At 49.7% G+C, this 56,796-nt stretch carries 54 protein-coding genes, 1 riboswitch and 1 other annotated feature (1 of these 56 only partly in view); of the genes, 34 read left to right on the top strand and 20 right to left on the bottom strand.

Annotation, left to right across the window (positions count from 1 at the left end; genetic code table 11):
• From AC6R0S_RS09585 to AC6R0S_RS09615, 7 genes are all read left to right on the top strand, one after another.
• A partial coding sequence (locus AC6R0S_RS09585) for an SDR family NAD(P)-dependent oxidoreductase (RefSeq protein ID WP_500637800.1) occupies window positions 1–648 on the top strand: 648 nt, incomplete at its 5' end.
• 47 nt (window positions 649–695) lie between these two features.
• Window positions 696–1,997: an NAD(P)/FAD-dependent oxidoreductase gene (locus AC6R0S_RS09590; protein WP_500637801.1), complete on the top strand. Its 1,302-nt coding sequence runs from the start codon at window positions 696–698 to the stop codon at window positions 1,995–1,997.
• Window positions 1,997–2,782 (top strand): DUF1365 domain-containing protein, encoded by a 786-nt coding sequence (locus tag AC6R0S_RS09595; RefSeq protein ID WP_500637802.1) that lies wholly within the window; start codon window positions 1,997–1,999, stop codon window positions 2,780–2,782. The genes AC6R0S_RS09590 and AC6R0S_RS09595 overlap by 1 nt, the downstream gene beginning before the upstream one ends.
• Window positions 2,783–2,882: 100 nt before the next feature.
• Window positions 2,883–4,145 carry a class I SAM-dependent methyltransferase gene (locus tag AC6R0S_RS09600; RefSeq protein WP_500632631.1) on the top strand — a complete coding sequence of 421 codons (1,263 nt, stop codon included), beginning with the start codon at window positions 2,883–2,885 and terminating at the stop codon, window positions 4,143–4,145.
• Between the two features lie 3 nt (window positions 4,146–4,148).
• A complete protein-coding gene (locus AC6R0S_RS09605) occupies window positions 4,149–4,673 on the top strand; it encodes a DUF2878 domain-containing protein (RefSeq protein WP_500626915.1) in 525 nt (174 codons plus the stop codon).
• Window positions 4,657–5,220 (top strand): chalcone isomerase family protein, encoded by a 564-nt coding sequence (locus AC6R0S_RS09610; protein ID WP_500637803.1) that lies wholly within the window; start codon window positions 4,657–4,659, stop codon window positions 5,218–5,220. The genes AC6R0S_RS09605 and AC6R0S_RS09610 overlap by 17 nt, the downstream gene beginning before the upstream one ends.
• Window positions 5,217–5,750 (top strand): DUF3833 domain-containing protein, encoded by a 534-nt coding sequence (locus AC6R0S_RS09615; protein ID WP_500637804.1) that lies wholly within the window; start codon window positions 5,217–5,219, stop codon window positions 5,748–5,750. The genes AC6R0S_RS09610 and AC6R0S_RS09615 overlap by 4 nt, the downstream gene beginning before the upstream one ends.
• 118 nt (window positions 5,751–5,868) lie before the next feature.
• Here AC6R0S_RS09615 and purB read toward each other — a convergent pair whose 3' ends face one another.
• The 3 genes from purB to mnmA all read right to left on the bottom strand — a co-directional run bounded on the left by purB (window position 5,869) and on the right by mnmA (window position 9,181).
• Window positions 5,869–7,239, bottom strand: a complete 1,371-nt coding sequence (gene purB / locus AC6R0S_RS09620; RefSeq protein WP_500637805.1) for an adenylosuccinate lyase — start codon at window positions 7,237–7,239, stop codon at window positions 5,869–5,871.
• Window positions 7,240–7,393: 154 nt separating this feature from the next.
• On the bottom strand, window positions 7,394–8,011 hold the full coding sequence (gene hflD / locus AC6R0S_RS09625; RefSeq protein WP_487902047.1) for a high frequency lysogenization protein HflD: 618 nt from the start codon (window positions 8,009–8,011) through the stop codon (window positions 7,394–7,396).
• Window positions 8,012–8,059: 48 nt separating this feature from the next.
• On the bottom strand, window positions 8,060–9,181 hold the full coding sequence (gene mnmA / locus AC6R0S_RS09630) for a tRNA 2-thiouridine(34) synthase MnmA (protein ID WP_487902048.1): 1,122 nt from the start codon (window positions 9,179–9,181) through the stop codon (window positions 8,060–8,062).
• 330 nt (window positions 9,182–9,511) lie between these two features.
• Here mnmA and AC6R0S_RS09635 point away from each other — a divergent pair, with 330 nt between their 5' ends.
• Window positions 9,512–9,784: a hypothetical protein gene (locus AC6R0S_RS09635; protein ID WP_487902049.1), complete on the top strand. Its 273-nt coding sequence runs from the start codon at window positions 9,512–9,514 to the stop codon at window positions 9,782–9,784.
• 134 nt (window positions 9,785–9,918) lie between these two features.
• The gene (locus AC6R0S_RS09640) at window positions 9,919–11,223 is read left to right on the top strand and encodes an inosine/guanosine kinase (RefSeq protein WP_334550777.1); all 1,305 of its coding nucleotides are present in this window, start codon (window positions 9,919–9,921) and stop codon (window positions 11,221–11,223) included.
• A gap of 53 nt (window positions 11,224–11,276) precedes the next feature.
• On the opposite strand, the gene AC6R0S_RS09645 is transcribed toward AC6R0S_RS09640, so the two are convergent.
• On the bottom strand, window positions 11,277–11,684 hold the full coding sequence (locus tag AC6R0S_RS09645) for an H-NS family histone-like protein (protein ID WP_334550775.1): 408 nt from the start codon (window positions 11,682–11,684) through the stop codon (window positions 11,277–11,279).
• A gap of 622 nt (window positions 11,685–12,306) precedes the next feature.
• Window positions 12,307–12,488: riboswitch (Lysine riboswitch) on the top strand.
• 111 nt (window positions 12,489–12,599) lie between these two features.
• Here AC6R0S_RS09645 and AC6R0S_RS09650 point away from each other — a divergent pair.
• The 9 genes from AC6R0S_RS09650 (at window position 12,600) to hisIE (ending at window position 21,778) form a co-directional block, all read left to right on the top strand.
• Window positions 12,600–14,201 carry a Na+/H+ antiporter NhaC family protein gene (locus tag AC6R0S_RS09650; protein WP_500626910.1) on the top strand — a complete coding sequence of 534 codons (1,602 nt, stop codon included), beginning with the start codon at window positions 12,600–12,602 and terminating at the stop codon, window positions 14,199–14,201.
• A 199-nt stretch (window positions 14,202–14,400) separates the two neighbouring features.
• Window positions 14,401–14,537, top strand: a sequence feature (His leader region).
• 49 nt (window positions 14,538–14,586) lie between these two features.
• On the top strand, window positions 14,587–15,483 hold the full coding sequence (hisG, locus tag AC6R0S_RS09655) for an ATP phosphoribosyltransferase (protein WP_334550773.1): 897 nt from the start codon (window positions 14,587–14,589) through the stop codon (window positions 15,481–15,483).
• Between the two features lie 5 nt (window positions 15,484–15,488).
• Window positions 15,489–16,787, top strand: coding sequence for a histidinol dehydrogenase (gene hisD, locus AC6R0S_RS09660; RefSeq protein WP_500626909.1), 1,299 nt, complete (start codon window positions 15,489–15,491; stop codon window positions 16,785–16,787).
• A 3-nt stretch (window positions 16,788–16,790) separates the two neighbouring features.
• Complete coding sequence (hisC, locus tag AC6R0S_RS09665; RefSeq protein WP_500637806.1) at window positions 16,791–17,852, top strand: histidinol-phosphate transaminase; 1,062 nt, start codon at window positions 16,791–16,793, stop codon at window positions 17,850–17,852.
• 88 nt (window positions 17,853–17,940) lie between these two features.
• Window positions 17,941–19,014: a bifunctional histidinol-phosphatase/imidazoleglycerol-phosphate dehydratase HisB gene (gene hisB, locus AC6R0S_RS09670; protein ID WP_500637807.1), complete on the top strand. Its 1,074-nt coding sequence runs from the start codon at window positions 17,941–17,943 to the stop codon at window positions 19,012–19,014.
• Between the two features lie 11 nt (window positions 19,015–19,025).
• Complete coding sequence (hisH, locus tag AC6R0S_RS09675; RefSeq protein WP_500637808.1) at window positions 19,026–19,640, top strand: imidazole glycerol phosphate synthase subunit HisH; 615 nt, start codon at window positions 19,026–19,028, stop codon at window positions 19,638–19,640.
• A gap of 13 nt (window positions 19,641–19,653) precedes the next feature.
• Window positions 19,654–20,391 (top strand): 1-(5-phosphoribosyl)-5-[(5-phosphoribosylamino)methylideneamino]imidazole-4-carboxamide isomerase, encoded by a 738-nt coding sequence (hisA, locus tag AC6R0S_RS09680; protein ID WP_500637809.1) that lies wholly within the window; start codon window positions 19,654–19,656, stop codon window positions 20,389–20,391.
• Window positions 20,373–21,146 (top strand): imidazole glycerol phosphate synthase subunit HisF, encoded by a 774-nt coding sequence (gene hisF, locus AC6R0S_RS09685; RefSeq protein ID WP_500626904.1) that lies wholly within the window; start codon window positions 20,373–20,375, stop codon window positions 21,144–21,146. The genes hisA and hisF overlap by 19 nt, the downstream gene beginning before the upstream one ends.
• On the top strand, window positions 21,143–21,778 hold the full coding sequence (hisIE, locus tag AC6R0S_RS09690; protein WP_334550764.1) for a bifunctional phosphoribosyl-AMP cyclohydrolase/phosphoribosyl-ATP diphosphatase HisIE: 636 nt from the start codon (window positions 21,143–21,145) through the stop codon (window positions 21,776–21,778). The genes hisF and hisIE overlap by 4 nt, the downstream gene beginning before the upstream one ends.
• Before the next feature lie 87 nt (window positions 21,779–21,865).
• Here the strand turns inward: hisIE and AC6R0S_RS09695 are convergent, their stop codons facing one another.
• Window positions 21,866–23,071: a putative manganese transporter gene (locus tag AC6R0S_RS09695; RefSeq protein ID WP_500637810.1), complete on the bottom strand. Its 1,206-nt coding sequence runs from the start codon at window positions 23,069–23,071 to the stop codon at window positions 21,866–21,868.
• A 163-nt stretch (window positions 23,072–23,234) separates the two neighbouring features.
• Window positions 23,235–23,960, bottom strand: coding sequence for a transporter substrate-binding domain-containing protein (locus AC6R0S_RS09700; protein WP_500632620.1), 726 nt, complete (start codon window positions 23,958–23,960; stop codon window positions 23,235–23,237).
• A gap of 191 nt (window positions 23,961–24,151) precedes the next feature.
• Between AC6R0S_RS09700 and AC6R0S_RS09705 the strand changes: the two genes are divergently transcribed.
• Window positions 24,152–25,057: a manganese-dependent inorganic pyrophosphatase gene (locus tag AC6R0S_RS09705; protein WP_500631617.1), complete on the top strand. Its 906-nt coding sequence runs from the start codon at window positions 24,152–24,154 to the stop codon at window positions 25,055–25,057.
• A 73-nt stretch (window positions 25,058–25,130) separates the two neighbouring features.
• Window positions 25,131–25,505, top strand: coding sequence for a DUF2750 domain-containing protein (locus tag AC6R0S_RS09710; RefSeq protein WP_500631616.1), 375 nt, complete (start codon window positions 25,131–25,133; stop codon window positions 25,503–25,505).
• 19 nt (window positions 25,506–25,524) lie between these two features.
• Here AC6R0S_RS09710 and AC6R0S_RS09715 read toward each other — a convergent pair whose 3' ends face one another.
• The 7 genes from AC6R0S_RS09715 to pspF all read right to left on the bottom strand — a co-directional run bounded on the left by AC6R0S_RS09715 (window position 25,525) and on the right by pspF (window position 32,766).
• Window positions 25,525–26,334 (bottom strand): DUF2927 domain-containing protein, encoded by an 810-nt coding sequence (locus AC6R0S_RS09715; protein ID WP_500637811.1) that lies wholly within the window; start codon window positions 26,332–26,334, stop codon window positions 25,525–25,527.
• A gap of 28 nt (window positions 26,335–26,362) precedes the next feature.
• Complete coding sequence (locus AC6R0S_RS09720; protein ID WP_334550755.1) at window positions 26,363–27,148, bottom strand: peptide ABC transporter ATP-binding protein; 786 nt, start codon at window positions 27,146–27,148, stop codon at window positions 26,363–26,365.
• Window positions 27,145–28,143 (bottom strand): peptide ABC transporter ATP-binding protein, encoded by a 999-nt coding sequence (locus AC6R0S_RS09725; RefSeq protein ID WP_334550754.1) that lies wholly within the window; start codon window positions 28,141–28,143, stop codon window positions 27,145–27,147. Before AC6R0S_RS09725 ends, AC6R0S_RS09720 begins: the two co-directional genes overlap by 4 nt.
• Complete coding sequence (gene sapC / locus AC6R0S_RS09730) at window positions 28,143–29,030, bottom strand: putrescine export ABC transporter permease SapC (protein WP_500631614.1); 888 nt, start codon at window positions 29,028–29,030, stop codon at window positions 28,143–28,145. The genes AC6R0S_RS09725 and sapC overlap by 1 nt, the downstream gene beginning before the upstream one ends.
• Window positions 29,017–29,979 carry an ABC transporter permease gene (locus AC6R0S_RS09735; RefSeq protein WP_500631613.1) on the bottom strand — a complete coding sequence of 321 codons (963 nt, stop codon included), beginning with the start codon at window positions 29,977–29,979 and terminating at the stop codon, window positions 29,017–29,019. The genes sapC and AC6R0S_RS09735 overlap by 14 nt, the downstream gene beginning before the upstream one ends.
• Window positions 29,979–31,592, bottom strand: coding sequence for an ABC transporter substrate-binding protein (locus AC6R0S_RS09740; RefSeq protein ID WP_500637812.1), 1,614 nt, complete (start codon window positions 31,590–31,592; stop codon window positions 29,979–29,981). Before AC6R0S_RS09740 ends, AC6R0S_RS09735 begins: the two co-directional genes overlap by 1 nt.
• A gap of 139 nt (window positions 31,593–31,731) precedes the next feature.
• Window positions 31,732–32,766, bottom strand: coding sequence for a phage shock protein operon transcriptional activator (gene pspF / locus AC6R0S_RS09745; protein ID WP_500632615.1), 1,035 nt, complete (start codon window positions 32,764–32,766; stop codon window positions 31,732–31,734).
• Between the two features lie 188 nt (window positions 32,767–32,954).
• On the opposite strand from pspF, the gene pspA reads away from it, so the two are divergent.
• The 7 genes from pspA (at window position 32,955) to AC6R0S_RS09780 (ending at window position 40,416) form a co-directional block, all read left to right on the top strand.
• Entirely contained in the window at window positions 32,955–33,629 is a 675-nt protein-coding gene (pspA, locus tag AC6R0S_RS09750) for a phage shock protein PspA (RefSeq protein WP_334550744.1), read from the top strand.
• A 90-nt stretch (window positions 33,630–33,719) separates the two neighbouring features.
• A complete protein-coding gene (gene pspB, locus AC6R0S_RS09755; protein WP_334550742.1) occupies window positions 33,720–33,953 on the top strand; it encodes an envelope stress response membrane protein PspB in 234 nt (77 codons plus the stop codon).
• Complete coding sequence (gene pspC / locus AC6R0S_RS09760; protein ID WP_334550740.1) at window positions 33,946–34,335, top strand: envelope stress response membrane protein PspC; 390 nt, start codon at window positions 33,946–33,948, stop codon at window positions 34,333–34,335. The genes pspB and pspC overlap by 8 nt, the downstream gene beginning before the upstream one ends.
• Before the next feature lie 212 nt (window positions 34,336–34,547).
• On the top strand, window positions 34,548–35,579 hold the full coding sequence (locus tag AC6R0S_RS09765) for an efflux RND transporter periplasmic adaptor subunit (RefSeq protein ID WP_334550738.1): 1,032 nt from the start codon (window positions 34,548–34,550) through the stop codon (window positions 35,577–35,579).
• The gene (locus AC6R0S_RS09770) at window positions 35,579–36,673 is read left to right on the top strand and encodes an efflux RND transporter periplasmic adaptor subunit (RefSeq protein ID WP_500631610.1); all 1,095 of its coding nucleotides are present in this window, start codon (window positions 35,579–35,581) and stop codon (window positions 36,671–36,673) included. The genes AC6R0S_RS09765 and AC6R0S_RS09770 overlap by 1 nt, the downstream gene beginning before the upstream one ends.
• A complete protein-coding gene (locus AC6R0S_RS09775) occupies window positions 36,660–39,809 on the top strand; it encodes an efflux RND transporter permease subunit (RefSeq protein WP_500632612.1) in 3,150 nt (1,049 codons plus the stop codon). Before AC6R0S_RS09770 ends, AC6R0S_RS09775 begins: the two co-directional genes overlap by 14 nt.
• 34 nt (window positions 39,810–39,843) lie before the next feature.
• Window positions 39,844–40,416 carry a DNA-3-methyladenine glycosylase I gene (locus AC6R0S_RS09780; RefSeq protein ID WP_500631608.1) on the top strand — a complete coding sequence of 191 codons (573 nt, stop codon included), beginning with the start codon at window positions 39,844–39,846 and terminating at the stop codon, window positions 40,414–40,416.
• A 177-nt stretch (window positions 40,417–40,593) separates the two neighbouring features.
• On the opposite strand, the gene AC6R0S_RS09785 is transcribed toward AC6R0S_RS09780, so the two are convergent.
• Together AC6R0S_RS09785 and AC6R0S_RS09790 are read right to left on the bottom strand one after the other, a co-directional pair.
• The gene (locus tag AC6R0S_RS09785; RefSeq protein ID WP_500637813.1) at window positions 40,594–42,576 is read right to left on the bottom strand and encodes a TonB-dependent receptor domain-containing protein; all 1,983 of its coding nucleotides are present in this window, start codon (window positions 42,574–42,576) and stop codon (window positions 40,594–40,596) included.
• A gap of 141 nt (window positions 42,577–42,717) precedes the next feature.
• Window positions 42,718–43,683 carry a LysR family transcriptional regulator gene (locus tag AC6R0S_RS09790; RefSeq protein ID WP_500632610.1) on the bottom strand — a complete coding sequence of 322 codons (966 nt, stop codon included), beginning with the start codon at window positions 43,681–43,683 and terminating at the stop codon, window positions 42,718–42,720.
• 270 nt (window positions 43,684–43,953) lie between these two features.
• Here AC6R0S_RS09790 and AC6R0S_RS09795 point away from each other — a divergent pair, with 270 nt between their 5' ends.
• The 4 genes from AC6R0S_RS09795 (at window position 43,954) to AC6R0S_RS09810 (ending at window position 47,603) form a co-directional block, all read left to right on the top strand.
• A complete protein-coding gene (locus tag AC6R0S_RS09795) occupies window positions 43,954–44,862 on the top strand; it encodes a siderophore ABC transporter substrate-binding protein (RefSeq protein ID WP_500631695.1) in 909 nt (302 codons plus the stop codon).
• Window positions 44,863–44,931: 69 nt separating this feature from the next.
• Window positions 44,932–45,888 (top strand): ABC transporter permease, encoded by a 957-nt coding sequence (locus AC6R0S_RS09800; protein WP_500631605.1) that lies wholly within the window; start codon window positions 44,932–44,934, stop codon window positions 45,886–45,888.
• A complete protein-coding gene (locus tag AC6R0S_RS09805) occupies window positions 45,881–46,831 on the top strand; it encodes an iron chelate uptake ABC transporter family permease subunit (RefSeq protein WP_500632609.1) in 951 nt (316 codons plus the stop codon). Before AC6R0S_RS09800 ends, AC6R0S_RS09805 begins: the two co-directional genes overlap by 8 nt.
• A 10-nt stretch (window positions 46,832–46,841) precedes the next feature.
• The gene (locus tag AC6R0S_RS09810; protein WP_487902069.1) at window positions 46,842–47,603 is read left to right on the top strand and encodes an iron ABC transporter ATP-binding protein; all 762 of its coding nucleotides are present in this window, start codon (window positions 46,842–46,844) and stop codon (window positions 47,601–47,603) included.
• An 87-nt stretch (window positions 47,604–47,690) separates the two neighbouring features.
• Here AC6R0S_RS09810 and AC6R0S_RS09815 read toward each other — a convergent pair whose 3' ends face one another.
• Both AC6R0S_RS09815 and cls read right to left on the bottom strand, forming a co-directional pair.
• Window positions 47,691–48,893 carry a cystathionine beta-lyase gene (locus tag AC6R0S_RS09815; RefSeq protein WP_500632608.1) on the bottom strand — a complete coding sequence of 401 codons (1,203 nt, stop codon included), beginning with the start codon at window positions 48,891–48,893 and terminating at the stop codon, window positions 47,691–47,693.
• 77 nt (window positions 48,894–48,970) lie between these two features.
• Window positions 48,971–50,425 carry a cardiolipin synthase gene (gene cls / locus AC6R0S_RS09820; protein WP_500637814.1) on the bottom strand — a complete coding sequence of 485 codons (1,455 nt, stop codon included), beginning with the start codon at window positions 50,423–50,425 and terminating at the stop codon, window positions 48,971–48,973.
• A gap of 422 nt (window positions 50,426–50,847) precedes the next feature.
• Here cls and AC6R0S_RS09825 point away from each other — a divergent pair, with 422 nt between their 5' ends.
• The 3 genes from AC6R0S_RS09825 (at window position 50,848) to AC6R0S_RS09835 (ending at window position 54,036) form a co-directional block, all read left to right on the top strand.
• A complete protein-coding gene (locus AC6R0S_RS09825) occupies window positions 50,848–52,275 on the top strand; it encodes a sodium-dependent transporter (protein WP_500631601.1) in 1,428 nt (475 codons plus the stop codon).
• A gap of 107 nt (window positions 52,276–52,382) precedes the next feature.
• The gene (locus AC6R0S_RS09830; RefSeq protein ID WP_500637815.1) at window positions 52,383–53,075 is read left to right on the top strand and encodes a TIGR01621 family pseudouridine synthase; all 693 of its coding nucleotides are present in this window, start codon (window positions 52,383–52,385) and stop codon (window positions 53,073–53,075) included.
• A 76-nt stretch (window positions 53,076–53,151) separates the two neighbouring features.
• Window positions 53,152–54,036 carry a class I SAM-dependent methyltransferase gene (locus AC6R0S_RS09835; RefSeq protein ID WP_500637837.1) on the top strand — a complete coding sequence of 295 codons (885 nt, stop codon included), beginning with the start codon at window positions 53,152–53,154 and terminating at the stop codon, window positions 54,034–54,036.
• A gap of 97 nt (window positions 54,037–54,133) precedes the next feature.
• Here the strand turns inward: AC6R0S_RS09835 and AC6R0S_RS09840 are convergent, their stop codons facing one another.
• The 3 genes in view from AC6R0S_RS09840 to AC6R0S_RS09850 are tightly spaced (at most 2 nt apart) and all read right to left on the bottom strand, a layout consistent with a single transcriptional unit that may run on beyond the window.
• Entirely contained in the window at window positions 54,134–54,748 is a 615-nt protein-coding gene (locus AC6R0S_RS09840) for a CDP-alcohol phosphatidyltransferase family protein (RefSeq protein WP_500637816.1), read from the bottom strand.
• 2 nt (window positions 54,749–54,750) lie between these two features.
• Window positions 54,751–55,389 (bottom strand): ATP-binding cassette domain-containing protein, encoded by a 639-nt coding sequence (locus AC6R0S_RS09845; protein WP_500637817.1) that lies wholly within the window; start codon window positions 55,387–55,389, stop codon window positions 54,751–54,753.
• Window positions 55,355–56,796, bottom strand: partial view of an ABC transporter permease gene (locus tag AC6R0S_RS09850; protein WP_500637818.1) — the 3' portion only. 301 nt of this gene lie beyond the right edge of the window; only the last 1,442 of its 1,743 coding nucleotides appear in the window; the start codon falls outside the window, past its right edge; the stop codon is at window positions 55,355–55,357. The genes AC6R0S_RS09845 and AC6R0S_RS09850 overlap by 35 nt, the downstream gene beginning before the upstream one ends.

Consider the following 56,796-nt stretch of genomic DNA (forward strand, 5'->3'; position numbering starts at 1 on the left):
GTGATCGCTTGTGGTCGAAACGAGCAAGCGCTCGCAGAGCTGGCGCAGCAATTTGAGACGATAACGCCGCTGCGGTTTGATGTCACCGATCTCGCGCAGACCACTCAAGCCATCGACTCCCTCGAGAACACACCGGACGTATGGCTGCTCAGCGCCGGAGATTGTGAGTACATCGATGATGGTTTGATGGATGCTGCTCTGTTCGAGCGCATTTTTGCGATTAATGTGATGGGGGTGGTCAATCTCGTCACCGCAGCGCAATCGCATTTTTCACCAGGGCAGCGTGTCGCAATTTTGGGTTCGATCGCCAGTGAGGTCGCCTTGCCAAGGGCAGAAGCTTATGGCGCCTCAAAAGCGGCGGTTAGCTATCTCGCCCGCACGCTGCAGCTGGATCTCAAGCCCAAAGGCGTTGATGTCACGCTCATTTTTCCAGGCTTTGTCAAAACGCCGCTCACGGACAAAAATACGTTTGATATGCCGATGATGGTTTCGGTGCAATCGGCATCGGACTCGATTCGAAGAGGTTTGGAAAAGGGTGTGTCGACGCTCTATTTCCCCAAACGATTCACCACGCTACTGCGCGTGTTTGGTGCGTTGCCTTATCGTTGGCAAACCGCGCTGGTCAGCCGACTACTTGGCTCGCGTTGAACGCATTCGCTGCATAGATAACAGGATAGGGAACAAGGATAACAACAATGAAAATAGCAATCATCGGCTCGGGTATTTCAGGTTTAACCTGTGGTTACTACCTACATCCAAACCACGACATCACCGTGTTTGAAGCCAACGACTATGTGGGTGGGCATACTGCGACGGTGGACGTGGAGGTTGAAGGGCACACCTACGCGGTAGATACCGGATTTATTGTTTACAACGATCGCACTTACCCCAATTTTATCCAGTTGATGCAGGGGATTGGCGTGCGCGGCAGGCCGAGCCAGATGAGCTTCAGTGTGAGAAACGACGATAATGGACTGGAGTATAATGGCCACACACTCACGACCTTGTTTGCCCAGAAGCGAAATTGGCTTCGCCCGCAGTTCTATCGCTTTATTTTCGAGATTTTGCGCTTTAACCGTTTAGTGAAAGCGCAAGCTCAGGCTAGTCAAGAGAGTTCATTGACCCTTGGTGAGTTTCTTACTCTACATGAATTCAGTGACTATTTTTGTACGAACTATATTTTGCCGATGGGCGCCGCGATTTGGTCATCAACCTTGGCGGATATGCGCGCCTTCCCACTCGGTTTCTTCGCCCGCTTTTTCCTCAATCACGGCTTGCTGGACGTCACCAACCGCCCGCAATGGTATGTGATTGAGGGAGGATCGCGTGAGTACATCGACCCGCTGACCAAAGGCTTCAAAGAGAGAATTCGTTTGAACACGCCTGTCACTCGTGTCACACGTGATTCGGCAGGTGTGACGATTCATTATGTTGACCGAAGCGCGACGCAAAGCGAGCAGCGACAGTCTGAACGTTTCGATCAGGTTATTTTTGCTTGTCACAGTGATCAAGCCCTCGCGATGCTGGCAGAACCGAGTGAAAGCGAAACCTCAGTGCTGAGCCATCTTGCCTATCAAGCCAACGAAGTGATTCTGCATACAGATGAAGCTTTGCTGCCGACTCGCAAGGCAGCATGGGCGTCTTGGAACTACTGGATTGAAGGTGGAGACGGCCAGCACACTCGCGCACCGACGCTGACTTACAACATGAACATTCTTCAGCACATTGAAGCGCCGGTGACCTTTTGCGTTTCACTCAACAGCTCACAGCATATCGAGCCGAGCAAAGTGCTGCGTACCTTCAATTATCATCATCCAGTGTTCAATACCGAATCTCTCAACGCCCAGGGTCGCAGAGAGGAAGTCAACGGGCAAAGTCAAACCTGGTTTTGCGGCGCTTACTGGTACAACGGATTCCACGAGGACGGTGTACGCAGTGCCCTGGATGTGGTTCGCGGTATCGCAGCACTCGCGCAGACGACACGAGGTGCCGCCTAATGACAGACGCTTTGCGCAGTGCATTGCTGGTGGGGGATGTGAGACATCGGCGTTTTTCGCCCATCTCGCACAGTCTCAATTATCCGCTCTTTATGCCGTGCATCGATTTGGATGAGCTAGAGGCGCTGGAAAGCAGAGTCTGGGCATTTGGTACACGCTGGTGGCACTGGGCGAGATTCAAACGCAGTGACTATGTTGGCGAGGGCAGTCTCAAGGTCGCGGTGCAAGACAAGGTCGAAGCGCTGACGGGTGTTACCCTGCGAGGCCGCGTTGAAGCCGTCCTCCATCTTAGGTACCTCGGGATTTACTTCAGCCCGGTCAATTTTTACTACCTTTATGATGAACAAGGGCAATGGCGCTACTTATTGGCAGAGGTCTCCAACACGCCTTGGAACGAGCGCCATTACTACGCTGTGGATGCCAATGATGCCAGCACTTGGCGTCACAATAAGGCTTTTCATGTGTCACCGTTTAACCCAATTAAACAGACTTATGTATGGCGTCTTAAACCGCTTACTGAGTCTCTGTTTGTCCATCTTGAATGTCATAGTAATGGGGAGGAGACAACGCGAACTAAGGTGTTTGATGCCACGATGGCGATGCGTAAACAGCCTCTTACCTCCACTCAACTCGCTAAGCGATTGATCGCAACGCCGATTATGGCAGTAAAAGTGGTGATAGGTATTTATTGGCATGCGTTGAAACTGTGGGTGAAAGGGGCGCCTTTTTATTCCCATCCCGGTTCCCAAGAACCCGGCTACCAAGACAAAGAGACCAACAGCTAGCCAAGGCGTATAGCCATCTAAAACCCTAGCACCTAAAACAAAGACAAATGTACGCACAAAACAGAGTCCGCCGGACATGTTGCAAGGAGCAAAGAGAACAATGAATTCGCAAGTAATGCCCATACCAAGAGCGCTGACCACTGTGCAAAAAACGGCGCGTAATCTCGCCTTTTCGACTCTGTCCCATCTGCAGGTCGGGACACTGACCATACGAGAAGTGTTTAGTGACAGTGATGGCAGTCAAAGACAAGAGACGTTTGGTCAGCATCACGGATCCAATCAGCACTTAGATAATGGACCCCATGCCATTGTTGAAGTTAAGCACCCCGGCTTTTACGCGCGTCTACTCAAGGGGGGCAGCATTGCAGCAGGTGAAGCCTATATGGATGGCTGGTGGGACAGCCCGAATCTGACCCAAGTGATGGAATTGATGGCGAAGAACTTATCCGCATTGGATGCCTTGGAAAGTCGCAGCAGCTTACTCTCTAAAATCCTCTATAAGCTCGGCCATTGGTTAAATCGCAATACGGTTGAGAAGGCGCAGAAGAACATTGAAGCGCACTATGATTTGAGCAACGAGTTATATCAAACCTTCCTCGATAAAGAGATGCTCTACTCTTCGGCGCTGTTTACTGACCCAAGTGACTCATTAGAACAAGCGCAGATCAATAAGATGGAGAGACTCTGTCAGGAATTGCAGCTCAACGAGCAAGACCGAGTGATTGAAATCGGCACGGGTTGGGGCGCGATGGCCATCTACATGGCGACGACCTACGGGTGCCATGTGACCACAACCACTATCTCTGAGCAACAATATCAATACGCCGCGAGCCGGATAGAAGCACTTGGCTTGCAGGATAATATTACTTTGCTCAAGCAAGATTATCGTCTGCTTGAGGGGGAGTTCGATAAATTGGTATCTATCGAGATGATAGAGGCCGTCGGTAAACAGTATCTGCGCTCTTATATCGAGAAGTGTCAGTCTCTACTGCGCCCGGGTGGATTGATGGCCATTCAAGCGATCACCATTGCCGATCAGCGCTATGACTATTACAGCGACAATGTGGATTTTATCCAGAAATACATCTTCCCGGGAGGATTTCTGCCATCCATCACGGCCTTGACACAAACCACCACCAAACACAGTGACTTGGTGCTGCGAAACCTATTCGATATTGGTCAGGACTACGCGCAAACGCTCAACCACTGGCATCGACGCTTTAATGGTTCGCTGGCGCGCGTCAAACACTTAGGGTTTGATGAGCGTTTTATTCGCATGTGGAACTACTACTTCTGCTATTGCGAAGGGGGCTTTAAAGCCAAGAGCATCAGCACCGTTCATATGACATTTCAGCGACCATAACTGATGATTCGTTTACTGCTGATATCGAGCTGGTTTCAAGCGCTTTGGCTGCTCGCAGTATTAGGCAATGAGGCGTGGCAATGGTGGTTGGTTGCGCTGGTGGTGGCGACTTATGCGGTCACCATAGGGGTGTCAGCTAAGCCGTTGCCTTTGAGTTTTGTTGGTATCGTTTTCGCTGTTGGTATTGGCATCGACAGTGTCAATATGCTTGCGGGGGTACTGCGGTTCGAGTACGCGATGCATTCAACTTGGTTGATACCGATTTGGCTATCGGCGCTTTGGGCGATATTCATCTGGTACAGCACTTTTTTGTTGCCCTTGGTGAACACATACCCCAGTTGGATCGTAACAGTGATAGGAGGGCTCTCGGGCGCTTTGAGTTATTGGGCGGGAGAGCGGCTTGGTGCGGTTGAATTCGGCTATTCTCCCACACTCAGTTTACTGATTCTTTTTGGTCAGTGGATGGTGGTGATAGGTTTGATGTTAAGGATATACGGCAATGAAAAAGGTCATGACATTCCTGATTAGCGTGCTGTGCTTGTCTCAATACGCGCACGCCTCCATTTCAGCGGGACACGTTTCAGGGGGAGATAATGAACAGACGCAGAACGCGCTATGGTCACACTGGCCGGTGGTCGGTCAGGCGCAGCTCTCCATGCTCTTTTTTGATATTTACCAGTCGGAGTTACGCGCGCCCAATGGTCAATACCGGGAAAGTGACGACGTGACGCCTCATCCACTCGCGCTCTCCATTACTTATCAGCGTAACATCAGTCAAGATCAGTTACTCAATGCCACGATGGAGCAGTGGCAAAAACTCGGCTACAGAGAAGAGGTTGCACAAGGTTGGTTGACTCGTTTGGCCGAGGTTTTCCCCAATATCGAACAGGGGCACAACTTAACCTATGTGACCAACGGTCAAGTGGGTGAGTTTTATTATACGCGTCAGTCGGATACGCAGCGCATTGGCATTATCGACGATGAAGCCTTTAATGATGCGTTTGTCTCAATATGGCTTTCCCCCAACACTGACTACCCAAGATTGCGTCAACAACTGATAGGAAAGCAGCGATGATATCTCGTTTAGGTGCTCGTTTAGCGGCGATACTTTTGAGTGTCGTATTGGTGGGGTGTAGTGCCGGTATTGATGACTACCAAACTAGCGGTCCAGCTTTTGATTTGTTCGACTATTTTCAAGGCGAAACCCACGCTTGGGGGATGGTGCAAGACTATACAGATAAACAGACTCGGCGTTTTTTTGTCATTATTGACGGAACAGTAGAGGGTGACACGTTAACGCTGGTGGAAGATTTTCGTTTTGATGATGGCGAGTTGAGTCAGCGCATTTGGACGATAACACGCACTGAACCGGGTCACTACACCGGGCAAGCGGATGACATCATCGGTACCGCCCGCGGAAGAGAAGTCGGTAATGCGCTGCAATGGCAATACGATTTTGAACTGCCATTGGATGACGGCAGTGTGTTGGTCAGTTTTGATGATTGGCTATATCGACAAGATGAACGGCACGTGTTCAACCTGACCAAGATAAAGAAATGGGGGATGGAAGTGGGGCAAATCACGCTCTTTTTCCAAAAGCAGTAGGCGCCTTAAACAGTCCTCATCTCTAAGCGAGGCTCACATACTCTGAAATGAAAACGCCAGAAATGAAAAAGACTTTGCCGAGGCAAAGTCTTTTGATTGTTGCTGCGAGAACGCTCGCTTACAGCTTGTCAGTCAGCTCGATGGCTTGACCAATGTAGTTCGCAGGTGTCATCTCTTTCAGACGCGCTTTTTCGTGCTCTGGAAGCTCTAGACCGTCGATGAAATGACGCATTGCTTCGCCATCAACGCGCTTACCACGAGTGAGCTCTTTTAGCTTCTCGTATGGTTTTTCAATACCGTAACGACGCATAACGGTTTGCACAGGCTCTGCAAGCACTTCCCAGTTTGTGTCTAGCTCAGCAAGCAGGGCTTCACGGTTCACTTCCAGTTTGCTGATGCCTTTTAGGGTCGACGTGTACGCAATGATTGCGTAACCCACACCCACACCAAGGTTACGTAGCACGGTAGAGTCCGTTAGGTCACGTTGCCAACGAGAGATAGGCAGTTTTTGTGCTAGGTGGCCAAATACCGCGTTTGATAAACCTAGGTTGCCTTCTGAGTTTTCAAAGTCGATTGGGTTCACCTTGTGTGGCATGGTTGAAGAACCAATTTCACCAGCAATGGTTTTTTGCTTGAAGTGACCCAGTGCGATGTAACCCCAAACGTCACGATCGAAATCGATAAGGATGGTGTTGAAACGTGCGATGGCATCAAACAGTTCTGCGATGTAATCGTGCGGTTCGATCTGTGTCGTGTATGGGTTCCACGTTACGCCAAGAGATTGCGTAATGAACTCTTCAGAGAACTGGTGCCAATCAAGCTCAGGGTAGGCGGAAAGATGCGCGTTGTAGTTACCTACTGCGCCGTTGATTTTCGCGAGAATCTCAACATTTTCGATCTGCTTGTATTGACGTTCCATACGGTACGCCACGTTCGCCATCTCTTTACCCATAGTGGTCGGTGATGCTGGTTGACCGTGAGTACGAGAGAGTAGCGGGATGTCGCGGTACTCGACAGCCAGTGCTTTGATCGCATCAATGATATTTTTGATTTCAGGAAGAATCACGCTGTCACGCGCTTCTTTAAGCATAAGAGCGTGAGAGGTGTTGTTGATGTCTTCTGACGTACATGCAAAGTGAATGAATTCGTTCACGGCATGCAGTTCAGGAACGCCAGCGACTTTCTCTTTAAGGAAATACTCAACGGCTTTGACATCGTGGTTGGTTGTGCGCTCAATCTCTTTGATGCGAGCCGCGTCCTCTTCTGAGAAGTTGGCCGCTAGGTCATCAAGGAACTGGTTCGCTTCTGCACTGAAGGCAGGAACTTCTGCGATGGCATCGGTCGCTGCGAGCTTTTGTAACCAACGAATTTCAACGATAGAGCGGTACTTTAGTAGACCAAACTCACTAAAGATGCTGCGAAGTGCAATTGTCTTGCTACCGTAACGGCCGTCTACGGGTGAAACAGCAGTCAGTGCTGACAGTTCCATGATGTTCTCCTGAATTGGGTTTTAAATCTGGTGAGCTTTATACCAATAACTGTGGCAATTGTCACGAATATTGCGCAAACGTTTGCGCGATTCTTATCCGACAGAGAAAAAATAAGCTCGCCGAGTGGCGAGCCAAGATTCTCTGTGGTGTATCTTACATTCTGGCGAGCAAAATTTGTGCTTGCTCCACCATCTTCTTGCGTCCAAAAATAAGGTGGCGACGTTTGCCGCCCACTTGACGCCATAGCACAGCACTACGAATGCCAGAGAGCAATAAGGCACGCACTTTGTGCTGGTTGCTAGTCTGCTGTAATACGGACGGTGTGCCAGTGACCTGGATACGCGGACCCACCGGACTGATGACATCCAGGTAGACGCTGGCAAGGTTGCTGATCATCTGCTCGCTGTGTAGGTCAAAGTGCTCAAGTTGGCGCTCCAACATCTGGATGCGATCGCCAAGCTGAGACATAGAGTCGCGGCGGGCACTGAGTTTACGTTCAAGCGCCATGAGACTAATGATGTAGCGTGTGATTTCGCTGCCTGCTGGCGTGCTATCGATCCCTTTGACTAAACACTCAAGCCCCAGTTTAAGATCGGATTCACGACCATACACCGCCACTGTGTTGCTTGGATTGGTGTTTAAGACCGCTTTTAACGAGGTTTCGAACGCGTCATTGTCACAGTAACCGTTCTTCGCCACTTGTTGAACCAAAGCGACGGCCTGGCAAATACCGGCAAAGGCGATGGTGCGGTCATAGAGTGCATTAGCCACCGAATCGTACTCCTATCAATAAACTGTTGATTACAGACACACTGTCCATTACAGACGCTGCTCGATGATGCCGCCACCTAAGCACACATCACCATCATAAAATACCGCAGATTGCCCTGGGGTCACCGCCACCTGAGGCTCATCAAAGGTAACCTTGATATTCTCATCATCGATAGGTGTGATGGTACAAGGGATGTCGGTTTGGCGATAGCGGGTTTTTACCGTGCATTTGATTGGCTCGCGAATCGGTGTGCGATCGACCCAATGTAACTGTGAAGCCACCAAACCCTCAGACTTGAGCAGAGGGTGATCTGCACCTTGCACAGCAATTAACACATTGCGTTTCAGATCTTTGTCTGCCACGTACCAAGGGTCTTCATTACCGCCGCCGCCTTTTTGACCACCAATGTGTAGTCCTTTGCGCTGGCCTAGCGTGTGGTACATCAAACCTTGGTGCTCGCCAATCACTTTGCCTTCCGGTGTTTCGATTTTACCGGGTTGCGCAGGTAGATAGCGAGATAAGAAATCGGTAAATTTGCGCTCACCAATAAAACAGATGCCGGTGGAATCTTTTTTCTTGGCGGTGATCAAATCTTGCTCTTCGGCGATGCGTCGCACTTCCGGCTTTTCAAGCTCGCCAACAGGGAATAGGCTACGCGCTACTTGGTCACTGCTTAGTGTATAAAGGAAGTAGCTTTGATCTTTGTTGCCATCTAATCCACGCAGCATCTTAGGTGCTTCGCCATTGTCAGGGAAGGTGCGGCGCACGTAATGACCCATCGCAATGTAGTCGGCGTCGAGGACTTCGTCGGCGAATTCCAAGAATGCTTTAAATTTGATCTCTTTGTTGCAGAGAATATCCGGGTTCGGCGTGCGGCCCGCTTTGTATTCCGCCAAAAAGTATTCGAATACGTTATCCCAGTACTCGGCAGCAAAGTTAATGGTGTGCAGGTGGATGCCCAACTTGTCACACACCGCTTGCGCGTCGGCGAGATCTTCTGCTGCTGTACAGTATTCTTCGTTGTCGTCTTCTTCCCAGTTCTTCATGAACAAGCCTTCAACCTGATAGCCTTGTTGCTTTAACAGGTAGGCAGAAACGGACGAATCTACACCGCCAGACATACCGACGATGACTTTCTTTTTACTGTTGTCAGTACAGTTTTCAGACATTAGGTCACACCACTCAATTTAACTGGATGCAAATTCTAGCAGAAAGCCGGTAGCGGTGACAGATCCGAGATCGAAATCACACCGATGCTTTTGAGCTTGTTCTCGCTAGGTTGTTATGCAGCCCATAGTTCGACAAATAGAGCCCAAGTTATCTGCTAAACACGGCAATGTACCTCGCGTAAATATCACAACATATCGGTTGATTGCGTTGATGGTCATTACGTCGACAGTTAGCACGGATATCATTGGGTAATGCAGGGTTAGTTGTGGCATAGTGGGCGAAATTCAAGAGTCCTAGGCTCATCTATCTCATTATTAAGTGAACTCCTCATGACTGAACACCAAGACGAACTGCTGCAAGAAACGCAACTTATTGAAGTAATTGAAAACCAACTGCAAGATGGCAACCCCATCAAAGTGAAAGAAACGTTAATGCGTTTGATGATGACGGGCACAGCAAGAGACGAAGCAATTGCCATGATGGCTTGCGCAGTCTCAATCGAAATTTTTGATGTGATGAAAAACGATGGTGAGTTTAATCTTAAACGCTATTCCGAGCACTTGGATTTGTTGCCAGATTTGAGTTTTATGGAAGGCGAATAAGCCGCCGCTAATCCTTATCGACGTTGCTCTAGGTTAAATGCGCGAGCAAACGTTTGCTATGCTAGCGGGAGTTGCCGCGCCAATAAGGGCGCGGTAGAATCGCGCCACTTTTTATCCCTTACTTTACTCTGATTATGAAATTTCCCGGCCAACGCAAATCCAAACATTACTTCCCGGTTCATGCTCGCGACCCTTTAGTGACTCAAGCGCAGGACAGCAAGAAAATGTCCCGCACCCATATTATTGGTATCGACCAAACCTTAGTGGATATTGAAGCTAAAGTGTGCAGCTCGCTCATCGAAAAATATCAGTTAAGTAAGGGACACTCACTGGTGATTGATGATGCGACGGCCGAAGCGTTATACGACGAACTTAAGCGCGATGATTTGATCACCAATGAATACGCGGGTGGCACGATTGGCAATACCTTGCACAACTATTCTGTGTTGGCGGATGACCGTTCGACGCTACTGGGTGTCATGAGTCAGGACATCAAGATCGGCAGTTACGGCTATCGTTATTTGTGCAATACCTCCAGTCGAATGGACTTGAATTATCTGCAAGGTGTCGACGGCGCGATTGGACGCTGCTTCGCGCTGATCACCGAAGACGGGGAGCGTACTTTTGCCATTAGTGAAGGGCAGATGAACCAGCTTAAACCAGAGAGCATTCCAGAAAAAATCTTTAAAAATGCCTCTGCACTGGTGCTGACTGCGTATTTGGTGCGCTGCAAAGCGGGCGATCCGATGCCAGAAGCGACCATGCGCGCTATTGAGTACGCGAAAAAGCACGATGTACCGGTCGTTCTCACGTTAGGGACTAAGTTTGTCATCCAAGATGACCCGCAGTTTTGGCAGCAATTTTTGCGCGATCATGTCACCGTTGTAGCGATGAATGAAGATGAGGCGCATGCGCTCACTGGGGAGAGCGACCCGCTTGCGGCATCAGACAAAGCCTTGGAGTGGGTCGATTTGGTGCTGTGTACTGCTGGGCCACTTGGCTTGTTTATGGCCGGTTATACCGAAGAAGCAGCCAAACGTGAAACGTCATTGCCTTTGTTGCCAGGTAGTATTGCGGAATTCAATCGTTATGAATTTAGCCGCCCTGCATTAAAAGATAATTGCGATCAAGCGATCAAAGTATATTCTCATATTTCACCATACATGGGTGGTCCGGAGAAAATTAAAAACACCAATGGCGCCGGTGATGCGGCATTGTCTGCGTTGTTGCACGATATGGCCGCGAATAAATACCACAAAGAAAATGTGCCCAACTCGAGTAAACACGCGCATGCGTTTTTAACTTATTCTTCCTTTTCACAAGTATGTAAGTATTCCAACCGTGCCAGTTATGAGGTATTGGTTCAGCACTCTCCACGTCTTTCGAAAGGTTTACCAGAGCGAGAAGATAGCTTGGAAGAAGCCTACTGGGAACGATAAACGAAAAAAAGCGCCGAAAGGCGCTTTTTTTTTGAACTAACTTACATCGAAAGTTAGATCAGGAACTCTTCTAGGCTCTTGCCTGCATCCAATTGCTGTTGAATAGCAGATGGGGTGCGACCCTGACCTGTCCAAGTTTTAGTTTCTCCGCTTGCATCCACGTATTTATATTTTGGTGGACGAGGTGCACGTTTCGATTTTGTTTTGGTTTTTGTTTCACCAGCAAGCGCAGAGTAAAGGGCATCAATATCGATACCTTCTTTAGAAATTTGCTCAGCAATGGCAGCCAGTTTGGCTTCTTGCTCTGCCGCTGCTGCACGCTGCGCTTCTTCCTCTTCTTTACGCTCAGTAAAGACTGTCGTTAATTTGCTTAGGGCGTCTTCCAGTTGCTCAAGAGTCAGTTCACGTGCTGCTGCACGAAGACTACGAATATTTAATAGTGTTTTTGTTAGTTCAGACATAACATCTCTCATTGTTATCTTATTTAAGAGTATTTCTTAAATACTAATCCTGATATTTAAACATTACAATCCATTCTTAGCAGAATGCGATAAATTTATTGTTACTGTCAGCCAAATTTACCTTTCTTTACTTTATTGGAGCGATCATTCGGCTAAGTCTTGTTTTGACGCTCAGATTTAATAATAGAGTTTCATATCTATTATTAAACGTTTCTTATCCTGACGGTACTGTTTAGATAAAAGTCGCCGAAATCAGCATGAGAACGAATTTTCCTAATAGTTGGCATTATAATGTCGATATAGTTCAAATGAACCACCTCAATACGTTTTCTTTTACGATTTCGATCACAGCACATATTTCGACTTCGAGAAAGTGCTATCTATTTGGCATTGCAGTCAACACCGAGTTTTTAATGTCCCGGGCGTTGAACGTCAGCACAGTGTGAAATGTCACCAAATTGAGAGTTGGCTTCCCGTTTGTACCATCGCTAAGCAATAAAAGTGACAACAAAACGAGCCAAATTGTTGAAATGCAGTTTTAGATGGGTACAATGGCGCCACCTAATGCATGACTACAGTAAAACCTTTGTTAATTTGATGTTTCATTGGTTGATTATTTTGGTTGTGCGGTAGAGGAGCGGAATAAAATAGTAGCGTTTGTTGGGGTGATGCCAATGAGCATGCGTGAAAGGTTATCTCGCCGAAGTGGGCTTCCCTATCAAAGGAGTTCGCTGGGGTTAGTCTCGAAAGGGCTAACACTGCCATAGTCTATAATGTGTAAAACTATGGAGCGCTACTGTAGGGTTGGGTGAAGTGTCTACTTCCCTGTCGCTAAGTTCAACATTATCAACGGCCGCGTGCGGTTGACTAATCTGCAGTAGATCTCTAACCATTTATTACTGGTTTTTGAAGATCATGAATTTAATTGATTTTGCCTCATCTCCTTTATCTCTTTTGCCACCACTCGTGGCGTTGAGTCTTGCGATCATTACGCGTCGCGTTCTTGTGTCTCTCGGTGTGGGTATCGTTTTAGGTGCCGTATTGCTTAACGACTATTCGTTTGCGAGTGCGTCGGGTTATCTTGCGTCAACCGTATCGGGCGTTTTCGTAGAAGACGGTGGCCTCAATACTTGGAACATGAGTATTGTCGGCTTCTTGCTTTTGCTCGGTATGATGACAGCACTGCTGACGCTCTCAGGCGGCACTCGCGCATTCGCTGAATGGGCGCAGTCTCGTGTGAAAAGTAAGCGCGGTTCAAAACTGCTTGCTGCGTTTTTGGGCGTGTTCATTTTTGTCGATGATTACTTTAACAGCTTGGCGGTGGGCGCGATTTCTCGCCCAGTCACGGACCGTTTTTACGTCTCTCGCTCTAAGCTGGCTTACATTCTCGATTCGACCGCTGCCCCTATGTGTGTCTTGATGCCCGCATCAAGCTGGGGTGCCTATATTATGACCATCATTGGTGGCATCTTAGTCTCTCATGGCATCACAGAGTATTCCGCGTTGGGCGCTTACGTGCGTTTGATTCCGATGAACTTCTATGCGGTATTTGCGCTGTTGATGGTGTTTGCTGTGGCTTGGTTTGGTCTCGACATCGGTAAGATGCGCAGCCATGAAATTGCGGCGTCTCAAGGCCGCGGCTTTGACAAGGATGCAGAGAACGACACCAAAGAAGCGCACGAGCTCAATGAAGAGCTGGATATTCGTGAAAGCGAAGGCGGACGCGTCCTTGATTTGGTTTTGCCTATTGTGCTGTTAATCATTGCAACGGTCGCGGCCATGCTTTACACCGGTGGTCAAGCGCTTAAAGCGGATGGTGAAGCGTTTAATCTGCTGGGCGCTTTTGAAAACACCGATGTAGGTTTGTCTTTGATCTACGGTGGTATTGTGGGTTTGGCAACCGCGCTGTTTACGGTGGTTAAGCAACGCATTGCGACCATCGAAATTGCTCGTACACTGTGGATTGGTGCGCGCTCAATGTTTGGTGCGATCCTCATTCTAGTCTTCGCGTGGACCATTGGTAGCGTGATTGGTGACATGAACACGGGTAAATACCTGTCAACGCTGGCGCAAGGTAGCATCAACCCACATTGGTTGCCGGTTATCCTGTTCTTGCTCTCGGGCTTGATGGCGTTCTCGACCGGTACCTCTTGGGGTACATTCGGTATCATGTTGCCGATTGCGGGTGATATGGCTGGAGCGACAGATATTGCCTTGATGTTGCCAATGCTGAGTGCGGTGCTCGCCGGTTCGGTCTTTGGTGATCACTGCTCACCGATTTCGGATACCACGATTTTGTCTTCGACGGGTGCTCGTTGTAATCACATTGATCACGTCTCGACTCAGTTACCTTATGCGTTATCTGTAGCAGCGATCTCTTGTGTCGGCTTTATCACTCTCGGTATGACGGCGTCGGTCGGTCTCTCATTTGCGGTCGCCAGCGTGGCGTTTGTGGCCGTGTGCGCGGTGCTTTCAATGATGTCTAAGTCGAAGCTAGCGAGCTGTGCGACGTCATAAAACGATAGACAGTTCGTATCTAACTGACAGATTCTATTGATTATTTTAAGGAGGCTTTGGCCTCCTTTCTTATTTGTCTAATACAAATAAGAAAAAGTTGAAATTAAAGGTTGAAAAGATCCCTGAGCTTGGTTAGTGTGGTCAGCAACCAAGCGAGCTAAGAGAGCTTTATAAGTATGCGCAATTTTGTAATGAACATTCATCATCACCATCACCCAATCTAGTCTTTCGGGAGATGTGCGCATACCCGGGAGATAGGAAACTCCCGGAGGCAAAAAATCACAAATATAATGATTTATGACCCTCGGGAGACAAACCTTCCGAGGGTTTTTTAGTTTTTAAGTCTAACGTTTTGAACGATTTCGAACACAGGGATACAAGAGTCATGCAAACACAACGCCTAAGAATCGCCATTCAGAAAAAAGGTCGTCTAAGTAAAGAGAGCCAAGCACTGCTGAAAAAGTGTGGTGTGAAATTTAACGTCATGGGTGAAAAACTGGTGGTTCACTCAGAGAACATGCCAATCGATTTGCTGCTTGTGCGTGACGACGATATCCCAGGTTTGATCATGGACGGTGTGGTTGATCTTGGTTTCATTGGCGAAAACGAATTGGAAGAAGTCCGCCTAGACCGCAAAGCATTGGGTGAGCCTAGTGAGTTTGTGACATTGCGTCGTCTCGATTTTGGTGGCTGCCGTCTTTCTATCGCGATTGATAAGGATGAAGAGTACAACGGCCCGCAAGATTTGGCCGGTAAGCGTATCGCTACCACCTATCCACAATTGTTAAAAGCCTACATGGATGAGCAAGGCGTACCGTTCTCAACCTGTATGCTTACCGGTTCTGTTGAAGTCGCGCCACGCGCTGGCCTTGCAGATGCCATCGCTGACCTAGTGTCTACCGGCGCTACTTTAGAAGCGAACGGCCTAAAAGAAGCGGAAGTCATTTTCCAATCAAAAGCGACCCTTATTCAGCGCAAAGGTGAGTTCGCACAAGATAAAACCGAACTGATTGATAAGCTGTTGACCCGTATGCAAGGCGTTCAGCAAGCGAAAGAGTCGAAATACATCATGCTGCACGCGCCAGCGGACAAACTTGAGCAGATCAAATCGCTCCTTCCGGGCGCAGAAGATCCAACCGTCTTGCCGCTCTCTGCTGATAAACAAAAAGTGGCCGTTCACCTTGTGAGTACCGAAAACTTGTTCTGGGAAACCATGGAACAACTCAAAGAGCTTGGTGCTAGCTCAATTCTAGTACTTCCAATTGAGAAAATGATGGAGTAAGGGCGATGAGAACAGTTGTTTGGCAATCATTGAGTGAATCTCAACAAGACTCTATTTTAGAGCGCCCTGCCATTACCGAAGGGGCGAATATTACCGCCGCGGTGTCTGAGGTTATCGCACAAGTAAAAACGCAAGGCGATGCCGCTCTACTGGCGTTGACGGAAAAGTATGATCGCGTCAAACCAGAGTCGATTCGAGTCTCAACTCAAGAGATTGAGGCGGCGTCAGAGCGCTTAAGCGAAACCATGAAGCAAGCGCTTGAGCAAGCGTACGCCAATATCGCTAAGTTTCACAAAGCCCAAAAGCCACAGCCTATTAAAGTTGAAACGCAACCTGGTGTTGTGTGTGAACAAGTGACTCGAGCGATTCAGAAAGTCGGTCTTTATATCCCAGGTGGCAGTGCGCCACTGCCATCGACCGTATTAATGCTCGGCGTACCGGCTAAGATTGCGGGTTGTCGTAAAGTGGTACTCTGCTCACCACCACCGATCGCAGATGAAATCCTCTACGTGGCGAAGCTGTGTGGCATCGATGAAGTTTACAATGTTGGTGGTGGTCAAGCGATTGCTGCGATGGCTTACGGAACAGAAACCGTGGCGAAAGTGGACAAGATTTTCGGTCCAGGTAATGCGTACGTCACAGAAGCTAAGCGCCAAGTGAGCAACGATTTTCGCGGCGCCGCGATCGACATGCCAGCGGGCCCTTCTGAGGTGTTAGTGATTGCTGATGAGACCGCCGACCCAGATTTCATTGCTGCGGATCTATTGAGCCAAGCTGAGCACGGACCAGACTCACAAGTGGTGCTGGTCACGCCATCGCCAGTGATTGCCGATCAAGTGACGGATGCTGTTCAGCGTCAACTTAAAGTACTCTCTCGCGCTTCTATTGCAGAAAAAGCACTGGCGTCGAGTTTGATCATCATTTCTGATTCCATCACTCAGGCGGTTTCTATTTCGAATTACTATGGCCCAGAGCACTTGATCGTACAGACCAAGAACCCACGTGAACTGCTTCCTCTTCTTGATAACGCTGGGTCGATTTTCCTTGGTGATTGGTCACCTGAGTCGGCGGGCGACTATGCGTCGGGCACCAACCACGTTCTGCCAACCTATGGCTACACTCGCACCTATTCAAGCCTAGGCTTGGCCGATTTCTCCAAGCGTATGACGGTGCAAGAGCTCTCTGAGGAAGGGATTAAAAATCTTGCGCCGACCGTCGTGACTATGGCGGAAGCAGAAGGACTGGATGCGCACAAACGCGCCGTTACCATTCGTGTTGAAAAATTGGCTCAGAAGCAAGGGTAAGAGATGGAAAAGCTAGCACGCAAACAAGTTCAGCAACTGACCCCTTACCTGTCAGCACGTCGCATTGGCGGCAGTGGCGATGTGTGGCTCAATGCCAACGAGTCGCCGTTCAACAATGAGTACAAGACGGATTTCGCCCGCCTGAATCGCTACAGTGAGTGCCAACCTACTGAGTTGATTAACGCTTACGCCGCTTACGCGGGGGTGAAACCTGAGCAAACGCTGACCTCGCGCGGTGCGGATGAGGGGATTGAGCTTTTGATTCGCGCATTTTGTGAGCCGGGCGAAGACGCCATTTTATATTGTCCACCTACCTACGGAATGTACGCTATTTCAGCGGAAACCATTGGTGTGGAGAAAAAAGTGGTGCCGTTGACTCAAGATTGGCAACTGGATCTCAGCGCCATTGAAGCCAACTTAGACAAGGTAAAACTGGTCTTTGTTTGCAGCCCTAACAATCCAACCGGTAATTTGGTTAAGCGTGAAGACATCGTCCGACTGCTTGAGATGACTCAAGACCGCGCTATTGTTGTGATGGATGAAGCTTACATCGATTTTTGTCCAGAAGCATCGACGGTCGATTTACTGGCTCAGTACCCCAATTTGGCTATTTTGCGCACTTTGTCCAAAGCGTTTGCCCTTGCCGGTCTGCGCTGTGGCTTTACCTTGGCGAATGAGGCGTTGATCAACGTCTTGCTGAAAGTGATCGCGCCATACCCAGTGCCTGTGCCAGTGGCGGAAATTGCCACCCAAGCTCTCTCAGAGGCAGGGCTTGCTAGAGCCAAGTTCCAAGTGCTGGACCTCAATGCCAATCGCGCGTATTTGCAAGCGGGCCTGTCTACCATTGCTGGTTTAACGGTGTTCGAGGGGTGGGGCAACTACCTGTTGGTGAAATTCCCCGATGGTGATGCACTGTTTAAAGCGGCGTGGGACACTGGCATTATTTTGCGCAATTCGCCGATTGAGGATTGCGTTCGCATCAGTATTGGTAGTCGAGATGAGTGCGAGAAAACACTCGGTTTTATCCGTAACTACTATTTATCCGCAAGTGCTATTTATCCGTAAGCACTATAGCGCGTGATGACACGCAGTAAAGAAACAAATGGGCGCTGGCTGTGGCGGGCGCCTTTAAGATTGAGATAAGGAAGTTCGAGTGAGCACACAACAAAAAATTCTTTTCATTGACCGAGACGGCACCTTAATCGTCGAGCCGCCGGTTGATTTTCAAGTCGATCGTTTAGACAAACTCAAGCTAGAGCCGTTTGTGATCCCAAGTTTGCTTGCGCTGCAAGACGCAGGGTATCGCTTGGTGATGGTCACAAACCAAGATGGCCTAGGCACAGACAGCTACCCGCAAGCGGACTTCGATGCGCCGCACGACATGATGATGGAGATCTTCTCCTCTCAGGGTGTGAAGTTTGATGATGTATTGATTTGTCCTCACTTTGAAGAGGACAACTGTTCGTGCCGTAAACCGAAATTGGGTATGGTCAAAGAGTACCTTCAAGGCGGCAAAGTGGATTTCAAGCACTCTGTGGTCATTGGCGATCGCGCGACCGACCTTCAACTGGCGGAAAACATGGCGATTCGCGGCATCCAATACCACCCAGAAACCATGGGGTGGCCGACAATCTTAAAAGAGCTTACCGTGAATGCTCGCGTTGCTGAAGTAGTGAGAACCACCAAAGAGACCGACATCAAAGTGAAGGTTAATCTCGATGAACAAGGTGGCAATGCCATCAGCACTGGCCTTGGCTTTTTTGACCACATGCTAGACCAAATTGCGACGCACGGCGGCTTCCAAATGGTATGTCAGGTGGAAGGTGATCTGCACATCGACGATCACCACACCATTGAGGACACTGCACTGGCGTTGGGCCAAGCACTAAAAGAAGCGTTGGGTGATAAACGTGGGATTGGCCGCTTTGGTTTCAGCTTGCCGATGGATGAGTGTCTGGCGCAGTGCGCGTTGGATCTCTCTGGCCGACCTTACTTGAAGTTTGATGCCAAGTTTAGCCGCGATCAGGTCGGCGATTTATCCACTGAAATGGTGGTGCACTTCTTCCGCTCATTGACCGATACATTGGCGTGTACCTTGCACCTCTCTTCAGTAGGCGATAATGATCACCATATCATCGAAAGCTTGTTTAAGTCGTTTGGTCGCACTCTGCGTCAAGCTATTAAAGTGGAAGGCAATGAACTGCCGAGCAGTAAAGGCGTGTTGTAAGGAGAGAGACTATGACAAAGCAAAACGTCGTTATCATCGATACTGGCTGTGCCAACGTCTCATCGGTCAAGTTCGCCATTGAGCGCCTAGGTCAATCCGTGACGATTTCAAAAGATCCTGATGTGGTGCTCGCTGCGGATAAGCTGTTCTTACCCGGTGTTGGCACGGCAAGCGAAGCAATGAAAAACCTTGCTGAGCGTGATTTGATTGATTTGGTGAAACGGGTCGAAAAGCCACTGCTTGGTATCTGTTTAGGTATGCAACTGCTTGGCAAACTCTCCCAAGAGAAAGGCACGCAAGGCGAAAATGCGGTCGAGTGTCTCGGTCTTTGTGATGGCGAAGTACGCTTGATGGAGACGGGTGATCTTCCGCTCCCACACATGGGGTGGAATACGGTATCGGCCACCCCAGATCACCCACTGTTTAAGGGGATTGAAGAGGGCGAGTATTTCTATTTCGTCCATAGCTTTGCGATGCCTGTCGGTGCCTACACCATCGCTCAGTGTGAGTATGGCCAACCCTTTACCGCTGCGGTGCAAAGTGGCAATTACTACGGGGTGCAATTTCACCCAGAGCGCTCATCGAAAGCCGGCTCAAAACTGATTGAAAACTTTTTAGCATTATAGGGACATAACCTTCGTGATTATTCCAGCACTCGATTTAATAGAAGGTCAGGTCGTTCGTCTTTATCAGGGCGATTACGGCCAAGTGACCGAATACAAAGTGGATCCAGCTGAGCAGTTTAATCTGTATCACCAAGCTGGCGCCAACTGGCTGCACCTGGTGGATTTGACTGGTGCTAAAGACACCAATGCGCGTCAGTTAGACCTGATTGCCCAACTGTTAGCCAGTACCCCTGCAAAAATTCAAATTGGCGGCGGCGTGCGCAGTGAGCAAGACGTGGTGGATTTACTTGAAGCCGGCGCCGAGCGCGTCGTGGTCGGTTCCACAGCGGTTAAGCAACCAGAACTGGTCAAAGGTTGGATGGAAAAATACGGTGCGGAGAGAATTGTCTTAGCGCTCGACATCAATATCGATGATCAAGGTGTACGCAAGGTGGCGATCTCCGGCTGGCAAGAAGATTCAGGCGTGACGATTGAAGCCTTAATTGACGATTATCTAACTGTCGGATTACAGCATGTTCTATGCACGGACATCTCACGTGATGGTACGTTGACGGGCTCTAACGTTGAGCTTTACGTCGACCTTTGCAAGCAGTACCCGCAAGTGCAATTTCAATCGTCAGGGGGCATTGGGTCGCTGGCTGACATCGAGGCGCTCAAAGGTAGCGGTGTGTCTGGCGTGATTGTTGGTCGTGCGTTACTCGATGGCAAATTTACTGCAGAGGAGGCGTTTGCATGTTGGCAAAGCGAATAATTCCCTGTCTCGACGTTCGAGATGGTCAGGTGGTGAAAGGGGTTCAGTTTCGCAACCATGAAATTATCGGTGACATTGTGCCCCTCGCGCAGCGTTACGCTGAGGAAGGCGCGGACGAGTTAGTGTTTTACGATATTACCGCATCCAGTGATGGCCGCGTGGTCGACAAGAGCTGGGTAGCCCGTGTTGCTGAGGTCATTGACATTCCTTTTTGTGTGGCAGGTGGCATCAAATCGGCTGAAGACGCGGCGCGCATTCTCGAGTTCGGTGCTGATAAGGTGTCGATTAATTCGCCGGCCTTAGCCAATCCACAGCTGATTACCGATCTTGCGGATAAATTTGGTGTGCAGTGCATCGTGGTAGGCATTGACTCTTATTACGATAAAGAGACAGGCCAATACCAGGTGTACCAGTTCACTGGTGACGAACAACGTACCAAAGCGACACAGTGGGAAACACGCGACTGGGTACAAGAAGTTCAAAAACGAGGCGCCGGTGAGATTGTCCTTAACATGATGAATCAAGATGGCGTGCGTAACGGCTACGACATCGAGCAGCTCAACATGGTGCGTGAAGTGTGCAAAGTACCACTGATTGCTTCCGGTGGAGCCGGTGAAATGGTCCACTTTGCAGACGCTTACCATCAAGCTAACGTCGATGGTGCACTAGCGGCTTCCGTTTTCCATAAGCAAATCATCAATATTGGTGAGTTAAAACACTACCTGAAACAACAAGGCGTAGAGGTACGAGTATGAGTTTTGCGAGCGGGCAAGTGAGCGCACTTGCTGAGCGTATCGATTGGGACAAAGTGGATGGCTTAGTGCCTGCGATTGTTCAAGACTTCCAATCGAGCCAAGTGCTGATGATGGGCTACATGAATCAAGATGCGCTAGAGAAAACCGCGCAGACAGGACAAGTGACCTTCTTTTCACGTACGAAATCACGCCTGTGGACGAAAGGTGAGACCTCAGGGAATGTGCTTCAACTGAAGAACATGGCGCTTGATTGCGACAACGACACCTTGTTGGTCAAAGTGGAACCTATCGGACCGACGTGCCACACAGGTACCACGACTTGCTGGGACGCTGACAAGCAAGAAGAGTCGCAAATGGTGTGGCTTCATCAACTTGAGCAGCTATTGGCTGCCCGCAAGAGTGCCGACCCAGACTCTTCCTATACTGCCAGCCTTTATGCCCGTGGCACCAAACGTATTTCGCAGAAAGTGGGCGAAGAGGGCGTTGAAGTCGCGCTTGCGGCGACGTCGGGCGACAAGGCGGAGCTAGTGTGTGAATCGGCCGATTTGATCTACCACTTGATGGTGCTGCTTCAAGACCAAGGTCTATCGATGAACGATGTGATCAATAAGCTTAAAGAGCGTCATAAGTAACGCGATTATTGATGAACGAGTGGTGCATGACATCGCTTGCTGACAGAAAAACGCTCTCGGCGATACCGAGAGCGTTTTTTTGAGCGTCTATTCGAACAAAAAGAAGTAGCCGTAACCGACCAGTAACGCCGGTAAGGCTGAATAGACGGTCGCGACTAAGGCGGCTTTTGGCGCCAGTGCAATCGCCGGGAACAAGGCATCGCCGTCGTTAGAGATGGCATTCGCCAATTGTGCTGATAGGGGCGCCGCACCAGAGATATACAAACTGGTCACCAAAATTTGCGGCCCGCACCCGGGAAGCAGACCCACAGCAACCCCCATTAGAGGCATCCAAACCCCAAGTTGAGCCACACTATTAGTGATATCGATATGCGCAGCCTGTTGGATGAGCTCAAAGGCGAGGAAGGCGACAATCACCCAGGCAGTCACAAAGTTGGTATCTTGCGCGGCTTTTTGAATCGGGTGTGACGAGACGATTTTGCAATCTTCCGCCACCGTTGACTCATAGTCTTTGATCTCACGAGTTAGAGACCACAGCAGCATGCTAATGACAATCAAACCCGTCCCAAGCCACTCCATGGTCATGTCAGGCACGTTTAACCACTGATTCACATCAACTTGAAAGGAACCGAGTATGGCGACAAGAGCGGTGGGGACTAGCAGCCACTTCCAGAATGTCCCTTGCAGATTGATGGCTTGAATTTCAATCGCTTTACTCGTCTCTTTATTGGCTGTGTGTTGCAGCGTCTGTAACGTTCGGGCTTGCTTAAGTGCGGGACGCAAAAAGTCGTCTTTGTGAATTGCGTTAACCACCAAGCCACTGACAGTACCCACGACAACACCCAGTGCAATCACACCCAATCCCACATTTGGCTGGCTGGCGAGGAGCAGAAAGGCCGCATCACCCATGGTGGCGGTCAGCACAGCGACGATGGCGCCAAATCCGACTCGCCCGCTAACAAATTGGGTGGTGACGACAATCGCGCCACCACAACCTGGCAGAGCGCCGAGCAGAGCGGCAAAAATCACTTGGTAGTGGCGCGAGTGCTGATACAACGCCACGATTCGGTTGTCCGAACGAGTGATCTTCGCAATCGAGTGGTAGAGAGCGAGTGTCATTGCCACGTAACAAGACACGGCCCAGAAGGCATCAGAGAGGGTCGAAACCGTGAGCGCGCGTGTTGAGTCGTTTAATAACAGCGTCAATAGCCCTACTGGTAGCAGCAAGCGTTTGTAAGCGGGTCTAAATTGCAGCGAGTCAAGCGTGGCAGTTTGGGCATCGAAGTGATTCATAGTGCAAACCATCGTAAAGCATTTCTTTGATTATATGAAAATGATAATGATTTGCAAATGCATTTAAATCGATTTCACCTATCGATTCAATGGTTAAAACGAGCCCACTTAAACCCCTTGATTTAAAAGTGGTAAACGCTGATGGTTGACAAGAGCACGAAGGCTATCGGTACTTCATCACGAGTTCATCATAGCGTCCGCTCTGTTTTAGCTGGTGCAGCCCTATCATAAAACGGACCATTAGGGTGTTTTTTTCGGGATGATCTTTGGCGATGGCGAGATGCACGGGTTTTATCATCAAGCTTTTATCGACAAAGTAAAAGTGGTCTGAGTCTAAACCGATTTCCTTCATGGTATGAATGGCGGCTCGCTCATCGGCGATGATGGCGTCAACGCGTTTTGCGCGCAGTTTTCGAAGATTGGTGGCGAGATCGCTCGCGACTACCCGAGTAAAGTAGGTGGATTCATTAAAGCGCTCTCCATAGCCATAATCTTCAATAATGCCGACCGTCATGCCTTCTAATGAGGTGAAGTCTCGGTACTCAAAGGCGTTTTCTTTTAGCACAATAAACTTTAGGTGGACCATCAAATAGGGCACGCTAAATTCTAGCTCTTGGGTACGATCGTCTGACCACCAAAGCGACACCAACATATCTTTTTTACTGTTTCGCACTTCTTTAAGTGAGCGCAGCCAAGGCAAAATTTCCAAATCGATGTCATAGCCCTGCGTGGCAAACGCTTCTTGAACAATCTCTATCGCTAGCCCGGAGTTGACCCGTTCAAACACATAGGGAGGCCACTGCGCTTGAGTGGCGCGTATCACGGGAGGGCTGGCCCAAAGCGCTGTGCTAAGGAGAAGCAGCGGCAGAGCATAAAAACAAAAACGCATGGCATTGACTCATTTATGATTATTGTCCTTTGAGTGTAGACACCTTTTGCCCGACAGCCAAAACACCCGATAGGGGTTAATTGGCGCTTTTGGCACCGTTAGGCGATGACAAATTCTAAAAATCAGGTAAAGTATCGGGCTTCGTGAGTAATCGCCCAGATCGGGCTCGTAATAGTCGTATAGGAAATAAGATGATTCTAGTCGTAGGTCACAAGAACCCTGATAGTGATAGTATTTGTAGTGCTTTGGTGGCAACTGAACTGCTGAAGGCACGTGGCGAGCAAGCCATGCCTATCCGCCAAGGTGAAATCAACCGTGAAACTCAACACATCCTTGACGTTGCTGGTGCAGAGACGCCAGAGCTTCGTACGTCTGTGGCCGGTGAGAAAATCTGGTTGGTTGACTATTCAGATCTCGCACAGGCACCTGATGATGTGGCAGACGCAGAAATCCTAGGTATCGTCGATCACCACCGTCTAGGTGATGTGATGACCATCAACCCGATGGAAGCGTGGATCTGGCCAGTAGGCTGCACCAACACGGTTCTATTCAATATGTTTAAAATCGAAGGCCACACAATCACGCCTAAGATTGCCAAGTTGATGATGTCGGCCATCTTGTCTGACACCGTGGGCTTTGCTTCGCCAACGTGTACGCAAAAAGACAAAGACGCGGTTGAAGAGCTAGCGAAGATCGCAGATGTGGCAGACATTGATGCCTTCATCAAAGACCTTCTGATTGCTAAGACGAACATTGAAGGTCTGTCGGCAGCGGAATTGGTTGAGAAAGATCTTAAAGGTTACCCATTCAACGGTCGTGATGTCGTGGTGGGTCAGGTTGAGCTTGCAACGCTAGAGCAAGTTGATGGCATGATTGACGCGCTGGAAGCGGATCTTGAGCGTCGCTGCGATGAAGAAGGTCTTGCGTTTGCAGCTGTGATGCTGACAGACATCACCACAGCGCAAACTCGTCTACTCTATAAAGGTGAGTGGGCGCAGAAGCTGGTTAAGCATGAGAAAGATGGCATGCTGATGATGGAAAACACGCTGAGCCGTAAGAAGCAAGGCTGGCCTTGGCTACAAACTGAGTTGGCGTAATCCAAACAGTGATCATTTTCAAGCGCTTACAGGGTCGCCTGTGAGCGCTTTTTTCTTTGTTTAAGGGGGTAACATGTCACTCAGTGAAGAGCAAAAGACAAGCATTAACAAGATGCGTCCGGATGAGCGTTTTAATTACTGTTTAAATACGATCGCAAAAGAGCGCAAAGTGTGGATCTTAACCGATGAGCATGGCTGCGTGATGCTCAACACCGAAGATGATGATTGCGTGCCTGTGTGGCCCTCTGAAGAGTTTGCGCGTGAGTGGGCGACTGGTGAGTGGTCTAAATGCGAGCCGCAATCCATTTCCACGGCAAAATGGTTCAGCCGTTGGACCGTCGGGCTTGAGCAAGATGAGCTCTCTGTCGTTGTCTTTCCTGACAGCAATGAAGAGGGCGTCGTGCTGTTTCCAGACGAGTTTGAATTTGAGCTGAAAAAACGCGGCTAACCGTGCCCGTTCAACGTGATTAATAACCACCAACCAGCTTAAATAGCTGGTTGTTTTTTGCCTGCTTGGCAGCATCGCGTAAGATGCCTTGTTGCTGATAGCGTTGCAGCAGTCTACGCACCACTGGCGCGGCCTGCTCTCGGCTCATACCGGGGCGCAGCTCAGGTTCGTAGAGCAGTTTTAATAAAATGACGTCGAGAGGCGAGAGCAGATCTTCAGGCGTTTCGTCATTAAAAATCGAAGGGTAGGCGCTTTCTGCGTCATTGGGCAGACCAAGCACTTGGGTGATCTCTTCGACGATGCATGCCAGCAGCTTGCCGTGACTGCGCGCTTGATCCACCGGGATAATGACGACCCCTTTGTCGATAACGCTGCTGTTCGTATAACTAAAGCTCGCTTTGCAGATGGCCCCCTTGATGTGCTCAAGAGCAAAAAGACCTATTTCCTCGGCGATCTCGTCTTGCCACTGACTTTGACGGGTGAATATCCACACCACGTTGGCGTCCTCTCGGCGTGAAACGCGCCGAATGTCATGGCCAGTCATCGCGGATAAGTCGCGCAGATGTGCATTGGTCAGCTCATCATGAAGCACGTGATCAGCTACGCGGTGATCGATCCAAATACGAATCGGTGCCTGCCATTTTGTCAGTGGCTTGTCACCAGGGCGGTATTCGTTTTTTAGTGCAACATCGAGAAAAGCGCGTTCAACAAAGTTTGGGTCAAGCCAGGTCGTCTGGCTAGGGTAGGCGAAGGTGAGGTGAGCAAAGAGCAACAAGGGGCTAAGTAGAATCGCTTTGCCCCGTTTGAATAGATAGATTCGCTGTTCCATTGCTGACATCCCTGATTGAAATGGCGATTTAGCGAAAGCAGAGCGCTTTGTTAAAGTGGCTTTCAACCATGCGCTGAGTGATCGGGTGTTGTGGGTCAGTCAGCACCTTGTGGGTATCACCCGCCTCGACCACTTCTCCCTCGTGCATCACCATCACTTTGTCAGTGATGTGTTTGACGGTGCCAATATGCTGCGACACATAGACAAACGATACGCCCATCTCTTCTTGCAGTTCTAGAAACAGGTTAATGATCTGTGAGCGCATCGCCATATCAAGACCATTGAGCGCTTCGTCGGCGATGATGACAGAAGGCTGCAAAATTAACGCTCGCGCGAGACAGACGCGCTGCTTTTGACCTGTTGCCAACATTTGCGGGTAGAAGTACGCATGCTCGGGCAACAATCCCACTCGAAGTAGGGTCTCTTTCACGCGCTTAATGCGTGCTTCGGGTGGCATGTTGGTGTTTCGCTTCAATGGCCCCTCTAGGATACGGCCAATCTGAATTCTTGGATTGAGCGAGGTGTTCGGATCTTGGAAAATCATGCGAATGAGCTTACAACGCGTCGAGTAATCTTCATGGCGCAGCGCTTCGCCATTCACCCGGATTTCGCCAGAGCTGGGTTCAACCACACCGGCCAACATGCGCGCTAACGTGGACTTACCAGAGCCATTTTGGCCGATAAACCCCACAGTTTGCCCTGCTTCTAAGCTAAAACTCACGGGCTTGACAGCCTGTTGGATTTTCTTTCGAAACAAGCCAGAACGCGTGACAAACTGTTTCGACAGTTGGTCGACTTCAAGTAGCGCACTCATGCTTTTTTTCTCTCCGTATTGAGTGGAAAGTGACAGGCAAATTTGTGGTTTTTAATCCGTCTGGTCATGGGGATCTCAACACACTGACGCTGCGCGTATGGGCAGCGGGGTCCAAGGCGACAGCCAATTGGCAAATGTTGCAACGGTGGAATGGTGCCGGGCAAGGATTGCAGTTTTTCTTTGTGAGGAATCCACTCACTAAAATCGGGCATCGCTTTCAATAGCGCCACGGTGTAGGGGTGTTTTGGCTTTTCAAGCAACTGCTCGGTATCTGCCGACTCCACTGATTGACCACAGTACATCACGGTGATGCGATCGGCCCACTGGGTGATGGTGGTGAGATCATGACCAATCAGCAAGATTGAAGTGTTGTTGATCTGATTCATTCGACTGAGCAAACGCAGGATTTGCGATTGCGTGATCGGATCGAGGTCATTGGTGGGTTCGTCTGCAATTAACAGCTTGGGTTTGGCCGCGATCGCCATCGCGATCATCACCTTTTGGCACTCCCCATCCGTCAGCTCATAAGGGTAGCTGTTCATCAGACGGTTGTGATCTTTAATGCCCACTTTGTGCAGTAGGCCAATGGCTTGCTTCTTACGCCAACTAAAGCGCTCGTACCAGCGGCCTTCAAAGGCGCTGGCTGGAATCGATTCAATCAGCTGTTTGCCCACTTCTTCCGATGGATCCAAACAGGTGGAGGGCTCTTGGAAAATCATCGCCACATCGCGCGCAATAACGCGGCGACGCTCTTTCGGCGTGAGTTGCAATAGGTCTATATTGCCTAAGCGCATGCGGTCGGCGGTGATTTTCCAGTTCTCTTTGCACACACCAACGATGGCTTTCGCCACCAGACTTTTACCTGAGCCAGATTCGCCCACAAGCCCGCGAATCTCGCCTTCGTTGAGAGTCAGGCTCATTCGATCGACCGCTTTCATCAGCCCTTGTGGCGTTTCAATCTCGATCGTGAGATGACGGATATCTAACAGCGGCATTATTCAATCCCCGCATTTAATGCTTGGCGAACCCCTTCGCCAACGAGGTTGATCACGATGACTGTGAACATAATGGCAAGGCCCGGCAACGTCACTGTCCAAGGCGCTAAATAGATGAGCTCGACGGAGTCACCGAGTAGCGCGCCCCATTCGGTACTTGGCGTTTGAGCGCCAAGGCCCAGAAAGCCCAGTGCGGTGATGTCCAAGATGGCCAATGACAACGCGTAGGTCATTTCGGCTGCGATCACCACTAAGATATTGGGCAGAATGGAGTTCCACAGCAGGTAGAAATCATTGGCACCATCGAGTCTTGCGGCCATGATGTAGTCTTTTTCCACTTCTGCGTGCACCGCGATATACAAAGAGCGCACGAAACGCGGAATAAGCGCTAGACCGATCGCCAGTAAGATATTGAATTCGCCAAAGCCCAGAAAGGCGACGAAAATGATCGCCAACAGCAGGGAAGGGATCGACATCACAGTATCAAGCAAGTGGTTGAGCGTACTGGAGAGCAGGCCTTTGGTCATTCCGGCCAAAATACCGATTGAGCAACCTATGAGGGCCGCGATGAGTGTGATGATGATGGCGGCGCCGAACGTCAGCTGTGAACCTTCGATTAAGCGCGAGAGAATGTCTCGGCCTAAATCGTCGGTGCCAAGGAAGTATTCGACGGTGCCGGTCGGATCCCAAGAAGGGGGAATCAGCAATTCACCGGTTTGTGCTTGCGGGTCATGGGGTGTGATCCACGGAGAGAGTAGCGTGATGACGATTAGCAGAATCAAACACCACAAACCAAACATCGCCAAGCTATTGGCTTTGTAGCTGCGCCAAAAACGCTCAAACTGAGTGGGTATCAACTCTTCTTGATAGATGTTATCGCTTAGCATACCACTCCTTCCTTACCAGCGGATTAACCATAGCACCCAACAGATCCGAGACAATATTGGCGGTGAGTACCAGTGTTGCCACTACGATGACACCCGCTTGAATAGAGACGTAGTCACGGTTTGATAAAGCATCCAGTAGCCAGCGACCAATCCCCGGCCAGTTAAAAATAGACTCGGTAATGATGGCCAAGGTCAACATGCTTGATAACTGAATACCGATTTTGGGGATGATGGGTGGGATGGCATTACGCAGCACGTGTTGAGTTACGATCTCGTGATTTGAGAGGCCTTTAATCCGCGCTGCGCGAATGTAGTTTTGCCCCATCACTTCCGCAACCGAGGCGCGCATCAAGCCAATAACTTGTGTGGTCGGAGCGAGTGCCAGCACCAAGCAGGGCAAGATCAGGTGTTCGATAACACTTTGCAGCGCGTGCGCTCGGTACGCACCTTTGGCAAAAAACGCGTCAACTAAGGCAAAGCCGGTCACGTGTTCAATTTGATACAGAAGATCGTAGCGGCCGCCAACGGGAAATAACTCAAAGTGCAGTGAGAACGCCATGATCATTAATAGTGCAATCCAGAATATCGGCGCAGAATAGCCCGACATCGAGGTAAAGGAGATCGCCGTATCAATCCACTTACCTTGGCGCATGCCCGCTAACGTGCCAATCGGAATACCAATCATCAGGGAGATGACAAACGCGATAAAGCACAGCTCAATGGTGGCAGGGAAGACCACTCCCAGCTCGTCAATAATCGCCACGCCTTGCTTATTAACGCCAAAGTTTAAGTGCATCAACTCTCCGACGTAAGTCGTCCATCCTGACCAGTAGCTCATTTGGCTCCAGGCGGAGTCGGGCTCTAAACGAAGTAAGCTAAAGCCCACCATGGTCAAGATAAGCAAGGTGATGATGAAGAGGTTCAGTCTTCTTAGGGTATACAGCAGCATCAGTTCACCCTCTCCACTTTATCAAAAGGTTGTGCATTGAATGGGCTCATGCGAAAACCACGAATCGAGCGATCATGCGCTTGCAACTGTACGCCGTGATTGAGTGGGATCACGGGAAATTCTTCGTTCAAAATATTCTGCGCTTGCCTATAGAGGTTGAGGCGATAGCGAGGACGATCCACTTCCAGCGCCAAATCGAGCAAAAAGTCGAAATCTGGGTTACACCAACTGGAGACATTCAGTCCAACGCGATCGGAATCACACGACAAGAGTGGACGCAGAATGTTGTCCGGATCACCCGTACTGGCGATCCAACCGGTGAGGTAGAGATCGATGTTGCTCGTGAGGTTGGTTCGCTCGAAGCGCTCATCAGTAATGAGGTTTAAGGTGATGCCAATGTCTGCCAAGTTCGCTTGAATCAACTCCGCGGTTTTGCGCGGGCTTGGGTTGAATGCGCGAGGCTCAAGAGGTACCGACATACTGAGCTCCAAACCTTCGCTGAATCCAGATTCTCGCAGCAGTGCCAAAGCATAGTTGCGATCGTAACGAATTTGGTTGGCGTCTTTTTGGTACGCCCAAGAGCTAGGCGGCAGAACCGAATAGGCTTGGCTACCCGTACCATAGTAGACAGAATCTAAAATGTTTTGTCGGTTAATGGCAAAGTTGAGTGCCTTGCGCACGCGCGCATCTTTGAGCGCAGGGTGGGCGGTATTGACAGCAATAAAGGAGATGTTCATTGCGGGCTTGGAAATCAGCTCAATGTTATCTTGCTCGCGAATGATGGGCAGTTGACTCGACAGAGGCGAGCTCAGTACATCACATTCGTTACGCAGCAGTTTAGCCAGTGTGCCAGTACCGCGATGGGAGATGTCAAACACAACTTGCTCCATCAAGGCGGGCTGTTTCCAGTAACGTGTATGGCGTTTAAGGCGAATCAGGTCGTTGACTTGGTACTCTGCCAAATAAAAGGGTCCGGTGCCGACGGGGTGGGAATCTAAGCGCGCTTTTTCATCTTTTATCTCCAGTTCACTCGCGTACTCTTTGGAGAGAATCACCGGGTAGCTGGTGGCGATGTTGGATAAAAACGTGTTATCCGGACGAGAGAGAATAAAGCGGACTTGGTCATCTGAGGTAGCCACGACATCTTCAATTAAATTGGGGAAGTCGATGCTGTTAAACCAAGGGTAAATACCGCCCCCGACGTGATGAAACGGATGTTGTGGGTCAATGATACGCTTAAAACTAAACACCACGTCTTGTGCATTCATTGCTCGAGAGGGCGTAAACCACGGTGTGATTTGAAATTGGATGTTGGGACGAAGCGTAAACGTGTACTCCGTGCCGCTTGCATCGACCTGCCATGCGGTGGCGAGACTGGGTATGGGTTCGTATGTATCTGGATCGAGGACCAGTAAGGTATCGAAAATCTGAGGGCTGAGCGCTTCAGACGTGATGCCGCTGTCGACCAGTTGCGGGTTAAAGGTCCCGGGGCCACCTTGGCCACAATAGACGAAGCCACTTTGGCGGATTTTGCTGTGGTCGATGTCGTCTCCGCAGCCGCTAAGCAAACCGAGGCCAACGAGACCGAATGTTAACTGTAGTAATGCTTTCATAGAAAGAGCGATTGCCTGAGATAAAGCACAAAGCGATTGGACATTATGCCTCAATATCTGAGTGATTTACCATAAAAGATAAGGGTAATTTATCATTAAACCTCTTGATAACCCAAGTGTTGGGTTATCAAGAGCCGATTTACTCATCGTCTGCGGAAGACTCAAGGTTTGGCGTATTTAATTGATACTTTCTCACCATTCCCCTGAGCTGATGATAGCTAAGACCGAGCAATTGTGCGGCTTTTCGCTGGTTGTATTTGCTTTCTGCCAGCACTTGGTTAAGCAGAGCGATGTCTTGCTCTTCCTGCCAGCGTTTGTAATCCATCGGAAAAGTAAACACAGGCGCACCTTCAGCATTGGACGCCTTCTCTATAGTGTCATGAGAAGCGGATTCGAGAGGCTCACTCCACTGCGGCTTAAAAGGGTTAAAGGTCAACTCATCAATCGGCGTTTCTTGCTCGCCATGAAGGTACACGGCACGTTCGACGACATTTTTCAGCTCGCGCACGTTGCCAGGCCAGTCGTAATCGAGCAACGCTGCCTCCGAATGTTCGGTGAAGCCGGCAAAATAGCTAAGCCCTAATTCACGGCACATCTTGATGGCGTAGTATTGGGCAAGCAATAGGATGTCTTGTTGACGCGCTCGTAACGGTGGGAGGTAAATGACATCGAAGGCGAGCCTGTCGAGCAAGTCAGCGCGAAAATGCCCGTCTTTCGCCATGGTGGGTAAATCGGCGTTGGTGGCGCAGATGAGCCTGACATTGGCCGTCAGTGGTTTTTGCCCTCCGACTCGCTCATAGTGACCATACTCGATGACGCGCAGCAGCTTTTCTTGCACCATTTGCGGGGCAGTGGCCAGCTCGTCTAGAAACAGCGTGCCATTTTCCGCACGCTCAAATCGGCCTTGATGACGCCCTTTGGAGCCGGTAAAGGCTCCTTGCTCATGCCCAAATAGCTCGGAATCTATCAAGCCTTCGCTAAGCGCCGCGCAGTTAAGTGAAATTAAAGGTTGGTCCCAACGCTTGGACAGGTAGTGAAGGCGCTGTGCGATCAGCTCTTTGCCCGTTCCTCGCTCGCCGATAATTAACACCGGACGCTCTATCGCAGCCAATTTGGAGACTTTATCGAGCACCGCAAGAAACGCGGGTGACTCGCCAATCAGATTTTGTTGCATAGTCGCGGCTCACTCAATATCGCCCCTATGGGCGGTTGGTAAAATTTACCTTATGTTGGTTATTTTCATCACATGCGTGTCTTTCAATCAAGAGCTAAAATCTAAGTGATTGTTTTAAATGCGCTTATTTATTGGCACGACACTTGTATTGTTCACACTCGTAGCGACAACCATTAAGGAGCCTCATCATGGGTATTTTTTCAAGATTCGCCGACATCGTTAACTCCAACATCAGTGCTCTGCTTGATAAAGCCGAGGATCCCGAGAAGATGATCCGCCTCATTATCCAAGAGATGGAGGATACACTTGTCGAAGTGCGCACTAACTCCGCCAAAGCGATAGCGGACAAAAAAGAGCTGGCGCGCAAAGTGGAAGCCATTGATGAGCAAGTGCATGATTGGCAGCAGAAGGCCTCTTTAGCATTGACTAAGCAGCGCGAGGATCTCGCCCGTGCTGCCTTGATTGAGAAACAGAAATTACAAGATGTACTCAAAGGTCTTCACACAGAGCAAACCTTAGTGGAAGAAACCATCGAGAAGCTGACCGGTGAAATCAGTAAGCTAGAGAGTAAAATTACCGAGACCCGTGCCAAGCAACAGGCGTTGGCGATTCGCAGCCAAGCGGCCTCCAATCGTCGTGATGTTCAGAAACATCTGCACACGGCCCGAACCAACGAAGCGATGGCGAAGTTTGAGCAATATTCACGTAAGATTGATGAACTGGAAGCGGAAGCAGATGTGTTTGCGCAATCTGGCCAGAGTAAATCACTTGACCAAGAATTTGCTGAGTTGCAAGCTCAAGATGAAATTGAGAAAGAGCTCGCGCAACTAAAGCAGCAGATGGAAGAGAAAAAATCCTCTTAATCCCTCTGTGAAAAATCATTTCGCCGCAGAACATTCGCCCCACAACAATAGGGAGAAGCGATCAGCTTCTCCGCCTAAAAGGAGTCATGTATGTCATCGTTTATGGTTACAGGGCCATTAATTGTCTTTTTGATTTTTGTCGCCCCCTTGTGGCTTTTCTTGCACTATCGCAGCAAAAAAAGAACCAGCAGTGGCTTATCCCAAGAGGATTACCAGCGCCTGCAAAGCTTATCCAACAAAGCCGATGCGATGCAGCAACGAGTAGAAACCTTAGAGCGGATCCTTGACGAGCAGTCCCCAAACTGGAGACGTCGCTATGAGTAAACGTGAACTGTATCGAGATCCTGCCAACGGTAAGTTGTCGGGCGTGTGCGCTGGGCTGGCCAACTACTTCTCACTAGAAGTGTGGCTAGTACGTATTTTGGTCATCTCTGCAGCGCTGTTGGGCGGCTCGTTTCTGGTGCTGCTAGCCTATGTTGCTCTCAGCTTTATGTTGGAAAAAATGCCCGCCAGTTATCAAGCGGAAATGGAGAGCGAGCAAGGACATAAACTCAAGAGTAAGCCTTGGGAAAAGGGTCAAGCGCCAAGCGCATTACTCGATAATATTGAGCAAGAGTTTGATCAGCTCGAAGGCAAAATCAGAGATATGGAAGCCTACGTCACCTCAGATACGTTTAGTGTCGAGCGGGAGTTTCGCTCGCTCTAACGGGGCGGCGGCAAACAGTTATGGCGCGCCCACTTCATGCCTTTATCATCAAAGCGTGAAAGTTCATCACTGAGACTGATGTCTAAAACTCGGCCAAATCCCTAATTTTCATAATAATTTATTATCCCTGTTATGGAAGCGTGCATCGCTATCATCTACCTTTATTAATAGTTGGATTGAATAGATGAATAGCGAACAATGGAACTGTGACTATGCGAACTTCCTTAACGCTCTTGGTGGGCGCCGCGCTGATTAGTGGCTGCGGAAAAGAGCCTGCCCCTGTCCCTGAGCCAGACTCTCGTCCGGCGAAATTATTTACCGTCTCGGTTGGCAACACGCAATTTGAACGTCAATTCCCGGCAGTCTCTGAAGCCGGAGATCGCGCCGTTCTTGCATTTCGCGTGCCTGGGCAGCTGCAAACCATTGATGTGCGCGAGGGGCAAAATGTCACGCGTGGTCAAGTGTTAGCCACCCTCAACCCCGATGAATATGCCTTACTTGCCGAGCAAGCCAACGCGCAGTTCACACTGGCTGACGTGCAATATCGCCGTTATAAAAAACTGCGTGAAGATAAAGTCGTTTCCGAGCAAGATTTTGACCAAGCGCAAGCCAACCACAATTCGGCAAAAGCACAGCTTGATCAAGCCAACGCGAATCTGGGCTACACACGCTTACTTGCGCCTTATGATGGCACCATCTCGTTGATTCCCGCTGAAAACTTTGAATATGTCGCTGCTAAGCAAGCAGTGATGAATATTCAAACCAATCAATTAATGAAAGTGGTGTTCCAACTGCCAGACTATCTGCTCAATCATTTTGCGCGAGGGGCACAATCCCAAGCCGTCATGACCTTTGACGCCTTTCCTGAGTACCAATATTCGCTGAGCTTTCAAGAGTTAGATACGGAAGCGGACCCCAAAACCGGATCGTACAAAGTGACCATGATCATGGAGCGCCCAACGGATGTAGGGATTTTGCCTGGCATGGCTGGCATTGTCAGTGTCACCGCTGGCAGCGGTGAAGCGACAACCATCCCGAAATCAGCGCTGCTTGAACAAGACGGTGTCACTTATGTATGGCGAGTCGATGACCAAGGTTTAGTGGAAAAAGCACCAGTGACATTGGATGAGCGCCGTTATGTGGTGTCGGGGCTCAGTGATGGCGACCAAATTGTCACCTCTGGGGTCAACAGCATGACTGCAGGTATCAAAGTGCGTGAGTGGATTAAAGAGCGGGGGTTGTGATGAACAGAATATGGACCACATCGGTCGCCTTGCTGTGCACCAGCGTATTGTTTGGCTGTGAAAGAGAAGCGGACTACTTAGATTTTGGCTTGCCTAAAGTTAAAGTGGCGAGCGTCGGCAGCGAGTTCAGCGGTGATAGCCTCTTTTTTCCTGCGGTGGCCAATGCCGCTGACCGAGCTCATCTTAGTTTTCGTGTCGCTGGCGAAATTAGCCAATTGAATGTCAAAGAAGGGGATAAAGTCGCAAAAGGTGACGTCATCGCCGTGCTTGACCCAACCGACTACCAGTTGGATGTCGACAACGCCAGTGCCAAATACACCGTGGTTGACAGTCAATATCGCCGCTCAAAACCTTTGGTGGATAAAGGGCTGTTAGCGAAGTCTCAGTTTGATGAAATTGCCGCCAACCGCCAAATTGCGCTCGCAGAACTGCAACTGGCTAAGTTGCGGCTCTCGTTTACCCAATTATTGGCACCCGTCGATGGGGTGATTTCACGTGTGGCGGTGGATCAGTTCGAAAATATTCAAGTGGGTCAGCAAGTGGTGAACATTCACAGCTTAGACAACGTCGAAGTGGTGATTCAATTGCCAGACAGACTCTACGCCCGCCAACCAGAGCAAGCCAAGTTGGAAAAAATCGATGCGGTGGTTCGTGTGCCTAGTGGCAACGAATATTCAGCGACCATCAAGGCGTTCACCACTGAGCCCGATCCCTCAACGGGCACTTTCACCGTGACCTTATCAATGCCCATGCCAGAAGAGGAGTACATTTTGGACGGCATGGCGGTCGAAGTGACCTCACGTGGGGAAAACGCAGGCTTGAATCTATCGGCAGGGGTACAAGTACCCATTGAAGCGATATTCAATGCCGATGGCGATGCACTCGCGCGCAGCGAGACCTTCATCTGGCGTCTAGACGATGACGGTACGGTTAGCAAGCAAGCCGTGGTGACCGGCAAGGCGACCAAAACATCGGTGCAGATTCTTGAGGGCCTGGAAGCGGGTCAACAAGTCGTAATCGCAGGGCTCGGGAAATTGACACAGGGAATGCAAGTTGAAGTCATCGCCAAGGAGGCGCAGCATGACGAACTCTAATCAAACGCCACGCGCAGACGACGACATTACAGGCATCGCCGCGTACTTTATTCGCAATCGAGTCATCAGTTGGATGATTTCACTGATCTTTTTGATTGGTGGAGCGGCGGCGTTCTTTGGTTTGGGCCGTTTGGAAGACCCTGCCTTTACCATCAAAGATGCTATGGTCGTCACTTCCTATCCCGGTGCCACACCGCAGCAAGTGGAAGAAGAGGTGACTTACCCACTAGAAAAGGCGATTCAGCAACTGACCTATGTCGATGAAGTGAACTCCATTTCCAGTCGAGGTTTATCGCAAATCACCGTCACCATGAAAAACAACTACGGGCCGGATGATCTGCCGCAAATTTGGGACGAGTTGCGCCGCAAAGTCAACGACCTCAAAGGCTCGCTGCCACCTGGGGTAAATGATCCACAAGTGATTGATGACTTTGGTGATGTGTATGGCATTTTGCTCGCCGTCACCGGAGATGGTTACAGTTACAAAGAGCTGCTTGATTACGTCGACTATCTGCGTCGAGAGCTGGAACTGATAGACGGTGTCAGCAAAGTCTCGGTGAGTGGTCAGCAACAAGAGCAAGTGTTTATCGAAATTTCCATGAAGCGCCTCAGTAGCCTCGGGTTATCACCGAGCACGGTGTTTAACTTGCTTTCGACACAAAATGTGGTCTCGGATGCCGGCGCGGTGCGCATTGGCAGCGAATACATTCGCATTCAGCCGACGGGTGAGTTTCAAAATGTCGACCAGTTGGGCGACTTGATTTTGACAGAATCGGGCGCACAAGGACTTATCTATCTGCGGGACGTCGCCGAGATTACGCGCGGATACATCGAAGTCCCAAGCAACATTATTACCTTTAACGGCCATTTGGCGCTCAACCTCGGCGTCTCTTTTGCGCAAGGGGTGAATGTGGTCGAAGTAGGGCAGCGTTTTGATCGCCGTTTGGCTGAGTTGAAATATCAGCAGCCGGTAGGCGTCGAGATTGCAGAAATCTACAGCCAGCCGAAGGAAGTCGACAAGTCAGTGAGTGGCTTTGTGGTCAGCTTGGGCCAAGCGGTCGCGATTGTGATTGTGGTGCTACTGTTTTTCATGGGCTTACGCTCCGGGCTCTTGATTGGTCTTATATTACTGCTGACCGTGTTGGGTACTTTTATTTTTATGAAGTACTTTGCGATCGATTTGCAGCGCATCTCGCTTGGTGCCCTGGTTATCGCACTTGGTATGCTGGTGGACAACGCGATTGTGGTGGTGGAAGGGATACTGATTGGCACGCAAAAAGGGCGCACCCGACTGCAAGCCGCGACGGATATCGTCACGCAAACCAAGTGGCCTCTGCTCGGTGCGACGGTGATTGCGGTTACTGCGTTTGCGCCTATTGGGCTGTCTGAAGACTCGACCGGTGAGTATTGCGGTACCTTGTTTACCGTGTTGCTTATCTCGTTAATGCTCAGTTGGTTTACCGCGATTTCGATTACGCCGTTTTTTGCTGATATCTTCTTTAAAGGGCAAAAAAACGCCGCGGGCAGTGAGGATGCCGATCCCTACAATGGGATTATCTTTGTCGTCTATCGACGCTTTTTGCAGTTGTGTATGCGCCAAGCTTGGTTCACCGTCATCGTCTTGGTGGTGGGGTTGGCCGCCAGTGTGTATGGCTTTGGCTTTGTTAAGCAGGCGTTTTTCCCCTCATCGACCACGCCCATGTTTCAGGCGGATATTTGGTTGCCAGAAGGGACGGACATTCGCGCGACCAACACTAAGCTCAAAGCGTTAGAGAGTTGGATCACTCAACAAGATGGCGTCGAGCATGTCACCACGACCGCCGGAAAAGGCTTGCAGCGCTTTATGCTCACGTATGCTCCGGAGAAAAGCTACGCAGCTTATGGGGAGATCACCACGCGAGTCACCAGCTATGAATCTTTGGATGCCTTGATGGTGAAATTTCGTGCCCACGTTGAGCAGCAGTTTCCGGAAGTCAATTACAAGCTGAAGAAGATTGAGCTCGGCCCGGGCGGTGGCGCAAAAATTGAGGCGCGCCTGATTGGCTCCGACCCAACGGTGCTGCGTTCGCTCGCCGCAGAGGTGCAGGGCATCATGCGTGACGATCCTGGCGCGACCAACATCCGTCATGACTGGCGTGAGCGCACTAAGGTTTTAGAGCCCAAGTTCAACGAAAGCCAAGCGAGACGTTACGGCATCACAAAATCCGATGTTGACGATTTTCTTTCGATGTCGTTCTCTGGGCTCTCCATCGGTGTGTACCGAGATGGGACGACCTTGATGCCAATTGTCGCAAGACTGCCTGAGGAAGAGCGGGTGGATATTCGCAACATCGAAGGGATGAAGATATGGAGCCCTGCACTGAGCGAATTTATTCCCCTGCAGCAAGTCACGCTAGGTTATGACATGCGCTGGGAAGATCCGATTATTGTGCGTAAAAACCGCAAACGTATGTTGACTGTCATGGCTGACCCAGACTTGCTCGGCGAAGAAACAGCGGCCACTCTGCAAAGTCGCTTACAAACCAAGATAGAAGCGCTCGAGTTCCCGCCGGGGTATTCGCTCGAATGGGGCGGGGAGTATGAGTCTTCCGCCGATGCGCAAGCATCGCTATTTACTACGATGCCGATGGGCTATTTGTTCATGTTCTTGATCACCGTGTTCTTGTTCAACTCCATCAAAGAGCCGATCATCGTCTGGTGCACCGTGCCATTGGCCCTGATTGGTGTCACCAGTGGACTATTGCTGCTGGATACACCGTTTGGTTTCATGGCGCTACTCGGCTTTTTGAGTCTGTCTGGCATGGTATTGAAAAACGGCATTGTGCTGCTGGATCAGATCGAGATAGAGATGAAACTGGGTAAAGATCCCTACGTCGCGGTGGTGGATGCGGCGCTGAGTCGTGTACGTCCGGTGTGTATGGCGGCGATTACTACCATTTTAGGTATGATACCGCTGCTACCGGACATCTTCTTTAAACCGATGGCCGTGACCATTATGTTTGGTCTTGGGTTTGCCACCGTGCTGACGTTGATTGTGGTACCCGTGTTGTATCGCCTATTCCACTCAGTATGTGTGCCGAATGGTCGAGAGCCAAGTGACCCTTCAGCACAGGGTATGCAAGAGGCGACTCAGTAACTCGCAGTTAGAACAACCAAGAAAAGGAGAGCGCATGCAACGGTGCCGTTGGGTGGATGAATCAAAGCCAGATTACGTGGCTTATCATGACAATGAATGGGGCGTGCCTGTCCATGATGATAAGGTGTTGTTTGAATTTTTAATTCTCGAGTCCGCGCAGGCAGGGTTGAGTTGGTACACCATCTTAAAGCGTCGCGAGGGTTATCGCCGTGCGTTTGCAGGCTTTGACCCGCAGAAGGTCGCACAGTTTGATGCCAAAAAGGTTGAGCAACTGATGCAAGACGCCAGCATTATCCGCCACCGGCCGAAAATTGAAGCAGCAATTAACAACGCTCAGCGCTTTCTTGAGGTGCAAAAGGAGTTTGGCTCATTCAGTGCATTTATTTGGGGATACGTCCAAGGGGTGCCCGTCGATAATCGCAGTGAAGAGCGTCTCCCTGTGGCCACCACGCCATTGTCTGATCAACTGTCTAAAGAGATGAAAAAGCGTGGATTTAAGTTCTTGGGAAGTACGACGCTTTATGCGTATCTGCAAGCGGTTGGGGTAGTCTTCGATCATGATTTGGACTGTTTCTGCCGGGAGAAAACCACGATTCAACACGCATAAGCCAAGTGAACTCAGTAACGTACAAAAGTGAACGGAGTAACGTAAATAAGCAAAGGGGCTATCAAGCCCCTTTATCGTATCGGTATACTTTTAACGTTTCGCTTGTTGCTCCGCACGATGAAACTTTGGTATGCAATTCGAGCTAGCAACAATCACTCAAAACGATCACTCAAGGGATCAGAAGTTTGCCGTCAGTCCCACGTACCAAGAGCGAGGGTCGACGCTATAACCGCGCTGCGTCACGTCTAAATCATCATATTGTTCGTCGGTGAGGTTACGCACGCCAGCTCGGAGGCGCCACTCTTGCTGGAAGTGATAATTCATACCTAAATCGACGGTGGTCACCGCTGGGCGTGTGATGTCATCGCTCACGCTCAGAGTGGTATCGCCAATGTAATTCACACGAGCAAAGGTATCCAACCAGTCGGTCGCGTACCAAGTAAGTCGAGCGTTGGCTTTGTGCTTAGGTCGGTTCTCCAAGGTTTCACCGGTCTCTTTGTTTTCAGTATCGAGATAGGTGTAGGCGGCGTTCAGTTCCAAGCTTTCAGTGAGATTAATGTGGCCAGACAACTCAATCCCCTGAGTCATCGCTTTATTGATGTTCCAGTAGGTGTAAATCGGTTGGCCATCGGGGCCCGTGCCGACTTCACTGCCATCGGACAGATCTCGATCAATCAGGTTCTTAATATCATTTCTAAATACACTCGCTTCGACGCCCCAATCTTGCTCATTATAAATCGCGGAAACCTCATAGCTGACGCTGGTTTCTGGCTTCAAGTTCGGGTTACCACTGATTTGGCAACTGCCCTTACAGCTATTGATGATGTTTTCCGATGAAGTTTGCAATAGCGAAGGCGCGTTAAACGCTGAGCCCACACCCCCTTTAAGGGTCAATTTGTCGGTGACGGTATTGACTAAGTAAGCACGTGGGCTCCAGTGACTGCCATAGCTTTCATGAAAGTCCAAGCGAGTGCCGTATGTGAGGGTGTATGCGTCACCAAGCGCCCATTGGTCTTGCACGAAGAGCGCTTGTTCGTGCGCGTCTGCTTTACCGGTGACCGTCAAACTTTCAGGATTATCGAGTTCGGCGTAGCTCCATTCGCCGCCCATGGTTAGGGTGTGGTTGGCGATAAAGGTCGTAGCGTGACCGTAAAGCTGTTGATTGGTCTCAATGACATCGTTGACCGCCGTATCCGTATCGGCCGCGTCTTCACTGGTGACGGAATCACGGTTGTACCTAAGCTGAGCATCACCCCAGCTGAAGGCGCCATTGTAGGTGAGTGCTTGCATGTCGCGCTTGATGGTCGCGTCTGATTCGGTTAATCCCGAGGTAGATTCAATCACGCCTTGACGATCGTCATCATTGAATGCGAAATCGAAAGCGAGGTCATGATTGGGGTTGATGTACCATTGAAGGTTACCGCTCATGGCCAAGGTTTCACGCTCTTCTAGTGTTGTTGCATTTGCACGATCATACTCGCCACTGCGGCCGGAAGCGGTGCCATCGAAAGCGTGGTAAGCGTCACGGCCGCTTTTATTGATGGACAACGCGAGATAAAGTTCGTCGTCAATCAAAGCCCCCGAGGTGTTAAAGCCAACACTGTATTCGCTGCCCTTGTCATCATCTCGGTAGGCATAATCGGTGTTGATTTGAGATTGCCAGTCGTTAGTTGGTTGCTTAGTGATGACATTGATGACGCCGCCAAGGGCCTCTGAGCCATACAGTGCAGACATAGGTCCACGTATCACTTCAATTCTTTCAATGCTCTCTTTAGGAATGGTCGCTAAATCGAAGTCGTTACCTCGGAAAATAGCGTTAGAAGAGCTGAGTTTTCTGCCGTTAAGCAGGATCATGGTGAACTTGGTGTCCATACCACGAATTGAGATCTTTTTACGGCCTGCGCGCCCACCGTCCATTTGGCTCTCGACGCCAGCGACGTACTGAACCAAATCATTCAATGCGAGAGAAGGTTCGGCGATGATTTGCTCTTGGGTGATCACCGAGACTGAAGCGGGCGCTTTCGCCAGCGTGGTTTCGGTGCGCGTGGCAGTGATCACCATTTGTTCATCAAATTTTTCCGTTTCTTCGCCACTGGCCGCAAAAGTAGGGAGAGAAGACGCGACAAGCAGAGCGATGGGGGTTAACGTGAAACGATTCATGGAATGCACTTTATCCTTAATGTAATTACCAATGCGAATGGTTCGCATTACATATGCATGAGTGATAAAGTGCAATCAAAGTTTCATACGATTTTTACATGCTCGTTATTCAACTAATGAATAACCTGTGCGTTTTTTATTCTATTTCGCTTGCTCGTCATGCCGCCTAGCGACGTTTTTTTGCTCGTGATGATAGTGCTCACGAAATAGGTCACGTACCCAGACACACATGGGATCCAAGTGGTAGCGCTTGTGCCAATACAAGTAGATGTTTTGGTATGAGGACTTGATGGCATCGGGCACTTCTCGAGTCACTAAGCGCTTACCGGCCGCGACCTCCTCGGCGAACGGGGTCGGAAGATGAAAGATCAGATCCGTTTCCTGAGCGACATTGGCGGCAGCGTTAAAGTTGGTCAACATCACTGGTGTAGAGAGTTTTTCGTTTTTGGCCAGTAAGCCCAGCTCTCTAAATCGGGGCTCGATGGAGAGTGTTTTACCACCCTGGATGGATATTTGACCGAAATGGGCGTGGCGAAGGTCATCCACTGTGATAGGGCGCTTCGCCAATTCATGATCTTCGCTCATCAGCAGTCGGAAATCACGGGAACGGATGAACATGCGATACAGGTTTTGCTCGCTGTTGCTCGGTTCGATGGTTGAAAGAACAAAATGGACGTTACCTTCATTGAGCGCATCAAAATGACGTTTTGGCACCGTATCCAAATCGACAATCAGATTCGGCGCTAAGCGGCGAATACGACGTAGAATCGGTGGCAGTAACCAGTTGATTTGCGGAACCAATCCGAAAAACCGCACCGTTTGTTCCGACTCGTGTGGGATAAATTGTCCGCCATTGACAAAGCGTTCTAGTCGCTGGAGTAACCCGTCAAGCTCTTGCTGCAACTGAGTCGCTTTGGAGGTAAGTTCGTAGCCTTGGGACGTGCGAACCAGTAACTCATCGTTAAACAGTACGCGCAATTTGTTCAATGCGCGGCTGACGCTGGGTTGGCTCATATGGAGGGTCAGTGCGGTATTGGAGACGTGTTTTTCCTCCAGCAGGTGTTTCAAAATCACCAGCAAGTTTAAGTCAACCTTATCTAAATTCATTTTCTGCATAACCAGTATGGAAACTATCCTATTGACGGATTGATATTAGCTGATATTCTCAATCATAATCAAGAATCATTCTTGTTACCATTTGCGATATAGCCTTTTAGCTGCCAACTATTGGTGAGAAGAATGATTCAATATTTGAAGATGGAACAACACCTTAAACGTGGTGATGTCGTGAATCCTCAGTGATACATCCTGTCATTGAGTGTGGTTAGGTAAAGGTGGAACCTCCGTATGGCAAGGCTTAAGGCTTTTTCTTTAAACATGGTATTTTCTTGGAACATCGTATTGGGTTGTGCAGTTGCGCTGGCAAGTACATGGACAAGTGCGAAAACAATCGAACACAATTTGGGTAGCATTGAGATTGAAGGTCAGCCCAAACGCGTGGTAGTGCTTAGTTACGGCGCGTTGGATTTGCTCGATGAGTTGAATGTTGAAGTGGTGGGTGTGGTGAAGCAACTGATCCCAGAGCACCTTAGTCAATATCAAGCGGAGCAATATGCGTCGCTGGGCAGTTTGAAAGAACCCAATTTTGAAGCCATTTACATGGCGAAACCGGATTTGATCATTGCTGAAGGGCGCCAAGCGGAAATGTACTCTGCTTTGTCTGACATCGCGCCGACCTATATGTACCAAATTGACAGTGCGGATTACTGGACAACGACGCAGCATCACTGGCGTGTGATGGGGGATGTGTTTGGTCAATCCGAGCGTGTTGAGCAGATGATCGCAGACGTGCAAGCGCAGTTTGATGCCGTCGCGAAGAAAGCGCAGTCTGGTGAGTTCAGCGCGTTGACCGTGATGAACAATGGCAATCGCATTTCTATGTTTGGTCATCAAAGTCGTTTCTCGATTGTGTATGACGAGTTTGGTTTCCATACCAACGAAAGCAAAAATGTTGAGACCGTCGCTGCGACACACGGCAACTTGATCTCCTTTGAATACATCGCTGACGCCAAACCGGATGTGATGTTTATCCTTGATAGACAGCAGGCGATTGGCGCGGGCAATAATGTCTCTAAACAGCTGTTTGATAATGCTTTGGTCAACAACACACCCGCCGCCCAGCATGACCGCATTGTGTTTTTGGACCCTGCTGCGTGGTACTTGACCGCAGGGGGATACCACTCAACGCAAACCATGGTGGCCGACGTCGAAAAAGTGTTCCACTGAGCCTCTGACGTTTAAATTTTATCCTTGAGACAGCGACGGATGGTGTCGGCCATCCGTCTACTTTATGTAATGAATAACAAAATTCTCTTCGCAATACTTGGTTTGTGCACACTGAGTATTGCTTCTTTATTTGTGGGTGTGGCGACGATCAATTTGTCGTCTCTGATGGTTGGTGACAGTCACACGCTCGACATCATTGTGACCAGTCGGCTGCCAAGGCTGTTGGCGATAGGGCTTGCGGGCGCAGGGCTTAGTGTGGCGGGCTTGATCATGCAGCAGATTGTTCAAAACCGCTTTGCTGCCCCGTCGACCACGGGGACGGTTGACTGCGCTATGCTCGGCTACATTATCGGACTAGTGCTGTTCTCCGAGGCGCAAAGCTGGCTGCATCTCACCATCATTATGAGTTTTGCTCTGCTTGGAACGCTGATCTTTGTCCGTTTTATTCAAAAGCTGAAATTTAAGAACGCTATGCTGGTGCCATTGATTGGGATCATGTACGGCAATGTCGTCTCCTCTATGACCACCTTTATTGCTTACAAATACGATTTGGTGCAAACCCTAGGCTCATGGACAGTGGCCAATTTCGCGTCCGTTCTCAAAGGCAATTATGAAGTGCTTTATCTTGCTGTCCCGACGTCGATCTTGGCCTACCTCTACGCGAGTCGGTTTAGCGCGGCGAGCATTGGGGAGAGCTTTGCGAGAAATATCGGTCTCAACTATCAACGAATCGTCACTGTGGGCGTACTGCTGGTGGCGGTGTTGTCCTCTTCTGTGGTGATGATCGTCGGCGTGATTCCCTTTCTAGGTTTGATTGTGCCTAATGTGGTGTCACTGTTTATGGGCGATAACATGCGCCGCAATCTCCCCTGGACAGCGTATTGGGGGGTGTTGCTTGTGCTGATCTGTGATGTGCTAGGACGAGTGATCATTTTCCCTTATGAGGTACCGATTTCGATGATCATCAGCATCCTAGGCGGGGCCATTTTCGTGACACTGATTCTAAGGGATAAGAGCAATGCGTAATGGCGTAAAAATGGCGTTGCTGGCGGCCTTGTCACTGCTGTTTATCGGTTACTTTTTGGGGAAAGGGCTGACCGTCGACAACTATCAGTTTTTCTTGTCGCGTCGCATCCCTAAAGTGCTGGCGATTGTGATTGCGGCGGTGGCGATTGCCTCGTCGTCTTTGGTGTTTCAGACCATCACCAACAATCGAATCCTCACCCCCAGTATTCTCGGCTTCGACTCGTTGTATGTGATGATTCAGGTCTTGCTGGTGGTGACGTTGGGCAGTATGAGTGTGTGGGTGGTGAACAGCGGCATCAACTTTTTGCTCTCCACGTCGATTATGTTGTTGCTCGCCATGACGCTGTTTGGCTTTTACTTCAAAAAGGCGCAGCGAAACCTGTTTACCTTGCTGCTGATTGGCGTGGTGTTGAGCAGTCTATTTAGCAGCGTCACCGGCTTCTTCACTATGATTGTCGATCCCGATGAATTTATCATGATTCAGGGGTCTATGTTCGCGAGTTTCAATAACATCAACGGTGACTTGGTCTACTGGAGTCTGTTGCCTCTCTCTTTGAGCGCGGCGTACCTCTTTTATCTCTCTCCACAGTTGGACGTTTTTTGGCTTGGAGAGGCGAACGCGAAAAGTCTCGGTGTCGATACCCAAAAGCTGACGATGAGGGTGATGTTTGCCATCACCATTTTGGTTTCCATTTCCACAGTGTTGGTCGGTCCGGTGCTGTTTTTTGGTCTGATAGTGGTGGCACTGACGCGCGAGTTGTTTCGCGCCTATCAGCATCGAGTGTTACTGGTTGGTGCCAGTTTGCTGTCGATTGTCATGTTGGTAGGTGGGCAGTGGATGGTTGAGAACCTATTAGATTTTCAAACCACGATTAGTGTCATCATCAACTTTGTCGGTGGTGCCTATTTCTTAATGTTGTTGAGCAGAGAAAAACTCAGTTAAGGCGAGCAAAATGATTACCATCCGTGGATTAAGTAAACAATACGACGAACAGTATGTGGTCAACAATGCTGATGCTTTGTTCCCTCTCGGGGAGGTGACGAGCATTATCGGCCCAAATGGAGCGGGAAAAAGTACGCTGCTTGCTATGGCGAGCCGCTTGACCGACAGTGATGCTGGAACGGTTGTGATTGGCGACAAGCCACTCAATCAATGGGAAACCCAAGAGCTTGCTAAGCATCTTGCGGTGCTGCGCCAATCCAACAACATTAATATGCGATTTACGGTGCGTGAGTTGGTCGCCTTTGGCCGTTTCCCCTACTCACAAGGACGGTTGACCAAAGCGGATCAGTCGGTCATTGACGATGCGTTGGCGCAATTGGAGATCACTGATATTCAAGATCGTTTTATCGATCAGCTGTCAGGCGGGCAACGTCAGATGGCGTTTATCGCTATGGTCGTTGCTCAAGATACCGACTACGTATTTTTAGACGAGCCACTGAACAACCTCGACATCAAACACTCGGTCGATATGATGCAGTCATTGAAGCGTCTCGCGCATAAAAATAACAAAGCGATTGTGATTGTGATTCACGATATCAATTTCGCTTCCTGCTATTCGGATAACATTATTGCGATGAAAAAGGGGCATGTGGTGAAAAGCGGCCCAACGCAGGAAGTGATTCAAGAGTCGGTATTAAGTGATATTTACGAGCTGCCTTTCACGATTCGTGAAGTCGATGGCAATCGTATTTGTATGTATTATCAAGGATGACACTTTTAGTGAATCACTCTCGCTGCATCATCCATAAAACAAAAGCGCCTTCGTGGCGCTTTTGTCATATTGGCTGCTTGGTATTTGTCACTGAGCCGCTTTTTCGGCAATGAGAGCATTGTAGCGCTGAAAACCCGCCTCCAGATCGGCCAACAGATCGTCAACGTCTTCAAGACCAATGTGGACACGAATCAAGGTGCCAGTGAAGTTCGGGTTGGCTACCGTGCGTAAACTGTTAAAACTCTTTGGCTCGTTGGCTAAAATCAAACTTTCAAATCCACCCCATGAGTAGCCCATACTGAAATGCGTCATTCCATCGAGTAGGGCGGTGGTGGCTCTTGGGTAACTGGTTTTGAGTACAAAGGAAAACAACCCGTTGCCGCCGGTAAAGTCACGGGCAAAAAACTCATGACCCGGACAGGTATCGAGCGCAGGGTGGCGAACGTGATCCACTTCTGGACGATTGGCCAGCCACTGGGCGACTTTCAGACTGTTCTGCGCATGCTGTTTTAGTCTCACATCCAGCGTGCGAATGCCGCGCAGACCTAGATAAGCATCATCCGGCGAGACACATTGCCCCATCAAATAGCTTTGCTCACGTAACTGATCCCAGTACTTTTCATTTGCCACCGCGGTACCTAGCATGACGTCCGAGTGACCAACGATGTATTTGGTTGCCGCCTGAATCGAAATGTCGACCCCATGTTCAAACGGTGAGAAGTGGACGCCCGCTGACCAAGTGTTGTCGAGCATCACAATGATATCGTGTTTATGCGCAATTTCGGCGAGCGTCGGGACATCCTGCACTTCCATGGTGATTGAGCCTGGAGACTCGAGAAATAGCACTTTGGTGTTAGGTTGGATAAGTGATTCGATCTCTTCGCCAATCATAGGGTCAAAGTAGGTCGTCGAGACGCCCATCTTCTTCATGATGGTGTTACAGAAATCACGTGTCGGTTCGTAACAGGTATCCACCATAAGAATATGATCGCCCGTCTCGACAAAAGAGAGAATCGCGTTGGAGATGGCGGCCGTACCGCAGGGGAACAGCGCACACCCTGCGCCACCTTCAATCTCGACCATCGCATCTTGAAAGGCAAAATGGGTGTGAGTACCACGACGACCATAGAAGAGGGTTTTGTTCGCGCGGTTGACCATGGCGTGATGTTTTTCCGCAACGGTGTCGAACACCACGGTTGAGGCGCGTTGCACGGGTGGGTTGACCACGCCGTTGGTCCATTTTTTGTCACGACCTGCGGTGACGAATTTTGTTTGTTTGCCCTCTGACATCTTAAGTCCTTGTCTTTGCTGCGTTGCCAATGAAACGAACCTCTATTTAAAACATGGCGAGCGGCAATGATCAAGCCTTATAACAGTGGGTTAAACAAGTAGAAGATACGCTCTAAGAAGCGGGAATAGAGAGAGCGCTCGTTCCACTGCTCTAACTCCACCTTATAGGCACTCTCGATGTAGCTTTGCTGTAACCAATACATCTCTTTAGTAAACGCCACGTCATCGATGGCAAGGGTCAACTCGAAGTTAAGCCATAAGCTGCGCATGTCCATATTGACGGTGCCAACCAAACAGAACTGCTCGTCGATCACGACCGATTTGGTGTGCAATAACCCCCCATAGAACTCAAAAATCGACACACCCGCTTGCATCAATTCAGCGTAGAAGCCGCGAGATGCCCACTGCACCATCAGTGAGTCATTTTTGTGTGGAATGATGAGTTCTACTTTGACGCCTCGCTGAGCGGTCATCTTCAAGGTTTCCAACAAATCGGCGCTCGGGACGAAGTAAGGCGTCGTAATGCGCACGGATTGGTTGGCTTGATTGATCGCCAAGGTTAAAACTTGGGAGATCAAATGCTCAGGCATCCCGGGACCAGAAGGGACCACTTGCACAGGGTGCTGGGTCTGCCTGTGATCTATTCGGCATTCTGGAATGGAGGGTAAGCTGCGCTGGCCGGTTTCCACTTCCCAATCCCAGCAATGGATGGCAGAGAGGACATTGACGGTGGGGCCAGTTATGCGGATCATGATGTCGATCCACTGACCGACACCGGAATCTTGTTTGAAATGGGCAGGATCGACCAGATTCATCGAACCGGTATACGCCACTTTTTCATCAATAACGATGATCTTGCGATGTTGGCGCAAATCGAGGCGACGCAGAAAAATACGCCACGGGCTCACTTCGAGCGCCTGAACCACCTCGACGCCCGCTTGTTTCATCATGGTGTGCCAATCACTGCTAAAAAAGCGCGGGCTGCCTGCGGAATCGAGCAACACTTTGACATTTACGCCTCGCTTTGCCGCGCGAATAAGGGCAGAGGCGACAGAGTCGGCGAGCCCACCGGGGTGCCAGATGTAAAACACCATTCGAATGCTCGATTGAGCGTGTTCGATATCCTCTATGATGGAGCGCAATATCTCATTGGGTGAACTCTGCAGAGATAATGAGTTGCCTGATAAGGCGGGCAAACCGAGGCGATTATTGCACAGTTCGTCAATGCGGGTGATGTGGCGGCCAAACATCTCAGGGGAGTGTGCATGGCAATCATTGAGTTTTGAGAACCAAGTTGCAAAGGGAGCGAGCATCTCTTTCGCCCGTTCGGCGCGTTTTCTACCTAAGTTAAGTTCGCCAAATAAGAAATAGCACCCAACGCCCACCACGGGAAGAATATAAATGATCATCAACCATGCTAACGATACGCTGACAGCGCGCCGTTTATGGACGACACGAAGCGTGACGCCAGCAACAAGTATCCAATAGAGTACGATCCCCGCGAGGGTGAGGAACTGGTAAAATTTATCCATCAATCAACCTAAGACTGCAATAGCTTGTCCATCTTACTTCGAGCCCCGTTTTCCAACAAGCGTTTGAAAGTTTGCTATGGACACAAATGCATAACATTTATGAATGTGTAATAGGGTAGAGAACGGCTTATATACCAGACTGGTTTCGTATAGCGAAACAGAACGATTGTGTTAGAGAATTGTAAAACGAAGACACAAGCATGCGCGCTAGGTCAAAAAAGCAGCATTTAACTGCGCAGGTTACAAATATGTTGGTAATTTGTACTTGGCAGGGCTTCCAATTTTACTGGTAAACTGGTTTACTTACCACAACGTTAGCGTCACTCTAAATTCTTAAAAGTGTAAAAAATAATATACACATAACTTTTAAAGACGCCTAACAGAAGCATACACAACATCAATCAAGTTTTAATGGAGTAACCGTGGCTACATCAAGTTCATCAGCCCGTGATACGTGGGGGTCTAAATTAGGCTTCATCATGGCCGCAGCAGGTTCTGCTGTTGGTTTGGGTAACATCTGGAAGTTTCCTTATACCGCTGGGGAAAGCGGCGGCGGCGCGTTCGTTGCGATTTACCTAGTGTTCGTTATTGTTATCGGTTTCAGCGTCATGCTGACAGAATTTGCGATCGGTCGTAAGACAGGTCTTTCTGCGGTTGGCGCGTTCAAGTCAACGGACCGTCGCTGGGCCTTTACCGGCGTATTGGGTGTGTTCAGTGGTCTATTGATCATGGGCTTCTACCCAGTCGTTGGTGGTTGGGCGCTAGCTTACGTGTTTAAAGTCGGTGGTGGTCTACTTAGCACACCGGACGCGATTGGTAGCAGCTTTGGTGGTTTCATCTCTGATCCTGTTCAGCCTCTCCTTTGGATGGCGGTTTACCTTTTCCTAAACATCATGATCGTTATCAAAGGTATCTCTGGTGGTATCGAAAAAGCAGGCAAAATTCTTATGCCGTTGCTTTTCTTAATCCTCATCGTGGTTTCGGTACGTGGTCTTATGCTACCAGGTGCGACAGCGGGTCTGGAGTTCCTATTTAGCCCTGATTTCTCGAAAGTTGACAGCAACGTAGTACTAGCAGCACTAGGTCAAGCGTTCTTCTCGCTCAGCTTGGGTATGGGTGCAATGCTGACGTACGGCTCTTATTTGAAGAAGAAAGAGAATCTAGTACAGAACACGGCTATCGTTACTGCGATGGACACCGGTGTTGCTATCCTTGCCGGTATCGCCATGTTCCCAGCAATGTTTGCTTTCGGTATGGAGCCAGCAGCGGGCCCAGGTCTAGTATTTGTGGTTGTACCTCAACTGTTTGCTGAAATGGGTGGTGTCGTAGGTCTATTGCTTGCTCTGGCGTTCTTCATTGGTCTAACAGTGGCGGCTTTGACTTCTTCCGTTTCTCTACTTGAAGTGGTTGTGTCTTACCTTATCGATGAAAAAGGTCTGAAGCGTTCAACAGCGGTAATTGGTTCAGGCGCTGTAATGGCGACACTATGTATCATTGCATCGCTTTCTCTTGGTGGCGTCGGTCCTACACTGTTTGATACCGGTGCGTTTGACATCTTCGATCTACTAACGGATAAAATCTTCCTAGCAGTGGGTGGTATGTTGATCTGTATCTTCGCAGGCTGGAGACTGAACCGTGACGACCTGAAGAAAGAAATCACCAACGATGGCGAAGTGTCTTTCCCACTATTCGGTCTATGGTACAACCTAGTGAAATTCGTTATCCCTGTTGCTATCGCGATTGTTGCCTTCATGGGTATCAAATCTGGTTTTGATAGCGGTAAAGGCGAAATCATGCTGCTGGGTATCGGTATCATCGCATTGGCGGGTATCTTCTCTAAGAAGTTGTAATCGCTAAGCGTTGACCTGATAAACAAAAACCTCCCTCTGGGAGGTTTTTTGCTATTTCGCTTTCGCCTCAAATCGGTATACTCGCCTTTCCAAGTAAAGGCCCGTCTATGTTTGATATTCTACACACTCACCCAGACTTTCTTATCATCAACAAACACCCCGGTGTCTCCGTACACAAAGACGACGGTGATACGCTGCTTCTGCAAGCTATCGCGAGTCTCTCGGGGGATGACAAACTCTATCTTATCCATCGCCTTGACAAGATGACCTCCGGGTTATTGCTTCTAGGTAGAAACAGTCAGGCCGCGAGTGAGCTATCAGCGCTGTTTGCGAAACGAACGGTGAGTAAGTTTTATCTGGCAATCGGCAGCAAAAAACCAAAAAAGAAGCAGGGATTGATCAGTGGTGACATGACGCGATCGCGCCGAGCAAGTTGGAAGTTAATCAATACACAGTGTAACCCAGCGCTGACACAGTTTTTCTCTGCCGCGGCGATGCCTGGCGAGCGTCTGTTTTTGTGTAAGCCACATACTGGAAAAACTCATCAGATTCGGGTAGCGCTAAAATCTATTGGCTCGGCCATTGTGGGTGATCCAATCTATAATGCCAGCTCCCAAGCCGATAGAGGCTACTTACACGCGTTTGCGCTCGGCTTTGACTATCAAGGTGAGCGCTACCAGTTTGTCTGTGACCCACGCGAGCACGAGACGCTGGGGAATAAATGGCGTGAGGCACCAGTATCACAAAGTATCGACGCTTGGCTGACGCCTTGGACACCCAACTGGCCAACCATTAAATAACGGCTAATCAAATAACGGATAACGACCTATGCAATTACTGCCCATTGAATCATTGATCACACAGTTGACCCATGCGATGTCAGAGGCGAGCGATGAAGTTCGACGTCTGTTTCACGGCCGCGGACGTCAGTATGAAGGGCTAGAGCAAATCACCTGTGATTGGGTCAATGGTCAGTTGATGGTGAACCTGTTTAAACCTGTCAGCGACGAGAGTTTGCAGGCACTTAAAGCGGCGCTTATCGCCATGACCGAGCGCGATGTTTGGCGTGAAAAATGCGGGCGTTCAGTGGTGATTCAACACCGATACAGTGAAGGTGCGCCTACGGAAGTGTTGTTCGGTGAGTTAGACCGTCACCCTGTGGTGGTGGAATCTGGACTGAAGTATCAGCTCGATATTGGTCGAAATCAAAACTTCGGGTTGTTTCTCGATATGCGCTTTGGCCGGGATTGGGTCAAAGCGAACGCGCGCCATAAAAACGTGCTTAACTTGTTTGCTTATACCTGTGGCTTCTCCGTCGCCGCTATAGAAGGAGGCGCCGATCAAGTGGTCAACGTCGATATGGCCAAGGCGTCATTGAGCAAAGGACGAGATAACCACAGACTCAATGGCCACAATCTCAATCAAGTGAAGTTCTTGGCCCATGACATCTTCAAATCGTGGGGAAAAATCAAGAAAAGTGGTCCGTATGATTTAGTGATTATCGATCCACCGTCGTTTCAAAAAGGCAGTTTCGCGCTGACGAAAGATTACCAAAAGATTTTGCGTCGCTTGCCCGATTTATTGGCGCAAGACGGTGAAGTGCTGGCGTGTGTCAACTCACCGCAAGTGACAAGCCAATTCCTTATTGATGGTATGCAAAGTGAGGCGCCGCAACTATCGTTTGTTGAGCGCCTAGCGAACCCGCCTGAATTTGCCGATGTCGACGATGAGGCCGCGCTGAAAGTACTGCGTTTTCGCTAACGCCTAGTTATCGAATAATAGAGCTATCGAACGGTCATTGAAGCCCTGATTTTCAAGCGAGGGTTCGCAGTAAGTGGATGACTTCAAGATGCCTGCTTTATGGCGCTGATTTCAGTGTATGGAAGCCAGAATAAATCCGTGTGAAGGTGGTAAACCAGCATGCTGCGCCAAACACATAGGCTATCAGGGCGAAGTGTTCATGTAATAGGCAGAACAGAATAAAGCAGGCGATGGTCTCTGTGCCCTCTGTTAACCCACTCATGTAGTAGAGCGACTTGTGAGAGTAGATCGGGTTCTCAATACCTCGTTTACTTGCCAAAACGGCGAAGGCGAGAAAACTTGAGCCGGTGCCGATGAATGAGAAAATCAAAAAGGCTCCCGCAACGGCGTTCTGCTCTGGGTTGGCCAAGACAAAACCAAATGGCACTAAAGAATAGAACAGAAAATCGAGGCTGATATCTAAAAATCCACCCGCATCGGTGATCCCTTGTCTACGTGCCAGCGCGCCATCTAAGCCATCACAGAGTCGATTGACGACGATGAAAAACAGCGCCAAATCGTAGCGAGAAACGATCAGCGCTGGCAAAGCCAAAACGCCAAGAAAAAATCCACATAGTGTGGTTTGGTTGGCCGTCACACCAAGCTTATCCAATCCCTTAGCCGCTAGGGTTAGCGGTGCACGTATCACGCGAATACTCACTCTATCGAGCATGATTATTTCCCCCAACGCCAATGCAAAATACGTCCCTCGGGCGGCACATCTTGTTCATCGTGGGTGACCAGTAGCGTGGGGATGCGCGCTTTGCTTAGCTGTGAAAACACCCAGTCACGAAACTGGACTCTGAGCTCTTGATCGAGTTTGCTAAACGGCTCATCAAGTAGCGCCAATTTAGGCTTGGCCAGCAACATGCGGATCAGGCTGACACGAGCACGCTGACCACCAGAAATATGCTCAGGATATTGGTTCGCTAACGCGTCCAAGCCGACACTCTGAAGGGCTTGCAGTGCGTCTTTTTTTCGTTGCTGACCTTTAATTTGATTGGGCAGAGCAAAGGCGAGGTTTTGCCAAACATTAAGGTGAGGAAACAAGAGATCATCTTGAAATAAAATCCCTACTTCTCGCTGGTGGGCCTCAACCTGATTGATCTCTCGCTCATCAAGAATGATCTCTCCTTGCGCCTGAAAGTCATCACTGAGGTGACCCGCAATCAAATTCAGTAGTGTCGACTTTCCACAGCCGCTAGGGCCCATGACACAGACGACTTCACCATTTTCTATCGTTAAATCAAGGTCATGCAGTAGTGCCTCTCCTTGTCGATTATGGATGGCGAGGTTTTTGAGATAGAGCGTCATGAGTGGAATCTTCCTTTACAGCATTGGATGTGAGAGTGGCGCTTACGGCGCTTTCTGATACTCGGCGTGTTGTTCTCCGGGTGACAGCGCGGCTCAACAGCAAGGCACCACTAAAAAAGACAAAGGGTAGTAAGGCTTGCCAGATTGCGTAAATGGCGGTGACACGGCGATCAAAGCCACTGGAAAGTGCCACAGCTTCGGTGGTGATCGTCGCGATTCTACCTGCGCCGAGCATCAAGGTCGGTAAATACTGGGCGAGGCTGACACTGGCCCCCACCGCCCAAGCGTAACAGATTGCAGGAAACAGCAGTCGCGCCTTGATGGTGAAAAAGACGCTCAGTGGCGACTTGCCCAGTGACAACGCTGCCTTGGTATAGTTGAGATTGTAGCTTCTCCAAGGCCCATCGAGGGCGAGGTAGACAAAAGGAAACGCAAAGAACACGTGTGCCCAGACTGTCCATACCCAGTAGAGGTCACTGTTGATCGATAGGGTGACCACTTGTAAGCCGAACAAGATAGAGAGCTGTGGGACCAACATCGGCAAGGCGATGACAAATCCAGGCACATGCAAACGCGATCGCAGCCGGTACTCATGGCACACCAAGGCGGCTATTAGGGCAATGGTGGTTGCGGTAAGCGCTAGGAGTAAGCTATCGCTGATGGTTGGCAACACGTTCTGCCACTCATTGTGCCAAAATCGGCCACTCCAAGACGTGGGCAATAAGTCCGGAAAACGCCAACGCTGTGCGACGCTCCAAACCAGCATGATGGGCAGCATTGACGCGGCAAGCAGCGCACTTAGGGTAAACACAGATTTGCCAGGTAAAGCCAATCCGGCGCGGCCAGAATATTGCCAGCCAGACCAGAATTGCGTGATCGCTTTTTCAATCACGACCACGGCAAGCAGCAAACTTGATGCGATGGCAAACAGGGTGACGGCGCCCGCAGCGGCGCGAGGTAAGACGTTGAGATCAGGATCGTTAAACCACTGCCAAATCATCACCGCAAAGGTGGGCGGGTTGGTGGGCCCCAAAATCAGGCTTAAATCGACTACGGATACGCCGTAGGCGATCACGGCAAACAGAGGGAAGCGCATTTTTCTCAGCCATTGTGGTAGCACCACTTTCCACCACATTTGTGCGCACGAATATCCGAGCGAATGAGACACCTGGGCGAGCTTAGGAAGGTTAAGCTGGCCAAGTACCGGGATACTCATTAAGAGTAAGAAGGGCACCTCTTTGAGTGCGAGAGCTATCGTTAGGCCTGTGGCGTAAGGGTCATGGATCAACCATGCTGCATTGTGCGTATCACTGCTCATCATCAACCATTGATTCGCCCATCGTGCCAGCAAGCCGGTCGGTGAGAAGAGAAAGGCAAAGCCAATGGCAAACGCGACGTGGGGCATCG

The organism is Vibrio sp. R15-SG3-ISO1B (genome assembly GCF_059833835.1).

What these genes read in the sequence shown, in the direction of transcription:
- AC6R0S_RS09590 (WP_500637801.1), top strand. Translation starts at nt 696, where the DNA reads ATGAAAATAGCAATCATCGGCTCGGGTATTTCAGGTTTAACCTGTGGT.
- AC6R0S_RS09595 (WP_500637802.1), top strand. Translation starts at nt 1,997, where the DNA reads ATGACAGACGCTTTGCGCAGTGCATTGCTGGTGGGGGATGTGAGACAT.
- AC6R0S_RS09600 (WP_500632631.1), top strand. Translation starts at nt 2,883, where the DNA reads ATGAATTCGCAAGTAATGCCCATACCAAGAGCGCTGACCACTGTGCAA.
- AC6R0S_RS09605 (WP_500626915.1), top strand. Translation starts at nt 4,149, where the DNA reads ATGATTCGTTTACTGCTGATATCGAGCTGGTTTCAAGCGCTTTGGCTG.
- AC6R0S_RS09610 (WP_500637803.1), top strand. Translation starts at nt 4,657, where the DNA reads ATGACATTCCTGATTAGCGTGCTGTGCTTGTCTCAATACGCGCACGCC.
- AC6R0S_RS09615 (WP_500637804.1), top strand. Translation starts at nt 5,217, where the DNA reads ATGATATCTCGTTTAGGTGCTCGTTTAGCGGCGATACTTTTGAGTGTC.
- purB (WP_500637805.1), bottom strand. Translation starts at nt 7,239, where the DNA reads ATGGAACTGTCAGCACTGACTGCTGTTTCACCCGTAGACGGCCGTTAC.
- mnmA (WP_487902048.1), bottom strand. Translation starts at nt 9,181, where the DNA reads ATGTCTGAAAACTGTACTGACAACAGTAAAAAGAAAGTCATCGTCGGT.
- AC6R0S_RS09635 (WP_487902049.1), top strand. Translation starts at nt 9,512, where the DNA reads ATGACTGAACACCAAGACGAACTGCTGCAAGAAACGCAACTTATTGAA.
- AC6R0S_RS09640 (WP_334550777.1), top strand. Translation starts at nt 9,919, where the DNA reads ATGAAATTTCCCGGCCAACGCAAATCCAAACATTACTTCCCGGTTCAT.
- AC6R0S_RS09645 (WP_334550775.1), bottom strand. Translation starts at nt 11,684, where the DNA reads ATGTCTGAACTAACAAAAACACTATTAAATATTCGTAGTCTTCGTGCA.
- AC6R0S_RS09650 (WP_500626910.1), top strand. Translation starts at nt 12,600, where the DNA reads ATGAATTTAATTGATTTTGCCTCATCTCCTTTATCTCTTTTGCCACCA.
- hisG (WP_334550773.1), top strand. Translation starts at nt 14,587, where the DNA reads ATGCAAACACAACGCCTAAGAATCGCCATTCAGAAAAAAGGTCGTCTA.
- hisD (WP_500626909.1), top strand. Translation starts at nt 15,489, where the DNA reads ATGAGAACAGTTGTTTGGCAATCATTGAGTGAATCTCAACAAGACTCT.
- hisC (WP_500637806.1), top strand. Translation starts at nt 16,791, where the DNA reads ATGGAAAAGCTAGCACGCAAACAAGTTCAGCAACTGACCCCTTACCTG.
- hisH (WP_500637808.1), top strand. Translation starts at nt 19,026, where the DNA reads ATGACAAAGCAAAACGTCGTTATCATCGATACTGGCTGTGCCAACGTC.
- hisF (WP_500626904.1), top strand. Translation starts at nt 20,373, where the DNA reads ATGTTGGCAAAGCGAATAATTCCCTGTCTCGACGTTCGAGATGGTCAG.
- hisIE (WP_334550764.1), top strand. Translation starts at nt 21,143, where the DNA reads ATGAGTTTTGCGAGCGGGCAAGTGAGCGCACTTGCTGAGCGTATCGAT.
- AC6R0S_RS09695 (WP_500637810.1), bottom strand. Translation starts at nt 23,071, where the DNA reads ATGAATCACTTCGATGCCCAAACTGCCACGCTTGACTCGCTGCAATTT.
- AC6R0S_RS09700 (WP_500632620.1), bottom strand. Translation starts at nt 23,960, where the DNA reads ATGCGTTTTTGTTTTTATGCTCTGCCGCTGCTTCTCCTTAGCACAGCG.
- AC6R0S_RS09705 (WP_500631617.1), top strand. Translation starts at nt 24,152, where the DNA reads ATGATTCTAGTCGTAGGTCACAAGAACCCTGATAGTGATAGTATTTGT.
- AC6R0S_RS09710 (WP_500631616.1), top strand. Translation starts at nt 25,131, where the DNA reads ATGTCACTCAGTGAAGAGCAAAAGACAAGCATTAACAAGATGCGTCCG.
- AC6R0S_RS09715 (WP_500637811.1), bottom strand. Translation starts at nt 26,334, where the DNA reads ATGGAACAGCGAATCTATCTATTCAAACGGGGCAAAGCGATTCTACTT.
- AC6R0S_RS09720 (WP_334550755.1), bottom strand. Translation starts at nt 27,148, where the DNA reads ATGAGTGCGCTACTTGAAGTCGACCAACTGTCGAAACAGTTTGTCACG.
- AC6R0S_RS09725 (WP_334550754.1), bottom strand. Translation starts at nt 28,143, where the DNA reads ATGCCGCTGTTAGATATCCGTCATCTCACGATCGAGATTGAAACGCCA.
- sapC (WP_500631614.1), bottom strand. Translation starts at nt 29,030, where the DNA reads ATGCTAAGCGATAACATCTATCAAGAAGAGTTGATACCCACTCAGTTT.
- AC6R0S_RS09735 (WP_500631613.1), bottom strand. Translation starts at nt 29,979, where the DNA reads ATGCTGCTGTATACCCTAAGAAGACTGAACCTCTTCATCATCACCTTG.
- AC6R0S_RS09740 (WP_500637812.1), bottom strand. Translation starts at nt 31,592, where the DNA reads ATGAAAGCATTACTACAGTTAACATTCGGTCTCGTTGGCCTCGGTTTG.
- pspF (WP_500632615.1), bottom strand. Translation starts at nt 32,766, where the DNA reads ATGCAACAAAATCTGATTGGCGAGTCACCCGCGTTTCTTGCGGTGCTC.
- pspA (WP_334550744.1), top strand. Translation starts at nt 32,955, where the DNA reads ATGGGTATTTTTTCAAGATTCGCCGACATCGTTAACTCCAACATCAGT.
- pspB (WP_334550742.1), top strand. Translation starts at nt 33,720, where the DNA reads ATGTCATCGTTTATGGTTACAGGGCCATTAATTGTCTTTTTGATTTTT.
- pspC (WP_334550740.1), top strand. Translation starts at nt 33,946, where the DNA reads ATGAGTAAACGTGAACTGTATCGAGATCCTGCCAACGGTAAGTTGTCG.
- AC6R0S_RS09765 (WP_334550738.1), top strand. Translation starts at nt 34,548, where the DNA reads ATGCGAACTTCCTTAACGCTCTTGGTGGGCGCCGCGCTGATTAGTGGC.
- AC6R0S_RS09770 (WP_500631610.1), top strand. Translation starts at nt 35,579, where the DNA reads ATGAACAGAATATGGACCACATCGGTCGCCTTGCTGTGCACCAGCGTA.
- AC6R0S_RS09775 (WP_500632612.1), top strand. Translation starts at nt 36,660, where the DNA reads ATGACGAACTCTAATCAAACGCCACGCGCAGACGACGACATTACAGGC.
- AC6R0S_RS09780 (WP_500631608.1), top strand. Translation starts at nt 39,844, where the DNA reads ATGCAACGGTGCCGTTGGGTGGATGAATCAAAGCCAGATTACGTGGCT.
- AC6R0S_RS09785 (WP_500637813.1), bottom strand. Translation starts at nt 42,576, where the DNA reads ATGAATCGTTTCACGTTAACCCCCATCGCTCTGCTTGTCGCGTCTTCT.
- AC6R0S_RS09790 (WP_500632610.1), bottom strand. Translation starts at nt 43,683, where the DNA reads ATGAATTTAGATAAGGTTGACTTAAACTTGCTGGTGATTTTGAAACAC.
- AC6R0S_RS09795 (WP_500631695.1), top strand. Translation starts at nt 43,954, where the DNA reads ATGGTATTTTCTTGGAACATCGTATTGGGTTGTGCAGTTGCGCTGGCA.
- AC6R0S_RS09800 (WP_500631605.1), top strand. Translation starts at nt 44,932, where the DNA reads ATGAATAACAAAATTCTCTTCGCAATACTTGGTTTGTGCACACTGAGT.
- AC6R0S_RS09805 (WP_500632609.1), top strand. Translation starts at nt 45,881, where the DNA reads ATGCGTAATGGCGTAAAAATGGCGTTGCTGGCGGCCTTGTCACTGCTG.
- AC6R0S_RS09810 (WP_487902069.1), top strand. Translation starts at nt 46,842, where the DNA reads ATGATTACCATCCGTGGATTAAGTAAACAATACGACGAACAGTATGTG.
- AC6R0S_RS09815 (WP_500632608.1), bottom strand. Translation starts at nt 48,893, where the DNA reads ATGTCAGAGGGCAAACAAACAAAATTCGTCACCGCAGGTCGTGACAAA.
- cls (WP_500637814.1), bottom strand. Translation starts at nt 50,425, where the DNA reads ATGGATAAATTTTACCAGTTCCTCACCCTCGCGGGGATCGTACTCTAT.
- AC6R0S_RS09830 (WP_500637815.1), top strand. Translation starts at nt 52,383, where the DNA reads ATGTTTGATATTCTACACACTCACCCAGACTTTCTTATCATCAACAAA.
- AC6R0S_RS09835 (WP_500637837.1), top strand. Translation starts at nt 53,152, where the DNA reads ATGTCAGAGGCGAGCGATGAAGTTCGACGTCTGTTTCACGGCCGCGGA.
- AC6R0S_RS09840 (WP_500637816.1), bottom strand. Translation starts at nt 54,748, where the DNA reads ATGCTCGATAGAGTGAGTATTCGCGTGATACGTGCACCGCTAACCCTA.
- AC6R0S_RS09845 (WP_500637817.1), bottom strand. Translation starts at nt 55,389, where the DNA reads ATGACGCTCTATCTCAAAAACCTCGCCATCCATAATCGACAAGGAGAG.